We start from the raw sequence: 57,671 nt of genomic DNA, 5'->3' as shown, positions 1-57,671 counted from the left end.
TTCCAACTTACTCTCTTTAACAAAATCCTCTATACGACTTACAATGTCTGCATCAAGGCTATTTTGCCAGCTTATGTCTTTATCCTTGTTTTTGAATACAGAGTAGGTAGTATCAACCTTCTTTTTTGATATAAGAAATGACTTAGTTTGTGAGGTAAGCTCTAGCCCTAGAAAATCGAATATATCTTCAACTTGTTCTAGAGGGTCTTCTAGTAGCGCACTATAGTGCACGAGTTTAAAGTTATCTGGATACAGCTGAGAAAGTTTTTCAAATAACTTTGTAGTCTCCACCCACTTAGACAGACCAAAATATTCTTCTTTTTTCTCTAAGTTTTTCTTGCCTGCATAGATCAACTCTTCTTCCAAAAGCCAGCCTAAATCGGATCTAAATTCTCGCTTTGCATTATACCAACTGCTAATTACAGCTCTCGGGTCTCTAACCAAGCCTAAAACCTTTACATCAGGGCACTTTTTGATCATATTCTCTATAATATGATGGTATCTAACTTCCTTATATACGATAGTACCCAAATGATTGTTCTTTTCGAATATAGGCTTACGACCTTCCTTTCGTTCAGCATCTTGACGAATAAAAGAAGAGTTGGTTTGTGCAATGTTATTAAAAAATGCATCGATATCATCTTTTTTAGAATTTTCATCTAGAAATGATTTAAACTCGTAGGAAAAAAGCGGCTGATATAGATAGTTAACATCAGGAGAGCTATTAATAATCTCACCTAACCAAGATGAACCGGATCTTGGCACAGAATGAATTGCAAATCTTTTCATATTAAATAATCCATCAACTGGGTCTTAGGTACATTAAAAATCATATCAAGTATTGAAAGTCCTGGCTCAAAATCACTTGTCTGAGTATGTGTATATGGTTTTAATGATACATTTAGGAATTCTAGAGTTAAGCCTTGAGATCGAAAGTTCGATTCACTGTATAAATCCCGCCCTCCAGGAGGATTGATATAAGTGTCACCAGCTAATTTAACACAAGTATCTATAACTCTATCTTGTCCTTTAAGATTTTTATTATTCAGACTCGATGAAATTATAATTTCAGTATCAATATCTAAATAAGATTTTATTTTTTCTATAGAGTTTAGAATGAAAAGAAATAGATTATCTTCTTCATCCAACAAAATATCACTAAAAATCTGATATCCTTCATCAAAATTTGGTGACTTTCGATAAGACTCTCTAATCTTATTTAATAGTTTAGTTCTTTCTTTCAAGAATGTTGGAGATATAAAACGCTCTCTAACATCAAGGTAATCAGAGTCTTTCTTAATAGGAATGGTAAAAGTCTCTACTTTCCCTGAAGCACTTAAGTAACGATTACGATTTATCCACCCTTTCTTGGTGTACTGAATATCATCATAAACAATAAATTTATCTACAGAAGCCAAGAGCTGCCAGTAGCCAATATATGGTAAAAAATAAGGCTGCATAATAGCAATTTTCATACTATAAGAACTCTCACATGGTTAATTTAATATCAATTCTATAACTTTACATACTGCTTCAACATCATTTGAAGACATACTGGCATGTAGCGGTAGACAAATAATTCCTTTTGATATCTGCTGACTTATAGGGCATCCAAAGCTCAGATTATCAGGGTAAGCAACATCTAAAGATGGTGTAAAATATCGTCGATGTTCAATATCATGCTCAGACAAAGCATCAAGTAGTCTTTCCTGCTTGTCTTTATCTCTAACGAAAATTGGCATGTAAGCACCGTTATACGACGCTTCGGGTAGCCAAAGAGGTAATTCAACATAAGGTTCTAAAAGCGTCCGGTACAAACTAAACAGGTTGGATCGATGCTCAATTACCTCTTCAATCTGATCAAGTAGTGTTAATCCTACTGCGCATTGGTACTCATTCAACTTTGCATTAATACCTGGCTCGCCTAATTGTCCATTCGCTTGAAGACCAAAGTTAATGAACTCTTTCGCACGTAAATAATCTTCATGCCGCTTGAATACAATTGCACCACCTTCGACTGTATGGAATATCTTAGTGGCATGAAAACTCAATGTACTAGCATCGCCAAAGTTTAAGAGAGACTCCTGACCAACCTTAACTCCAAATGCATGAGCAGCGTCGTATAGAACTTTGACCTTATATTGCTCTGCAATTTCTTTGAAACTCTCAACTTCACAAGGATTTCCATATACATGTGTTGCAACAACACCATCTACTTGAGAATTTGCTTCAAGAGCTGCTTTCAAAGCATCTGGAGATAAGTTATAAGATTTTGAATCGATATCGCAATAGCTCACATCAATACCTTGCCACATCAACGCTGATGAAGTTGCAACAAAGCTAAATGGTGTAGAGATCGCGGATTCAATTCCTAAAACTTTACATGCCACCTGAAGTGCCAGCGTACCATTAGAAACTAACAATAAGTTTTTAACACCCAAAAACGTTTCAAGTCGTCTAGTAAGCTTTTCATGCAATGGCCCAAAGTTAGTATACCAACCACTCTCATTTACTTGAGATAAATAGTTAGAAAGCTTAGTTAAGTCTGGGGCTAATGGGCTGTTAAGTTTAATTGTCATCTTCGCTCACAATGCTTGATAGGTAGATACCATAATTGTTCTTCTTAAGGGCATCAGCTGCCGCCATTAACTTCTGTTTGCTAATCCAACCATTGTTAAAGGCAATTTCTTCCAAACATGCAATCTTATAACCTTGTCGTTTCTCTATCGTCGAAACAAATTGAGCAGCTTCGAGCAAGCTTTCGTAAGTACCTGTGTCTAACCAGGCAAAACCACGCCCTAACATTTCAACATTGAGCTCGTTTGCTGTTAGGTACATTTGATTTAATGTGGTAATTTCCAGCTCACCTCGCTCTGATGGTTCGACTTGCTTAGCTCTACTCACGACTTGGTTGTCAAAGAAATACAGCCCCGTCACAGCATAGTGGCTCTTTGGCTTAGCTGGTTTTTCTTCAATAGAGATAGCTTTTCTGTCGGCGTCAAACTCAACCACACCAAAGCGCTCAGGGTCTTTCACTTGGTAGCCAAACACCGTAGCCCCATTGCCACTCTCTGCCGTCTCAACCGCTTTCTTTAACTTCGGAGTGAACCCTTGTCCATAAAAGATGTTGTCACCCAGCACTAAACATACTGAATCATCGCCAATGAATTCTTCGCCAATGATGAACGCTTGAGCTAAGCCGTCTGGGCTTGGTTGAATCGCGTATTGCAACTCAATGCCAAACTCTGAGCCATCACCCAATAGGCGCTGAAATCCTTCCTGGTCTTCTGGCGTGGTGATGATCAAGATTTCACGAATACCAGCTAGCATGAGTACCGACAACGGGTAGTAAATCATTGGTTTGTCATAAACCGGCAGTAACTGCTTAGAGACACCGCGTGTAATAGGGTAAAGGCGAGTGCCCGAGCCACCTGCTAAAATAATGCCTTTCATTATTCGCCCGCTCCTAATCGCTCTAAACTGTATGAACCATCAAGCACGCGTTGCCACCATTGCGGATTATTGAGGTACCATTCCACGGTTTTGCGAATACCGCTTTCAAACGTTTCTTCTGGCGTCCAGTTAAGCTCTTGAGCAATCTTGGTGGCATCAATTGCGTAACGCACATCATGACCAGGGCGATCTTTGACATAAGTGATCAAAGATTCATAAGACTCTATCCCAGCAGGTTTGTCTGGTCGCAACTCTTCAAGTAATGCACAAATGGTTTTCACTACTTCGATGTTAGCTTTTTCGTTATGACCACCGATGTTGTAGGTTTCACCGACTTCACCTTCGTTGACCACTTTGTAAAGAGCGCGAGCATGATCTTCCACAAACAGCCAATCTCGGATTTGCATACCATCGCCATACACAGGCAACGGCTTGCCATCGAGGGCATTTAAAATCATCAGAGGGATCAACTTCTCTGGGAAGTGGTACGGGCCATAGTTGTTGGAGCAATTCGTGATAAGTGTTGGTAAACCATAAGTGCGTTGCCAAGCGCGAACCAGGTGATCGCTCGAAGCTTTAGATGCAGAATATGGGCTGCTCGGCGCGTATGAGGTGGTTTCGGTGAACAAATCATCCGTACCCTCTAGATCGCCATACACTTCATCCGTAGAAATATGATGAAAACGGAATGCCGATTGGCGCGCTTCATCTAAGCCCGACCAATATTGACGAGCCGCTTCAAGCAAATGGTAAGTGCCCATCACGTTAGTCTCAATAAAAGCAGCAGGACCATCAATAGAGCGATCGACATGAGACTCGGCGGCCAAATGCATCACCCTATCGGGTTGATGCTCTGAAAACACGCGATCTAGTTCAGCTCGGTCACAGATATCTACTTGCTCAAAATAGTAACGTTCACTCTCTGAGACATCAACCAGTGATTCTAGATTCCCTGCGTAGGTCAGTTTATCTAAATTGATAACGGTATCTTGGGTGTCACGAATGATATGTCGGACAACAGCTGACCCAATGAAGCCTGCTCCACCGGTTACTAATATTTTCATTACAAATGTTACCTACGTTAATTTTTGTGCCATCAGATACACATGAATACTTTATGATTATTGTAGTTTATAGACTCACTCGAGCATCGTTAGACTCAAGAAGGCTTACTTAGAGCAATCAATATAAAATGATAAAAAACTCAATTAAGATTGAGAAGCATAACCGTCCTGAAAATGTTCAAAATCGGATTCTTGCCAAATAATCTGTCGCTTTAAACGCTCTTTATTAAATGAACGCAGAAGTCTATTTAGATTTTGATGCTTCCAGTCACCAGAAGTTTCAAAACGACACTTATCAAAATCGATAATCCATACCTTATCTTTGTGGTCGATCAAGATATTGTGGATATTCAAATCGGTATGGTTAACGCCAACCTGATGCATCTTGGCAATTTCTTGCCCTATTTTCTGATACATTTCTACCGATAAAGACTGTTCTTGCAAGATACTAACCAGATCTCTGGCGTTTGGGATTCGCTCACTTAATAAATCAGCTTGATAGAAGAGTCCTGACTTTACGGCTCTTGCTGCAATAGGACGAGGAACGTGCACCCCAGCCTCAATTAGCGCCAACAAAAGCTGAAACTCTTGCGCACAACGGGTGTTATCCCAGCCAGAGAACCAATAATGATCCTTAACTAACTTCCCAAACAAACCGCCACGACGGTAATGACGTAGTGCCGCTTGCATGTTCTCTAGTTGGATAAACCATGTCGTGCCTCGCCCCGTCGCACTGCCAACCACCTTGTCGGAGGACTGCCAGTATTCCGCATCAAATATCGGTTGGCTAGGGTCTGTAATGATCTCGTCATCAAACCAGATCACTTGGTTGTTGTTTTTATACTGTTGAATCATACGCTCACCCTCTAGCCTAAATACCGGCTGGCTAATATATACAACCAAGTAAATGCAGCAAACGCCAAAGCAACCATAACGGCAGCAGAGCCTATATCTTTAGCTCGGCCACTGAGTTCATGCCGTTCAATACCGATACGATCCACTACCGCCTCAATCGCTGAGTTTACAAGCTCTACAATCAAGACTAACACCACGACCCCGATCATTAAGATACGCTCAACCATGCCGACATCCACGAGCCAAGCCAAAATCACGGCGATACTCAACAGAGCCAACTCTTGTCGAATGGCAGCTTCATACTTAAAAGCCGCTTTTAATCCTTGGATCGAATAACCCGTCGCTTTAACGATGCGCTTTAGCCCGGTGTTACCCGGCTTGCCAGATTCTTGCGATTGATGTGGTGTTGTCTTTGACATTGCAGAACACTTATCGGTACTTAGCTATATTCGAGCCGTGTATTTTACATTTATTGGGGATGTCTGCATAATTTACCTGCCTCTATTCATCGAATCAGACAATAATTATGTTCACTTCTGCCCCATCGTCACTATGCGTCTTGCGTTTGTCCGCTATCGGAGACGTTTGCAATACTATCGCCACCATTCAAGCTATTCAGAAACACTGGCCTTCGACCCAGATTACTTGGATAACGGGTAAACTTGAAGCCCAGTTATTAGCCGCCATCGATGGTGTAGAAGTGATTGTTTTTGATAAAAAAGCGGGACTTGATGGCTACAAATCACTTTGGCGACAGCTGAAAGGCAGAGAGTTTGATGCGCTATTGCATATGCAGTACGCGATTCGAGCGAGTGTCGCAACGTTGGGCATTAAAGCAAAATACAAACTTGGTTTCTCTTTTGATAGAAGCCAGGACTTTCAAACACTATTTACCAATGTCAAAGTGCCTTCCCCGCAATCTCTGCATGTCGCAGATGGCTTAATGGCCTTTGCCCATCAAATTGGGGTACCAAAGGCAGGACTAGACTGGGTACTTTCTTATTCAGACCACGACCAAGCTTGGGCAGAGTCTCATATTTCTCGTAGTAAACCTAACCTGCTGATTGTGCCTGGTGCGAGCAAAGCTTATAAAAACTGGAACGCGGAAGGTTATGTGGATGTGATTCATCACGCCAGAACAAAAGGCTGGAACGTGATTCTGGCAGGTAGCCCTGCTCAGGTAGAATTGGATCTGGCAGAAGCCATTCAATCTCGCTTGGAAGAACCGTGTCTAAATTTAGTTGGACAAAGTTCAATTCTGCAAATGCTTGCGTTAATAGATAAGGTTGAAATGGTCATCGCCCCCGATACCGGACCAGCACACATGGCGAATGCCATGAAAACGCCAATCATCGGGCTCTATGCACACCATAATCCGCTGCGAGTGGGACCTTACCGTTATCTAAAATACGTTGTCTCAGTGTATGAAGAAACAATCTTTGCGGAAACAGGCAAAAACAGTCACGAGTTAAGCTGGCGAACTCGCGCTAAAGATGAAACGGCAATGAACCGCATTACCAACACTCAAGTAATGAGCATGTTCGATCAAGTCTTAGAAGATTTGTATCCTCAATACCAGTAAACTTACTGTCTTGATTTGTTAAGAAGGAAATGACCTTGTCCAAACCAACCTTAGCCGTTGCCTTAATTGTAAAAAATGAAGAGAAGCACTTACAAGCTTGTCTAGACACAGTAAAAGATTGGGTCGATGAGATTGTCCTTCTAGACTCGGGCAGCACTGATCGCACTGAAGAAATCGCCCGACAATACACAGATAAGTTTTACACCAACCTAGATTGGCCAGGATTCGGTAAACAGCGCCAACTGGCGCAGCAATACGTTACAGCAGACTACGTTTTGTGGCTTGATGCGGACGAACAAGTCACTCCAGAGCTAAAAGAAAGTATCTTACACGCGGTATCAGCCAATAAGCCGAACGTTTTATACAAACTTAATCGACTAAGCTCAGCGTTTGGTAAGTTCATCTACCATTCTGGTTGGTCTCCAGACTGGATTGTGCGCTTATATCGCACCGAATATACACAATATAATGATTCGCTCGTTCATGAAAAAGTTGATGAGAAAAACTATCAAACTGAAAAACTGGATGGTCGACTGCATCACTACACTTACGAGCACCTTCATCATTACATCAATAAAACCACTGGATACCTCAAGGCCTGGACAGATGAACGGGAAGGAAAAAAGAAAGCGGGGTTAACGACCGCTATCGTTCACGCTCTTGCGAGCTTTTTGAAGATGTATGTTCTCAAACGAGGTTTCCTTGATGGCAAACATGGCTTCATTCTAGCTTGGCTAAGCATGCACTCTACTTTTGTAAAATATATCGATCTCTACTTACGTGAACAGGCAAAAAAATCATGAAAACGACTTTAATTATCACCACTTACAACTGGAAAGAAGCATTAAAAGCGGTGTTAGAAAGCGTGAAACGTCAAACCGTTTTGCCTGACGAAGTAATTGTTGCAGATGATGGCTCTCGAGAAGACACCAAAGCAATGGTTGACCAAATGCGTGAAGGTTTTCCGGTTCCACTGATTCATAGTTGGCACGAGGATAATGGCTTTCAGCTTTCAATGAGCCGCAACCGTGCGATCGCCAAAGCATCAGGTGACTACCTCATCATGATTGATGGCGACATGGTGCTGTCCCAAACGTTTATTGAATCACATAAGCAAGTCGCAAAACCAAATTGGTTTGTGCAGGGTGGACGTGTGTTAACGGATGAAAGCTGCAGCAAGGCCATCATGGAAAACGGCTTAGTGCCTTCCATTTTCAGCAAAGGCATTCGCAATCGTAAAAACTGCATCACCAACGCCTTGCTATCGAAATGGTTCTCTTACGAGCGTAATAACGATAAAGCCACTCGCGGCTGCAACATGGCGTTTTGGCGACAAGATGTCATCGAGGTGAATGGCTTCAACCAAGATTTTGTTGGATGGGGACGCGAAGACAGCGAGTTTGTTCATCGCATGTTGAATGCGGGTAAGTCACGTCTTTACCTAAAATTCGCAGGTGTAGGCTACCACTTGTACCACGTAGAAAACTCTCGTGCGTCACTCGGACAAAATGACGAGATTTTAGAAAACACCATTAAAAACAAGCTTAAACGCTGTGAGAATGGTGTTGATCAATTTCTAGAAGCTTAAGATTATAAAAAGGGGCGTTTCGCCCCTTTTTTATTGTTGCTGAGATAAAGCGAAGTACTTATCGGCAACCATCAATGAGATCAAACGCTCTTTAGGTTTATCTTTGAACTGCTCAACCCACTGGTGCGCATTTTCAATGATCGCTAATGCTTCTTGCTCATTCGCTAGGTAATAATCCATCTTTTCGGGCAAATCCGAATAGTCATCCTTCACTTCAACATAGTGGACGCCTGCCTCTAACTTACCTTCCATAAACCAAGTCTCATATTTTGGCTTTGACATAATAACCAAGGAGTTAGACGACATAGCCCACTTAAGGTTGGTGGCCACATCATTGCCTTCTATACAGAGCAAAAACTTATACTGCAGTTGCTCTTCAATACTCATAAAGCCCTTTTCCCATGGTTCCCCTTCTACCGGGCGGGTCTGGCCAATATTGCATTGCGGATGGTTGTAAAACGCATGAATCACCTTTTTACGATGCGGCTGAAAACCCACGCCGCGCCACGCTACCATGTCCTTTTTATCTTGATAGCGAACAGGATCATCAATAAATTTAAAATGACGAACTTGATTAAGTTTCAACACCACTGAATTTTGGTTGTTACCAAAAATAGGGCGGCTTTTTATAAAGCTCGGTACATTGGGGATGTGTGTAACATCGCCGTTGATGTAGTTAAACGCAAAACTGGAAGGGAAATAGCGTACAACTTGGCGAAGATCGAAAAAATACGTCCAGCCTTTCGTTTTTTTGAATGTATCGATGGTCGAGTAATTTTGTTCTCGGCTATCGACTGAAAACGGCGTTTCACACTTATTGTAATAGTTCACTCGCTCAAGACAGCGGTGCTGCTCTGCTTCGGTCAGATTCGAAAGTAAACGCTTGGCTTGTGCTCGATATACAAAGCGAGGGATAAGTATCGAGAGAGCGTTTGAGAAATAATAAGGGAACTTACTGTCTTTCATTCAGTTTTTCCCCAATCGCGATGGCTACTGGCTTGGGAACGAATTGTTCGATACTTCCGCCATGAATCGCTACTTCTCTCACGATAGTCGACGACAAAAACGCAAACTCTTCTTCAGGAGTTAAAAATACGCTCTCGATTCCTGGTAATAGCTTTCGGTACATGTTGGTCAGTCCAAACTCGTATTCAAAGTCTACCGTTGTTCGTAAACCACGAATAAGAACCTTAGCTTTCTCATCTCTCGCGAAATCCACTAATAACCCGGAGAACCCCTTTACCGTCACACCAGGTAAATGCGCTACAACGTCCTGCATCAGTGCAACGCGCTCTTCCAATGAAAACATAGTGTTCTTCGATGGGCTTGCGGCTACGCCAATCACAACCTCATCAAACATTTCGTGAGTACGTTCTATTAGATTGAGGTGACCATTAGTCACTGGATCAAAAGTGCCCGGATAAATGACTTTCATATAATTTACTAAGTTATTCGAAACTGATTGAATTATTGAGGCTCGAACGCAAGATTACAACAACTTAAGCTCGATAATAGCTCGACTTACTTCTGACACTCACTACAAAAGAAGGTATTACGTTGGCCAATCTTTAGCTCTTGAAGTCGTTCGCCACACTCTGGGCATGGCTCTCCGGGTTTTCCGTAAACCAATAACTCTTGTGCAAAGTAACCCGGCTTTCCATCGGCTTGCGCAAAATCTTTCAGAGTAGTCCCACCTTGCGTAATGGCAATCTCAAGTGTCATTTTGATATTTTCAACAAGTAACCTCCACTCTTGAGAAGTCAACTTACCTGCGGGCCTTGAAGGGTGAATTCGAGATTTAAACAACGACTCATTCGCGTAGATGTTCCCAACACCAACCACGACTTTGTTGTCCATGATGAACTGCTTGACGGCGACACGCTTATTTTTAGCTTTCTCCGCTACATATTCCGCATTGAACTCTTCAGTTAAAGGCTCAGGCCCCATGTTTGCTAGCACAGCATGTGACTCGCCAGGAGCACACCACAGCCATGCCCCAAAACGACGCGGATCGTTATAACGCAGTATTTTTCCACTGCTTAGTTTGAGATCCACATGATCGTGCTTTGCTGGCGGAAAGTCGGCATCTAGGACACGTAAAGACCCAGACATGCCCAAGTGAACAATGGCTGTACCTGTGTTTGTCTCGATCAGTAAGTATTTCGCACGACGGCTAATCGCACGGATCACCTGCCCTTCCAATTTTTTAAGCTCTGTAGGAATATCCCAGCGCAATTTAGGCGTTCGAAAAGTAAACGACTGGATCGTTTGTCCAACCATGTGGGGACTAATCCCCATACGGCTCACTTCAACTTCTGGCAACTCAGGCATTAGATTCTCCAATTCACCGGCTAATAGTTCTCGCTGCTAGCATAATCGAAAAGAAAAACGATAAATAGGGAAGCTTATTAGGGGTATAGGCGCAAAAAGGCTCTACTCTGGCATAAGGTAGTTTTCATCGACGGAGATAGCGACCCATTTGTCTTGCCAGGTTTTAAATAGCCAAAAATCAGGTAAACGAAAGAAAGTCACCCGCTGCGGCTCTTCGAGATCCTGATACCAAACTTCTACCGTTTCAGGTACCGTCAGGTTAGGTTTTAAATGATCGTACTGTTCTGAGGTGAGCTCGGTCCCTTCCAATGATTGCCAGCGTGATACAAGTTCACTGATCGGTGCATCAACTTTGATGTTGGATTGCCATCGTCCATCATGCAGTTCAAACTCCCAGCCACTATAGTACAAAGACTCCACCGTATAGTCGGAGCGAAGTACATTTGGGTAAGGGTCTGCTTGGTCTGTTAATAGGTAAGTTTTGATCCACATCGGCGCATTTAAGATCACTATAAACGCGATAATGCCCAGAATAAGAATATTGTTCCATCGGCGGCGACGAGCCGGACTCACACGCATAACCATCTCTACTCTCTTATCGTTATGAGTAAACTACCAAAGAGTATTGAGCTTGACTAGAACAACGGTGTGCAAGTGTGTAGGGAAGTGGTAACGAAGCGGCAGAGAGCGATCAATCAAAAATTCGAGTATAGAGTCGGACCAGTAAAATAACTTCAGCAGTACTTTATAATCCGATGACGTACTGAACACTTTATCTTCAGCACTTTTATTCAGGTAATAAAAAACCCAACTCGAAAGTTGGGTTTTTCAATTCATCAAAGAGACTGAAACCAATTATTTGATTTTTGCTTCTTTGTACATAACGTGCTGGCGAACTACTGGATCAAACTTTTTGATCTCAAATTTGCCTGGCATGTTACGCTTGTTCTTATCAGTTGTGTAGAAGTGGCCTGTACCTGCAGAAGATACTAGACGGATTTTCTCACGAACGCCTTTCTTTGCCATTGCTTATTTCCTCTTAAACGTTTTCGCCACGTGCACGCATGTCTGCAAGAACAGTATCAATACCTTTCTTGTCGATGATGCGCATACCTTTAGCAGATAGACGTAGTTTAACAAAACGTTTTTCGCTCTCTACCCAGAAACGATGAGTTTGTAGGTTCGGCAGAAAACGACGCTTAGTAGCATTTCGTGCGTGTGAACGGTTGTTACCCGTTACTGGACGCTTACCAGTTACTTGGCATACTCGTGACATGAATGTCTTCTCCAAAATCGTTTCAGCTCGATATCAACCTTGGTGGCCGAACCTCTCTATCTCTCGAAAAGAAGTTAGAGGTTAAGAACCGCTATGGAAAATCCATACAAGGCTATCAAAGGTCGCGCATTATACTAACTTGATATGCATTGCTCAAGACCCGAACAGATCCTTTTTACAGGTTTTCGTGATCTTTTTTTAGACAGCAGATTTTTTTAGCAGTCCAAGCTGAATTCAGTTAAAAATTTAGTGGCGTGGATGATAGCAGATTTTTAGCAACTAACAACCTAAAAAACGCACAGTTATATCCAGCCTCTTTCAGCAAAAGAGACACTTTCCCCATCTCCGATGACGAAATGGTCCAAAATACGAATATCCACCAATGCTAATGCGTCGGTGAGACGCCTTGTAATCCTTCTGTCAGCTTGGCTCGGCTCAGCAACCCCTGAAGGATGATTGTGCGCCAAAATCAAAGCCGCCGCGTTATGATGCAGAGCACGCTTGACGACTTCTCTCGGATACACCGACGCTGCATCCAACGTTCCTTCAAATAAAATTTCATCTTTTATCACTCGGTGCTGGTTATCGAGAAAAAGAATATAAAAAGCCTCTCTTTGCCGATCCCTTAAAATAGAAGACAGATATAACTTAGTTTGGTCGGGACTGGTTAAGGCATCACCACGCTTTAGCGTCTCCGCCAAGTAACGTTGTGTCATTTCTAGTACCGCTTGCAATTGAACATACTTGGCTTGCCCCAATCCTTTGTGACGACAAAACTCTTCTTCTGATGCTGAAAATAGTTGTCTTAGCGAACCAAAGTCTTGAATAAGGAAATCTGCAAGCTCAATCACGTTCATTCCGCGGGTGCCTGTGCGCAAGAAGATGGCCAGTAGCTCAGCATCGGTCAAAGCTTGCGGCCCTCGTTGCAGTAGCTTCTCTCTGGGCATGGACTCATTTGGCAAAGCTTTCAGTATCATCTGATGTCTCTTTATATGGAAAGTGTCCCTATTCCACAAAACAAAAAGCGAAAGTCGAGTATGACTTTCGCTTTCTTCGTACCATCAGTGCTTTCCATGCAACTTAACAGTTCATCAGAGTTTAAAGTTGCCAACCAAGCCGTGAATTTCCGTTCCAGACTGTGATAGCTGCGTGCTGATTGACTCGGCATGCTGCAACGTCTCATTAATGTTGTTCACGATCTGTTGAATAGCCACTAAGTTTTGGTTGATGTCTTCTGCAACCGCACTTTGTTCTTCGGCGGCAGACGCGGTTTGAATCCCCATATCTCGAATCGTACCGATAGAATTATGAACACCAGAAAGAGATTGCTGAATGAGCGCCGATTCTTCCGCCGTTTTGACACCTCTTTTTTGGCTCACCGACATCGTACTGACCGCTCTTGATACACCATTTTGTAGCTGCTTAAGCATGTCACCAATTTCATGAGTACTATTTTGTGTACGACTGGCTAACGAGCGCACTTCATCCGCAACGACGGCAAACCCTCGACCTTGCTCACCGGCTCTAGCCGCTTCAATCGCCGCATTTAGGGCCAACAAATTCGTTTGCTCGGCTATCTCGCCAATCACATCCAGCACTTTGGTTATTTTTTCAGTCTGTAAACTCAACTCAGAAATTGCATCTGACGTGCTGTCTATCTCCGTCACGAGTTCGGTAATGCCTTCTATTGCTTGCTCGACCTCATGCTGAGCAGCGGTGACTTGACTGTTGGCATCGTCAATTGCCTGCGCGGTCGCATTAGTATTGCTGGCTACTTCTTTGGCAGTCATGCTCATTTGCGTCACTGCCGTCACGACTTTGTCCGTCTCTAAACAGTGATCCTGCATTTGACCGCTCGCTTGGCTGGTCTGAGTGTTCAGGCTTTGGGAAACGGTCTGTACTGTCGTCGCAGAGCGATGAATGTCCTGCATCAGTGGGTGCAGCTTATCCATAAAATCATTAAACGCGGCCGCCACTTCACCGACTTCATCCTGACTTTCGACTTTTAAACGAGCCGTTAAGTCACCGCCGCCTGCGGCAACATCTTTTAATGAAGCCGCGACATGTTGTAATGGCTGAATACCTTTAGACACCACGATACTGGTGAGAACACTGGTAATGATCAATCCAATAGCGGAAATCAACACGGCAGATAACGTATGCTCTTTTAGCTCTTGAGTCTTTAACTCTCTGTGCATCGCAACTTGCTGGTCGATGTCATCAATATAAACGCCAGTACCTAAAACCCAGTCCCATTTCGATAGATATTCTGCATAGCCCAACTTAGGCGCTTGTGCGTCAATGGTCGGTTTGTGCCACGAGAAATAGAGGAACCCATCCCCTTTTTGAGAAGCGTCAATCAAGCCCGCAATAACTGCGACCCCATTTTCATCTTTTAAGTCGTAAAGGTTTTTACCCTCTAATGCAGGTTTGATGGCGTGCAACGTATTCACACCTTGAGAGTCGTAGGCAAAAAAGTAACCATCGCTTTCAAAGCGCATGGCTTTCAGAATTTCTTTTGCTGCCTCTTTATTACTTCCATTTACATCCGCGTCGTATAACGGTTTTATCGCCGTCACGCCCATCATCATATAGGCTTGTAACTCTTTCTTTTTCGTTTCGATGAGCTCTTGCCTGTCTCTTGCTAACTCCGCTTCCAAACTTTTACTGCTGTTGATGTAATACACCACTGAGATCAACGTAGTGATCAACAGCAGCGGAATTAGGGTTATCAGCAGCAATTTATTTCGACTTTTCAACACCATGGTTTCCACTACCTCTTTTTCTTTTCAGACTTGCAAACTCCGCGCAACTTGTCTGTGAGGTAGGCGAGAATTTTCCCTTCCTCGGTCAGATTAATACTCTGGAGTTTGATGTGAATTATCTTCTCGTTATATATGCTCGGGCGGTCAGACTTTGAATTGTGTTAAAATCCGGTCATCAAATTGGAGATCTCACATGCAAACACTAGCAGGAAAGAAAATTCTACTCGGCATCAGTGGCGGTATTGCCGCGTATAAATGTGCGGAGCTAACCCGTCGCCTCATAGAGAGAGGAGCGCAAGTTCAAGTTGTAATGACGAAAGCCGCAAAAGAGTTCATTACCCCTTTAACCATGCAAGCCGTTTCGGGCCGTCCTGTCTCGGACAGTTTACTAGACCCAGCAGCGGAAGCCTCTATGGGCCATATTGAATTGGCCAAATGGGCAGATTTAGTGCTATTAGCGCCCGCGACCGCGGACTTAATCGCGCGCATGTCCGCAGGCATGGGGAACGATTTACTTACTACGCTCGTGCTCGCGACGGATTCCCCTGTTGCTGTTTCTCCGGCGATGAATCAACAGATGTATCGCAATATCGCAACCCAAGAGAACATCGCTACGTTAGCGCGTCGTGGTATGCACATCTGGGGCCCTGCGGCAGGAGAGCAAGCCTGTGGTGATGTAGGACCAGGTCGAATGCTGGAACCAATGCAGCTAGTACAGCTATGTGAACAGTTCTTTCAACCAAAATTGCTAGAAGGTAGGTCGATACTCATTACCGCCGGACCAACTCGCGAAGCGATTGATCCAGTGCGTTACATTACGAACCATAGCTCCGGGAAAATGGGCTATGCATTGGCGAGCGCCGCAGCGCAGATGGGAGCAAAAGTCACCCTCGTGAGCGGTCCTGTCAGTTTAAATACGCCCGTAGGTGTTGAGCGCATAAATGTTTCCAGTGCACAAGAGATGCACGAAGCCGTTATGACACATGCAAACCAGCATGATGCCTTTATTAGCTGCGCTGCCGTTGCCGACTACCGCCCACAAACGATCGCGTCTCAAAAGTTGAAAAAGACAGAAGACAACGACGAAATGGTCATTAATATGGTTAAAAATCCTGATATTGTTGCATCTGTGGCAGCAATGACGGAGAAGCGTCCGTTTACCGTCGGTTTTGCGGCTGAAACCAATGATGTAGAGACCTATGCTCGAGGCAAGTTAACAAAGAAAAACCTCGATATGATCTGTGCAAACGACGTTTCGGTTGCAGGGCAAGGATTTAACAGCAACGACAACGCAATTACCCTTTACTGGCCTGAAGGTGAACTTGCGCTCGCTTTGGAATCAAAAGAAGCATTGAGCTTTAAAATTCTCGAAAAAATGCATCAATTGATGTAACTAACGTTTGAAAACCCTGCCAATTTTTTACAAAAGCTGGCATAAATTTGGTACAAAAATGACAACTAAGGGTGTTAAATCTCCCATTCCACCCTTAGTGGTCTAGTTTGAGGCGAAATAGCGTCTTATAATCCCCTCCGCTCAACTTTGTATTTTGAAAGGAAGTAACTAATGGCCGGCAGTAAAAAATCCAACCGTCGTGAAGAAATCTTACAAGCATTGGCAGAAATGCTTGAATCAACAGATGGCGCTTCACGCATTACTACGGCAAAACTGGCCAAGCAAGTCGGCGTTTCAGAAGCCGCGCTGTATCGTCATTTCCCAAGTAAAGCGCGCATGTTCGAAGGGTTGATTGAGTTCATTGAAGAAGCCTTGATGACACGTATCAACCGTATTCTAGACGACGAAAAAGATACACTAGAGCGTATTCGTATGGTGATGCACCTTATTTTGGCGTTCTCTGAACGTAACCCAGGTCTGACACGCATTTTGTCGGGTCATGCTCTAATGTTTGAAAATGAACGTCTACGTGAACGCATCAATCAACTCTTTGAGCGTATAGAAACACAATTGCGCCAAATCCTGCGTGAACGTAAGATTCGTGAAGGGAAGTCTTTCCCTGTCGAAGAGCGCATCCTAGCCGCGCAAATTCTGGGACAAGTTGAGGGGAGCCTAAACCGCTTTGTGCGTAGCGACTTTAAATACCAGCCGACTGCAAACTTTGACGAGTACTGGGCGCTTTTGAGTGCACAAATAAAGTAAAAGACTATGAGTAAAGACAAATACACGCAGCCCGAGTTTTCTCTTTCACTTCTTCACCCTCGTAACTGGGGCGTATGGCTTGGTTTTGGTCTGTTGGCCATCCTCGTCAATATTCTTCCTTATCGGCTGCTGCTTTCATTAGGTCGTTCACTCGGCAAACTTGGCATGCGCTACGGTAAAAAGCGTGTCCACGTTGCTCAGCGTAACTTAGAATTGGCCTTTCCAGACAAAACACCTGAAGAGATTCAACATATTGTTGAAGAGAACTTCAAAAATACCGGTATGGCACTGATAGAAACCGGAATCACTTGGTTCTGGCCGACTTGGCGCTTTAAAAACCTGATCGTCGAGAAAGATCTCGGCGCACTGCGTGAAAAAGCCAAAGAAGGTAAAGGCGTCCTACTTTGTTGTGTCCATGCTCTTAATCTAGAGATCACTGCGCGTGCTTTCGCCGTGTTAGGCGTGGCCGGGTACGGCGCGTTTCGTCCGCATAATAATCCTGCTTATAACTTTATCCAGTATTGGGGACGGACACATAACGGCAATAAACTGATTGATCGTAAAGATGTAAAAAAGATGATTCGTGTTTTACGCAGCGGTGAGCGTCTGTTCTATTTACCGGATCACGATTACGGTCGCAAAAAATCAGTATTTGTGCCCTTCTTTGCCGTAGACGATGCGTGTACGACAACAGGCACGAGCATTCTGGCGTATACCTCAAAATGTGCGATCATCCCAGGCTCAGGGTTTCGCAATGACGAAGGAAAATACGACATCATCGCCGATAACTGCATTGAAGCCGATTATCCACAAAAAGACGAAGTCGCCGCTGCCGCTTATATGAACAAGTATGTGGAAAAAGTCATTCTACGCGCTCCAGAGCAATGGATGTGGCTCCATAAACGCTATAAAACCATGCAAGATGAGCATGTCGAGAAAGGCATTCGCTATAAGTAAGTGGTCAAGGCGATGAATCCAAAAACAAAAAAGGGCAGATGAATATCCATCTGCCCTTTTTACTTTTTCAGAAAAAGTAACCAATTAAATGCCGTATTCTGCGCGGTACGCTTTGACTGCTTCTAGATGCTCTTTGTCTGTGCCTTTCTCTTCAAGGAAAGTCACAAGGTCAGTCAGGCTAATGATTGAGATGATTGCACAACCAAAGTCACGCTCCACTTCTTGAATCGCAGACAACTCACCTTTGCCTTTTTCTTGGCGGTCAATCGCAACCAACACACCAGCAAGGTCTGCGCCATTTGCTTGAATGATTTCCATCGATTCACGAATCGCAGTACCTGCTGTGATTACGTCATCCACTAGCATGATACGACCTTCAAGCGCAGAGCCTACAAGGTTACCGCCTTCGCCGTGATCTTTCGCTTCTTTACGGTTGAAGCAGTAAGGCGTGTCGACGTCATGATGATCCGCCAGCGCGACTGCTGTTGTCGTCGCGATTGGGATACCTTTGTACGCCGGGCCAAACAGCACATCAAACTCAATGCCAGAATCAGCAAGCGCTGCTGCGTAAAAACGACCAAGACGCGCTAGGTCACGACCAGTATTGAAAAGACCAGCGTTAAAGAAGTACGGGCTTTTACGGCCAGATTTCAAAGTAAACTCACCAAACTTAAGAACTTCTTTCTCAAGTGCAAACTCAATAAATTCACGCTGGTATGCTTTCATTATTTTCTCTCTATGTCCTTGGTTTCTTGTGTCTCTTCTCGACAATCATTCATTTCTCTATTGTCGAGATAAAAAAATAGCCCCCATAATGGGAGCTATTTAAATCAATTGGCTAACGCCGCCTTCTGCGCTGCGACAATTTCCGTAATGCCGACTTTCGCCGACTCTAGCAGAGCCATCAGCTGCTCGTGACTGAACGGTTCACCTTCTGCGGTGCCCTGAATTTCAATCATCTTGCCTTCTTCTGTCATTACCACGTTCATGTCTGTGTCTGCCGCTGAATCTTCAACGTACTCAAGGTCACACAGAACATCATCACCTAGCAAACCAACTGAAACTGCCGCTACGTGGCCTTTCATTGGGTTTGCTTTTAGCTTGCCGCTATCTACTAGGTGTTGGAATGCATCGGCCATTGCAACACTTGCGCCGCTGATGGATGCAGTACGCGTACCACCGTCAGCTTGGATAACGTCACAGTCAACGGTGATCATGAACTCACCCATGGCTTTTAGATCGACAACTGCACGTAGGCTTCGCGCGATAAGACGCTGAATTTCCATCGTACGGCCGCCTTGCTTTCCACTTGCCGCTTCACGACGAGTACGCGAATGTGTTGCTCGAGGTAGCATGCCGTATTCAGCTGTAACCCAGCCTTTACCTTGACCTTTTAGCCAACGTGGCACAGATTCTTCGACGGTCGCATTACACAACACTTTGGTGTTACCGAACTCAACTAGCACTGACCCTTCAGCGTAAGCTGTGTAGTTACGAGTAATTTTGATAGGGCGAACTTGATCCGCCTTGCGATCGTTTGGACGCATGGGCATCTACCTTAAATATGAGGAGAAGACGATTTGGTTGGGCGAAGATTATAACGGAATCGATTCCGGATTCATAGGTTACGCATCTGGCACAACATAAACAATCCATACATCCCGCGCACCTATCGACGCAGCGTGATACACTCTTGAAGTAATTTTCAAAAAATGAAGACAGGAAAATTCGATGATTTACAGTATGACAGCGTATGCACGCAAAGAAGTAAAAGGCGATTGGGGTTCTGCGGTATGGGAAATCCGCAGCGTGAACCAGCGTTATTTAGAAACATACTTCCGCATGCCAGAGCAATTTCGCGGGTTAGAGCCCGTTTTACGTGAGCGTTTTCGTAAGCGCTTAGCGCGAGGCAAAGTAGAATGTAATCTACGTTTTGAAGCAAACCCTGCCGCAAAAGGTGAGCTTAGCATCAATGAAGCGCTTGCTAGCCAGGTAATTAAAGCCGCTGAACAAGTCATGCACATGACTGGTGAACTGAGCCGAATCAATCCATTTCAAGTTATGCAATGGCCGGGGGTAATGGAAACGCCAGAGCAAGACATGGATGCGGTAAATAAAGTGCTACTAGAAGCGTTTGATGGCGCAATGGATGAATTTATTGAAGCGCGCGCTCGTGAAGGCGAGAACATGAAGGCGCTGATTGAGCAACGCCTCGAAGCGATCACATCAGAAGTTGTGAAAGTGCGCGCACGCATGCCAGAAATACTAGAGTGGCAACGTGAGCGTCTGTTCTCTAAATTTGAAGATGCAAAAGTAGAGCTAGACCCATCTCGCGTTGAGCAAGAGCTTATCCTTCTGGCACAGAAATCAGACGTAGCAGAAGAGCTAGACCGTCTTGATTCTCACGTAAAAGAAACCACGAACATTCTGAAAAAAGGCGGCGCAGTGGGTCGTCGTCTAGATTTCATGATGCAAGAGTTCAACCGTGAATCGAACACGCTAGCGTCGAAATCCATCAGCACCGACATCACCGCATCGGGCGTTGAACTGAAAGTTCTAATTGAACAGATGCGTGAGCAGATCCAAAACATTGAATGATCTAAAAGTCATCGAGTATTGAAACAAAAAAGCCCCGCTAATACGGGGTTTTCTTTTATTCGTCTTTTTCCAAGGTACTGTTATCAACGTAGGGCCAATAATGGTGCCCAATTCTGATCAGCAAAGTAGCCGCAGCCAAAATAAACGCAGCCAGAGATAACCACACAACCAAAACTGCATCCAGCTCTTTCATTCCGAGTGTGATGTAGCGGGCGATGGCCATCATCGCGATGTAGATAGGATAGCGTACCGGAATTTTACCGTTCATCACGAACTGCTGCACCATAGCGAGCACTTCCAGATAGATAAACATCAACAGAATATCCGTGAGTAAGACACGCTTCTCTACAAATACGTGCACAAACTCTTGCATCATGGCGTACAACGTCGCCAAGGTAATAGAGACTAATAACACCGCCTCCAAAATATGGAAGATTTTCAGGAAAGGTCGACTAAAGGATTTCGGTAAATTCGACGGCATGGTCCATTATCCAAACAAAGAAAATAGGCCTTGAGTTTAGCATGCAACGATCTTCAATCAATCAGAATAAACATCAGTGCAAATCGACTCCAAGTCCTGGCATTTGCTTATAAAAACGCTCCGCTTATTTGGCGGAGCGCTTTTGTGTTATAGGACCTGTGGCATCACTTACGCCACTTGCTGCTTTTTTTCAGCTACGCGCTTTTTCTTCCGATATTTAGGGTGAGTGATCGGAATCGCAGATAGGAGTTTTTTGGTGTATTCGTTTTGCGGGTTTGCATAAATTTCTTTAGCACTGCCTGCTTCTACCACTTTACCAAAATACATCACGGCAACTTTGTCAGAAACATGTTTCACCACCGAGAGATCGTGAGAGATAAATATGATCGCCAAGTTCATTTCTTGTTGCAGTTGTAGCAATAGGTTCAAGATTTGCGCCTGTACCGACACATCTAACGCAGATACCGATTCATCACAAATCAGCAGTTTAGGCTTCAATGCAATCGCGCGAGCGATACCGATACGCTGCCGTTGCCCGCCTGAAAATTCATGTGGATAACGGTTTACTGCCGTTTCTGGTAATCCCACTTTGATTAAAAGCTCTTTTACCCATTGTTTACGCTCTGTTGGCGTGCCAATTTTATGAATAACAAACGGTTCTTCCAGAATCATACCGATGGTATGACGCTGATTGAGTGACTCCATTGGGTCTTGAAAGACGATTTGCATGTCTTTACGCAGCGATCGCATCTCTTTCACAGACAATTTAGTGATGTCTTTACCTTCAAAGAAAATCTTACCTTCTGTTGGCTCGTATAACTTTAAGATCGTGCGACCAAGGGTGCTTTTACCACAACCTGACTCACCAACTAGCCCCAGTGTTTCACCTTCAGAAACAGACAGTGAAACCCCGTCTACCGCTTTGATGGTGTAGCCTTTCTTGAACAGCCCTTTACCAGAAACAAAGTGCTGCTTAAGATTTTCAATTCTTAATACTTCTTTTGCCATAACATCCTCTTTTATGACTGGTTCACTTTGCCCAGTTAACTGGCAAACATACTGGCATCAATAGGCTTGATATCGATCATCTGCTTCGGCTCATTATCTAAGCTCGGCATCAATCCCATTAAACGCTCTGTGTATGGGTGCTGCGGGTTATCAAACAACTCAAAAATTTCTGCTTTTTCGACAATACGTCCGCCATACATCACGGCAACATCATCACACACTTCTGCCACAACCCCGAGATCGTGAGTGATGAAGATCATCGCCATGCCCGTTTCTTCCTGAAGCTCGTTCATCAGTTCAAGGATAGACGCCTGAACCGTAACATCCAACGCTGTAGTCGGTTCATCACAAATCAGAATATCCGGCTTACAGGCCAATGCCATCGCGATCATGACACGCTGGCGCATACCACCAGATAGGTTATGGGGATACTCATTCAATCGCTTCTCTGGCATTGGAATTTTTACTTTTGCCAGCATTTCAATCGAGTACGCCTCCCGCTCCTTTTTGTCGAGCTCAGGTCGATGGAGCTCAAGCACTTCACATATTTGACGACCAATGGTGTGCACTGGGTTGAGCGCCGTCATCGGGTCTTGGAAGATGATCGAAATGCGATCGCCACGCATGGCGTACATCTCTTCCGCAGGCAAATCAACTAGGTTGGTGCCGCGATAATTCACTTCACCTTTGATAATGTTGCCATATGGCTTAGGTAATAGCCCCATGATCGACATTGAGGTTACGCTCTTACCACTACCTGACTCTCCTACCAGACCGAGTGTACGTCCAGCTCTCACATCAAAGTTCACACCATGCAGAACCTTCACTGGCCCATCATCGGTGGTAAATTCAACTTCGAGATCTTTAACACTTAGGATTACATCGTTTTCCATAACCAATCCTTACAGCTTATAAGTGTCATCTACGACAACAACAGGTTCAAAAGCTTTGCCTGACTTCATCGCTTGTTTCGTTTCTTTTTTGATATCACTATCAATCCAGTAAGTGCCATCGCCTATGATTGCACCACTGAACAGCGCCTCTGTCATGCGATTCATTGGCTTATCTGGAAACTTTAACCAGCGCCAGTGACCATAGCGGACATAAGGAACCATGTAGCCTGGGACGATAACGTGAGCATCAATGATGTCACGCTGAATCTCATGACCTAGCTGGATCTTTTTATCCATATCCATGCCAAAACGATACTCGATGATCTTTTCATCCAGTTCAGGCGTGCTGTAGTTTGTGAAAGAGTTAGTTTGCGGCTTGTTCGCATTGACTGAATGGAAGTACTCCCAATACGTTGGGATCTCAGACGTACCCATATCTAAGAAAGCCAAATCGTGCTTTTTCTCACGTACGTATTTGAACATGGATGAGCCATCAACTAACTTGAGCTCAATATCCAGCCCTGCTAGCTTGGCTTGCTCACGCAAAAATGCAATACGAGGAGTATGAACAGGTGTTCCGTAGGTCAGCTCGAAGCTTAAGCGCTCACCTTTATCATTAACACGAATACCATCAGAACCAATTTTGTTAAAGCCTGCGGCTTCGAATGCCTCGGCCGCTTTTGCGGGATCAAACTTCGGTGCCTTAGCATCTGGTAGGGTGTATTTACCATGACCATAACCGGTCGGGTTCGGTTTACGGGAGTAGTCGCCACGCATGACATTCTCTATCATGCCATCAAAGTCAATCGCGTAAGTAATGCCCTTGCGAATGTTTAAATCATCCAGCAAAGGCATCGCGGTGTTCATCCATACACCACCAGCCCCAACTGGGAATTGGTTGTAACCCCAGAACTTTTGAATGTATCCCTTTTGGTAAGGTTCCGTATTCGATTTATCATGCCATAAGCTTGGTAAAACAAGACCAAATGCGTCCAGCTTCCCTTTCTCAAAGTGCTTCATCGCGATATCACTGTCGCGAATCACTGTGATGCGGATTTTGTCGACATTATAACGATGTTGATAATACTTATTGCTGTAACCCCACCAGTCTTCACCGACATGTTTGAAGGTAACACTTTTACCTTTTTTAATGTCATCTAGGTAGTATGCACTGGTCGTTGGTTCACTTTTAAAATTGTAGTAGCGGACAAAGTTGTCATGTATACCGTCACCATTTTCATCTTTTGAAGGGTTAGCATAAAAATGTGCGGGACGTGGGCGCAGGGCCCCCATTCGTAACAGCAACTCTTCCGGATTAAACTCTTTCGCCGCCTTAACAGCAAACGTGTGAGTGTCGTACTTGATAACATCCGCAATCGTTTTGTTGTAGTAATCGTTGTACCAAGGCTCCAAGATGTCCTTGGAACGATAAAACTTCAGCATGAACACGAAATCGTCGGCAGTCACAGGTTTGCCGTCCGACCATTTGGCTTCAGGGTTGAGTTTGAAATAGACCGTTTTGTTGTCACCTGCTAACGCCCACTCGTTAGCAAGCTCAGGGATAAACTCTAAAGTATCTGGGTGGCGGACCACCAAGCCTGGTGTTTCATCTAAGATAAAAGAACGTAGCCCTGCATTAGCGTCTGGGCCAACACTACGTAACGTCTGCGGGAAACTTGACATAAAGGTGCGATAAGTCCCTCCACGTTTCGCTTCTGGCGAACCATATTGAGGCTCATCCCAGTTTGTTTGCCAGTTTAAGTCAGTCGGAAGCGTTGCTGACATTGCACCAAAACTCAGGGCGCTCAGCGTGGACGCTAAAAATAATTTCTTCATAAAACTTCCCTTTTTATGTTTTGCTCACAATGCTCGCTTAAACATAGCGTGTGAATTTTTTCGGGTCGAAAGCCGCTCGAATGGCTTCACCAATAAAGGTCACCATTACCAGAACCAGAACAATAGAAGTCACTACTGACGCAACAATCCATGGCGAATCTAAGTTTGACTTACCTTGTTGCAGTAGTTCACCCCAACTTGGCGTTGGTGGCATCAAGCCTAATCCTAGGTAATCGAGAGCAGTCAGTGCTGTGATGTTAGCTGCAATAGTGAAAGGCGCTAGGGTTACAATCATCACCATCGTATTTGGCAAGATGTGATTAAACAAGATACGTCCGGTCGATGCCCCTAAAGCACGAGCCGCCATTACATATTCTCGTGCCGCTTCTTTATAGGTCATGGTCCGCATGTACCATGTCATCCCCATCCAAGTGAAAAGCACGTTAATAGCGACAAAGAGAGCGAACGTCGGCTGAACGATTGAGACAAGAATCATAATGACGTACAAAAACGGGACCATTGACCAGATTTCGATAAGTCGCTGTACAAACAAGTCAAATTTACCGCCCCAAAAACCCATAGCACAACCGACTGCAGTACCGATCGCGTAGGAAATGGCCATCGTAAGCAACGCAAATCCCATCGCCGTTCTGAATCCGTAGACGAGTCGCGCCAAAATATCGCGACCTATCACATCTGTACCTAAATAATGCTTATTTTCGGCACTAGGCGCTGTTGGCGGGAAATCACCACTAAAATCTTGTTCGTATGGGTTCCACGGCACAAGCGGCAAAATAACAAAGTTGTCGCCCCCTTCAGCCTCAAACGCTTTTTGCAGTACACGATAATCGGCTTCACTGGATGACTCTTGGCCGAATTCGCTACCTAAACGTACGTCACTGACAACAGGAAAATAGTAGCTACCATCGTACTTGACGACTAGCGCTTTACTGTTGATCAAAAGTTCGGCGAATAGAGAAAGGATCAACATGATAGAAAGAGCAACAAACGACCAATAGCCTCGTTTGATCTCTTTAAAGTGACGAATTTTCTTTTGAGTTAATGGACTAACTTTAATCATGTTACGCTCCAAACTTCACACGTGGGTCGACTAAAGCAACACAAATATCTGAAATGATGTTACCAATGAGCAGTAACAACGCATTAATGGCGACAATACCCATAACAACAGGGTAATCACGCTCCATGATTGATTCGTAACCCAATAAGCCAATGCCATCAATATTGAAGATAACTTCAATCAGGAAGGCACCGGTCATGAAGAACAACAAAGAGTTACCAAAGTGACTCGCGATCGGAATTAAGCTGTTACGCAACGCGTGCTTACGAACTGCTTTTTTGAAAGGTAATCCTTTCGCAATTGCGGTGCGGATGTAATCTGAGGAAAGGTTTTCCATCAGGTTATTTTTCATTGTCATCGTCAGCGTGGCAAAATCACCAATGAGGTAACAGATCAAAGGCAACACCGCATGCCACATAATGTCTTTAGCGCGTTCAAAGAAGGTTTCGTAATCGTCGAAGTCATCGCCGACAAAGCCTCCCATCGGAAACCATTCCAAGTGATAACTAAATAACGTGATCAGCAATACACCCACCACATAACCTGGTAGCGCGTAGCCTACGAAAATGAGTACTGAAGAGGCGGAATCAAACACAGAACCGTGCTTGAGCGCCTTATAGTAACCAAGAGGAATCGAGATAAAATAACTAATAAAGAAGGTCATGCCGCCATAAAACAACGACACTGGCAAACGCTCTGCGATCATATCCGAGACAGGCTCGTAGTAACGCGTCGACTCGCCAAGATCTAGCATTACCAAACGACTTAACCACTCGACGTACGCTTCCGTTACAGGTTTATCCAGGCCATAAAACGCATTCAGCTCCGCGATTTGATCGTCAGAAAGGGCCGTATTACCACCCGCAGACGTCATTGATGCGGCGCCATCTCCCTGAGACTGCATTTGTGACAACATGCGTTCAACAGGTCCGCCAGGCACGAAACGAGTGATAGCAAAGATGAGAATAGTTATCCCGAGAAACGTTGGGATAACCAACGCCAAACGGCGTAAAAAGTACGACAGCATATACAACTTGCTCCTTGTCTACTGTCCAGTTCAAACGGAGTGAAAGAGGATATTTTCCGCCCAAAATGGTGCATATTTATCTCGTAGTAACTAAAACTGTTGAAGCACACTCCCTGCGCCTCAAGAGCTAGACTTTTCTACTACTGCAATAATTTCAGCGTCATATTTATCTTGAATCCACATCAGCTTCAAGTGTTTGAAACCAAAACATGACAAACTTCCTTCGATGTCGAAAAACAGAAATGTTTTTGTAAAAAATTATAAAAAACCACAAAAATAATTCATACAGAATATCAATCTAGGCTGTTTAGAGCCAAAACCCTACATAAAAATGCACCCTACACACATAAATAGCCACATAATCCAAGGTTATATTTGACCTAAAAATACGAGTGAGCCCTTTAACCGCAATGGGTATCATATTTTGATACCACCTAATAAGTTCGAGCTAACAAAGTATGGATTCGATATAAAACTCATCTCAGAACAATTCACTGGAAAAATATCTTTTTCCAGATTCAATTACCCACTAAAAAACCATAGGCAAGATAAGTCATTAAAGTTTATAAGAAACACAAAATACGGTGTTTTATTGAAATTTAATCTCGATTCATAAACCTTATTCGGTTTTTTATTCCGCCTTTTAAATAAAGCCTGGTTATTTACATCTTTTTTACATTTAAGCATCCCCGTTTACCACTGGTTTGACTTCCTTTTTTCATCTCGGTTATACATTGGCCGAACGTTAACGAAATATTAACGTCACATTTGGCCGCTATGCGGCCAGACATAGGAAATAATAATAATCGGAGCAACAAGGATGTATAAAAACACAACCGCTTTATCTGTTGCGATAAGCCTTGCTTTGGGGACAGCAGCAGTTGCAGCCCCAGCAACAGCACTGGCAGAAGAGCAGCAAGTTGAAAAACTTCAAAAGATGAAAGTTACTGGTTCGCGTATCTCCACGACGGATATGGAAGGTCCTTCACCAGTTACTGTTATTAATAGTAAAGACATTGAGTCTAAAGGCTTTAACAGCGCGCAAGACGTATTGAACAGTTTGACCCAAAACACAGGTGGTGTAATGGCTCAAACAGACTCTTTCTCGTTTACACCAGCAGCGCAGTCAGTCAACTTACGTGGCCTTGGCGCGTCACGCACATTGATTCTTATTGATGGCCGTCGTCTTCCTCAATACCCGCTAGCACAAGATGGTACATCTAACTTCCAAGATATCGGCCAAATCCCTGTCGCCGCTATTGAGCGTGTTGAAGTAATGACCGACTCAGGTTCTGCTATCTACGGCTCCGACGCAATCGGTGGTGTCGTAAACTTCATTTTAAAGAAAGACTTTGATGGCGTTTCTGTAAAAGTACGCGCGGGTGACGCGACGGATGGTGGTTACCAAAATGGTCGTTTAGACGTTGTAGCTGGCAAAAACTTTGACGACAAACGTATTCTCTTCGTTGGCCAATTTGCGGGCAACGAAATGCTAAAGCAATCTGACCGAGATGATTGGGCTGGCGATGACGGTTCTAGCCGTTCTCAGCTAAGTGGCTACTCTAGCTACGGTGCAAACTTTGAAGGCGCCAACGGAACACTTCTAACACCAGCTGATGCTGGTTCTTCATGTAAAGAAGTCGTTGGTGATGCCGCGATTGAACGAGCGGATGGAAAGTGTGGTGTTAACCGCTCTGCATACCGAACATTAAAACCAGAAAACAAACAAGTAGACCTACTTTTACGTGGTGAAATGGACATTAACGACAATGTCACTGCCATGGCAGAAGCCCGTTTTGGCTACAAGTCTACAGAATCTGAATTCGAACCTAACCCTTACAGCGTTGAAGTTGATGCCACTCACTTCCGCGGCGAAGGCGAATACACTCGCCGTATGGTCGAATTTGGACCACGCGAAAGTAACACTGAAGCCGATTCTTTTGGCTTAACCTTAGGCTTGAACGGCCTGCTTGCTGATACGTATGATTGGGACCTATCCGCTGGTTACTCTGAGCAAAGCGTTGAAACAAGCAACCCAGCAATCTTCCTAACTCTCGACCAAGCTGTACAAAATGGTGATGTCGATCTTCTAGGGCCTATCTCTCAAGACGTTGTAGACAAATACAGCGGCACTTCAAGCAAAGAAGCCTACTCAAAGCTTTACTCTGTTAACGGCTCACTGGCTGGTGATTTGGTTGAACTTCCTGCAGGTATGTCTGGCTTTGCTGTTTATGGTGAATGGAACCGTACTGACTACAATGAGACGATTGATGCTACAACAGCAGCTGGTGGTTTCTCTGGTCTAGGTGGAACATCAGGCGGCGGTGACCGCGATCAGATTGGTCTTGGTGTTGAAGCTCTTATTCCTATCATTGAAGATTTAGAAATGACTGTCGCTGGTCGTTACGACCACTACTTCGACGACTCGGCAACTGGCGGCGCATTCACTCCTAAAGTAGCCCTAGCATACCGTCCTACTGACACCCTATTGCTACGTGGTAGCTACGGTCTAGGCTTCCGAGCTCCAGACTTGAAGCGACTATTTGGTGATCAAACTCGAGGCTTTGGTTCTGGTTTTGACCCTGTGCTTTGTGCCAACGCTGGTGGTAGCGGCCCACAAGATAAAGACAAGTACCCAGAGTGTGATACTCAGTACTTCGATACGCTTAATGGCCCTAACTCTGAGCTGAAAGAAGAAACAAGTACAAACATTAACTTGGGCCTAGCGTGGGAGCCTGTGGATGATCTTGGTGTAACTGTTGACTGGTACCACATCAAGATGGAAGACGTCGTAACAGCACCAACTTACCAAGACGTAATTAACGATCCAGGTAAATACCCAGGTACTGAAGTCGTTCGTAACCCAGATGGCACCATCAAGTCGGTATCCTATGGTCCAGTGAACCAGTCGTATGAAGAGCGTTCTGGTATTGACCTAGCGATCAAATACGCATACGACACTAATGAGTTCGGTTCATTTAACACGCGTGTTGCTGTAACGAAGATCTTGATTGCTGAATATCAAGAAAACGACAGCGAGCCTGTAACGGATGAAAGAGATTTCATGCCTGAATACACCGCAACGTTAAATCTTGGCTGGGCATATGAAGATGTCGCTATCAACCTATTTGGTAAATACCGCGACCGTATGTGTTCAAGCTACGCAAACCGTTACTACTTTGATGACTGTGATTCTGCTAAAAAAGCGGGTTACAAAGCAGAAATCGCTAGTATGACAACGTGGAACCTAACGGCTTCTTACCAATTCAACGAGAGTGGTCGTGTAACTCTTGGTGCTATCAACATGTTTGACAAAGTACCGCCTGCAGATCCTCTAAGCGATACCTCTCCATTCTATGCAACTGGGTATGACGATCCAATCGGACGTCAGCTATACGTCGAGGCATCATACGACTTCTAAAAAATATTTGGCGCGGGTTTTCCGCGCCCTTTTCGACTGACTAAAACACTGACAAGGATGCAACCATGAAATTCAAGGAATTTGGTCTCAGTGCCATAGCTGCAGCATTGCTTACTATCAGTAGTAGCTCTATAGCGGCCAACTCTGGTGCTGTCGTTTCCACACAAGCAAAAGCAAATCAATCTTCAGAAGCTTCGCAACAAAAAATCGACAATTATGCCGAAAGTACTGAAGGCATGTTGGCAGAATACAAAGGCTTACTACGTCAAATCGACAGCATGAAAGTCTACAACGAGCAAATTAACCGTATGGTTCAATCACAGCAAGGTGAATTGGACTCATTAAATAACCAAATTGCTCAGATCGATCAAACGGCAACAGAAGTAGTGCCACTAACACTTAAAATGATCGATGCACTCGATGAGTTTGTGACTCTCGATCTACCTTTCCAGAAAAAAGAACGTAATAAACGTGTCCAAGAACTGCGTCGTCTCATGGATCGCGCCGACGTAACGACTTCTGAGAAATTCCGTAAAGTGATGGAAGCCTACCAAATTGAAGAAGGCTTCTCTCGCTCAATTGAATCTTACAAAGCTAGCCTAGATAGAAATGGGGAAACCGTGACTTACGACTTCCTACGTATTGGTCGCACGGCGCTTTTATTCCAATCTCCAGACGGTGGTGAGACAGGTATGTGGAACCAACAAACACGTCAATGGGAAACATTACCGGAAAGCTACCGCATAGCGGTACAGCAAGGCCTTCGTATCGCGAAGAAGCAAGCGCCACCAGCGCTAATCAAATTGCCTGTATATGCTGGGGAGGAATAAGAGATGAAAGGATTCAAAACTCTAGCCGCTGGTCTACTAGCGAGCTTATTTATGGCTTCAGGCGTACAAGCAGAAACGCCTAAAAACCTATCTGAACTACTCAAAAACGTAAAATCAGAAAGCATCGTTGAGTCAAAAGAGAACAAAGCCCGTGAAGCTGAGTTCAAGAACAACCGAGATAAGCAAGCAGCATTATTGCAACAGGCTCGTGAAGAGCTAGCTTCACAGCAAGCACTGGGCGATCAACTTAAAGCGACATTTGATGAAAACGATAAGCAGCTGACTGAACTAACAGAAACCTTACGTGTTCGCTCTGGTACTTTGGGCGAAATGTTTGGTGTGGTCCGCCAATATGCGGGCGAGTTTAAAGGCTTATTTGCAGCCTCTCAAAACGCAGTTCAGTTCCCAGAGCGTGACGCTCTACTAACGAAACTGGCTGAAAGTAAAGAACTGCCATCAACACAAGAGCTAGAAGCATTCTGGCATACCATTCTTCAACAAGTGGTTGCCTCAGGCGAGACAGCAACAACCCAAGCAACGGTTGTTTATGGCGAAGGTAAAGAAGCGGTTCGCGATGTTACTCTTGTCGGTGAATTTAACGCGATTGCCGATGGTAAGTACGTTACTTATGTACCTCAAACAGGTAAGTTCGAAGAACTCTCTCGACAGCCTCGCACCAATATTACACGTCATGTTGCGGGCTTTGAGTCAGCGTCAAACAGCTATGAGCCACTGTTTATTGACCCATCCCGTGGTGTAATTCTGTCTCTACTTGTACAAAGCCCTACCGTTCAAGAACGTATTGATCAAGGTGGCATTGTAGGTTACGTCATCCTTGGTATGGGTGCAGTTGGCGCTATCATTGCTCTAGTTTGCTTCCTACGCCTTCAAGTGATTGGCGGTAAAATGCGTAAGCAAGCGAAATCAGAAACCGTGATTCCTGGTAACCCTCTGGGTGAAGTTATCCAGGCTTACCAAGAGCACAAAGGTGACAACCTTGAAGATCTTGAAGCGAAACTGGACGAAATCATCCTACGTAACGCACCGAGCATTGAACGCTTTATCAGTTCAATCAAGCTATTTGCTTCTGTAGCACCTCTACTTGGTCTACTGGGTACGGTAATGGGCATGATCGGCACATTCCAAGCCATTACTCTGTTCGGTACCGGCGATCCTAAACTGATGGCTGGCGGTATCTCTGAAGCACTTGTTACTACGATGCTTGGTCTGGTTGTCGCAATTCCTCTACTGTTCCTGTACACCATCGTACACAGTAAAGGTCGTCGTTTGGTTCAAACTCTTGAAGAACAGAGTGCAGGCTTCATCGCTCGCTATCAGGAAAAACTACATAAAGCCGAAAGCTAAGGAGGCGTTATGTGGTGGTTAGTTGGAGAACTTGAATCAATTAGGCGCTTCTTGGGAATGGGTGGCGATGTACTCGTCGCCATCTTCATCCTCAGCTTTATGCTGTGGGCAGTATTGTTAGAACGTTGGTTCTATTTTGCTGCCGTCGCTCCAAAAGCCATGAAAAAAGCCGTTGGCTCATGGCAGGGGCGCTCAGAGCACCAGAGCTGGAACGCTAAGATGATCCGACAAGAAATTGTTTCTCGTCAGGACATTGAGAATAAAAAGGGCCTGCCAATCGTGAAAGTATTGATTGCGCTTTGTCCCTTACTGGGTTTGCTCGGCACCGTTGTTGGCATGATCCAAGTATTCGACATCTTAGCGGTAACAGGAACAGGAAGCCCTCGAGCAATGGCCTCGGGGATCTCAAAGGCAACAATCCCAACTTTAGCCGGGATGGTGGCTTCTCTATCAGGACTGTTCTTTAGTTCACGTCTTGATCATTTAGCCAAAGTCACAACGCAAAAGCTGGAAGATAAGCTAAAGCATATTGCCTGAGTAAATGGAATTAGAGGTATAGGTCATGAAAAGACGCTATAGCAGTGATAGCAGTGATGAAACCGCTATCGATATGACACCGATGCTCGACATCGTATTCATCATGTTGATCTTCTTTATCGTAACAACATCGTTCGTAAAAGAAGCTGGTCTAGAAGTAAACCGCCCGACGGCAAGCTCTGCGCAAACCGTGAAAAAAGGTAACATCATGGTCGCAGTTGGTGCGGCGGGTGATGTTTGGGTTGATAAACGCCGCATCGAAGTGGACGCGGTTCGCGCGAATATTGAACGTCTTCGTGCAGAAAGCCCTGATGGCGCAGTTGTTATCCAAGCCGACACAGAAGCAAATGCTGGCGTAGTCGTGAAGGTTATGGACCAGATCAAAATGGCAGGTGTAGAAAGCATCTCCATTGCCGCAACCAATAAGGATTAAGCTTATGCGGTATCTGGCCTCAATTGCACTGGCGCTCATTGTCTCCCTCGGGTTGTTCTGGGGGATGGACAAGCTAGTAAACAAAGAGCGCCACGAGTTAGTGTCGAATGATGACCTGCGTATGGTCGAGTTTATTCGCATTAAACCAGACGAAAAAATACAGGAGAAAAAACGCGAACTTCCAAAGCCACCACCGCCTAAGCGTCCGCCGCCGCCGCCAGAAATGAAAGTGACAGCGACAGTAAAACCGGTGATGGAGCAGACCCCAATGGATATGCCAAAGCTTGACCTACCCGTAAATGTTACAGGTGGTTCGGTGCTTGGACATTATAGCCAGGGTGGAGGTGCGCAACTCGCGGGTAGCGGAGGTCCAACACCTCTAGCGACATTCCAACCTCAAATGCCTAGGAAGGCTGCGAAAGCAGGAATAGAAAAAGGGGTCGTCTTATTAGAGTTTACTGTCAACGCACGTGGTGCCGTAGAGGACATCAAAGTTCTTAAAGAGCAACCACGACGCTTAGGCCTCGGTCGAGCGGCAAGAAAAACAGTCTCTAAATGGACATTTAAACCAAAATTGGTTGACGGGAAACCTGTTAGCTCGCGCCTATCGCAAGAAATAGAGTTCTCAACCAATTAAGGAGTCACGATGAAAAGTTTATGGAAAAGCAAAGTGGCTTCTTTAATTCTCTTCGCAGGAGTGGCAATGGCCGCTCCTACGATGGCAAAAGAAGCTCCTCAGTTATCAGATCGGACATTTCGAACCGTTAACAAAGTGCAAGAGTTGATCGCAACTGAAAAATATTCAGCAGCGAAAGAAAAACTAGCAAGCGCTTTAGAAAGCACAAGTTCGAAAAAATACGACCGAGCAGTTTTACTTCAGCAGACTGGCTTTTTGTATTCGCTACAAGACAATTATGTGCAAGCAGCAAAATACTTTGCCGAAGCATTACAGCTCGACGCACTTCCCGTTCCTGTTGCTCAACAAGTTCGCTACAGCTTGGCTCAGCTTTACCTAGCTGAAGAAAAGTATACGTTGTCTGTAAAAACGATGAAGGAATGGTTCAAGGTTGCAGAAACAACCAAAGAGAAGCCTCAAGCTCATGCTTATATCACGTTAGCGAGCGCTTATGTTCAGTTGGAAGATTACAAAAATGCAATCCCGCCAACCAAAAAAGCCATCGCGATGAGCAAGAGCCCAAGTGAGTCTTGGTACTTAATTCTCGTTGCATCTCACTACGAGTTAGGCCAGCTGAAAAGCGTTGCCAGTGTACTCAAAACTCTGACTTCAAAGTACCCTCAGAAAAAGCGTTACTGGATGCAACTTTCTGGTGTCTACATGGAGCTAGGTCAAGAACGCAACTCTCTAGCCACCCTAGAAATGGTTTACAAAATGGGGAAACTAGAAGGAGAGAAGGAATATTTACGCTTTGTAAACTTCTTGGCTTATCAAGGTATTCCATATAAAGCAGCCAAAACTCTTGACAAGGAAATGGCAGCTGGAAACATTGAAAAGACGAAGGAAAACTATGACCGCCTAGCCAGTTTCTGGCAGCAAGCTAAAGAGCTAGATAAATCAATTCTCGCTTATAAAAAGTCATATAACCTCGCTCCTTCTGCTAAAACGCAAATTCAGATTGCTCGCTTAATGATACAAGACAAGCAGTATTCTGAAGCAACTCGTTTTGTAGAAAGCGCGGCATCCAGTGCCTCTAAAGAGCAAAAGGCAGAACTTGAATACATTCGCGGGATGGCCTATTTCGAGCTTAAGCAACCACAAAAGGCCTTGCAGGCGATGAAAGGCGCTGCTCAATCGCCAAAATTCAGGTCAACCGTTAGCCCTTGGATAAATTTCCTAGAGTCTCAAGGATAATTCGAAGATTAAGTGTGAGTCAGTCGCACGCCTGGGGAAGTGAAAGCTTCCCCTTTTTTCCGTTTTATCTTTATTAACCCCTATTTTTAACCAGAGTCACTCACGCAAGCCAAATCGGGACTCTAAACCTAAAATCAGCACACTAAACGGTTGTAGAAATGGTTTTAATAACAGAGTGCGCGGATGGTAAGTCCTGTATCACGCTCCTTCTTCGCTGTTTAGGAACACTCTGGCGTAAGTAACTATTTCATCTGAGACGATCACAGACAGAAAGATCAACTGGTAACAAAATAGAGATCATGATACTCTTCGCCTCCATTTTTCTGGCGGGATTATCACCAATATCCACCCCTTTGGTGGTTGATTTCTCAATGCCAGTGCTATCGTTATAAGAATGTCGAACTTTCCTTCGGCACTCAATCAATCCAATCAAAAGTGGAACAGTACAATGGGCAAAGGTACTCTCTATATCGTATCTGCACCTAGCGGCGCAGGTAAATCTAGCTTGATCTCAGCGATGTTGGAACGCAACCCAACCTACGCAATGAAAGTGTCTGTGTCTCACACCACGCGCAACATGCGACCTGGTGAAGAAAATGGTGTCCACTACCATTTTGTAGCGAAAGATGAGTTTGAAGCCCTGATCGCTAAAGGTGACTTCCTAGAATACGCAGAAGTGTTTGGTAATTATTACGGCACATCTCGTGTATGGATTGAAGAAACACTAAATAAAGGTATCGACGTTTTTCTAGATATCGACTGGCAAGGCGCACGCCAAATCCGTGAACAAATGCCAGAAGCCAAAAGCATCTTCATCCTGCCACCATCAAACGGTGAGTTAGAGCGTCGCTTGAACACTCGTGGTCAAGATAGCGATGAAGTGATCGCAAAGCGTATGGCTGAAGCCAAGTCGGAAATCTCTCATTACAACGAGTACGACTACGTGATCGTAAACGACGATTTTGATACCGCTTTGATGGATTTTAAAGCTATCTTGCGTGCTGAAAGATTGAAGGAAGAAAAGCAAGCTGCTAAATATAAAGGTATGCTTGACGCGTTGTTAGCAGAGTAACTTCAAAAAAGTCACGCTGTAAAACATAAAGAATTTCCCGTTTTTTGCCCAGTGCGAAAAACACAATAAACTACCTGAGAAAGTCCACAAACGGTGGCTTGTCTAATTGCTAGTAAATAAAGTAGTTAGGTTGTATACTTTCTCGTCATTCTAAAATTTTAGTTAACTATTTGGAGTCCTCATGGCACGCGTAACTGTTCAAGACGCTGTTGAAAAAGTTGGCAACCGTTTCGACCTAGTACTGATTGCGGCTCGCCGCGCTCGTCAAATGCAAACTGGCGGTAAAGATGCACTAGTGCCAGAAGAGAACGATAAGCCAACGGTTATCGCTCTACGCGAAATCGAAGAAGGTTTAATTACTAAAGAAGTTCTAGACGCTCGTGAACGTCAAGAACAGCAAGAGCAAGAAGCGGCAGAGCTAGCGGCAGTAAGCAGCATCGCTCACAACCGTTAATTCTGACTTTAGAATTCAACAACCTCCCGGGCCTATAATTTGTATCTATTCGATAGCCTCAAAGACGTTGCCCAAGAATACCTAACAGAGCCTCAGATTGAGGCTCTGCGTCAATCTTATGTGGTAGCGAGAGATGCCCATGAAGGGCAAACCCGCTCTAGCGGTGAACCATACATCATCCACCCTGTCGCTGTGGCTCGTATCTTGGCCGAAATGCGCCTTGATATCGAAACCCTCCAAGCTGCTTTGCTGCATGACGTCATTGAAGACTGTGATGTAACTAAAGAAGATCTCGAAGAGAAATTCGGCAACACTGTCGCAGAATTGGTTGATGGTGTATCTAAACTGGACAAACTCAAATTCCGCGATAGGAAAGAGGCTCAGGCTGAGAACTTTCGTAAGATGGTTCTGGCCATGGTGCAAGATATCCGCGTCATTCTGATCAAACTGGCTGACCGCACGCATAACATGCGTACGCTTGGCGCGCTTCGACCAGATAAAAAGCGTCGTATTGCTCGTGAAACGTTAGAAATTTACGCGCCCCTCGCTCATCGTCTTGGTATTCACAATATCAAAACCGAACTCGAAGAGTTGGGCTTTGAGGCGCTATATCCCAACCGCTACCGCGTACTGAAAGAAGTGGTTAAAGCCGCACGTGGTAATCGTAAAGAGATGATCCAACGCATTCACAGCGAAATAGAAGGCCGTCTGCAAGATTTTGGCTTGAATGCTCGCGTCGTTGGTCGTGAGAAAAACCTGTTCTCTATCTATAACAAGATGAAAACCAAAGAACAGCGCTTTCACACCATCATGGATATCTATGCGTTCCGAGTCGTTGTTGATACCGCTGATACTTGTTATCGCGTTTTAGGCCAAGTACACAGCTTGTATAAGCCACGTCCTGGTCGCATGAAAGATTACATCGCGGTACCAAAGGCGAACGGCTATCAATCGCTACACACTTCCATGGTTGGCCCTCACGGCGTACCTGTTGAAGTTCAGATCCGTACTGAAGATATGGATCAAATGGCGGACAAAGGTGTCGCGGCACACTGGTCTTACAAAGACAAAGGCGACAAGTCTGGCACCACTGCGCAAGTGAAAGCTCAGCGTTGGATGCAAAGCCTGTTAGAGCTACAACAAAGCGCGGGTAACTCATTCGAATTCATTGAAAACGTAAAATCCGATCTTTTCCCAGATGAGATTTACGTCTTCACACCAAAAGGTCGTATCGTTGAACTACCTTTAGGCGCAACGGCTGTCGACTTTGCCTATGCCGTACATACCGATGTAGGCAACTCTTGTGTTGGTGCTCGTGTTGACCGTAACCCTTACCCATTGAGTAAGGCATTGAAAAACGGTCAGACGGTGGAAATTATCAGTGCCCCTGGTGCGCGTCCGAATGCGGCATGGCTAAACTATGTCGTGACTTCTCGTGCCCGCACTAAGATTCGACAAGTACTGAAAACGATGCGTCGTGAAGAGTCGATTACTTTAGGTCGTCGCCTACTTAATCACGCACTTGGCCGTCACTCGATTGATTCAATTTATCCAGAAAATATCCAAGAAGTCTTGAATGATCTTCGCCTAGAAAGCATCGATGATTTATTGGCTGCTATTGGATTGGGTGAGTTGATGAGCATTGTGATTGCACGTCGTCTCCTTGGTGACACCGAAGAGCTCACGACAACAAGTTCAATCCCAACGGACTCGAAGAAGAAGCTTCCGATTCGTGGCGCAGAAGGCTTATTGCTGACGTTTGCAAATTGTTGTCATCCTATCCCAGATGATCACATTATTGCTCACGTATCGCCTGGTCGTGGTTTGGTTGTTCACCGAGAAACATGTCCGAACGTTCGTGGTTATCAGAAAGAGCCAGACCGTTATATGGCTGTCGCTTGGTCTGAAGACTACGATAAAGAGTTCATTGCTGAACTTAAAGTCGACATGCTTAACAACCAAGGTGCTCTTGCAGAACTGACCAACGTGATCTCGAAAACAGGATCAAACATTCATGGCCTTTCAACGGAAGAACGTGATGGTCGTCTATACACTGTGACTGTGCTGTTGACGACGAAAGATCGTGTCCACCTTGCTGGTATCATGCGTAAGATTAAGGCAATGCCTCAAGCAACCCGAGTCAGACGCAGAAAGAACTAACCTCTATCGCCACCTACTCTGTTAGGTGGCGATTTTTTATACCTCAATAAATATGAACCTAGAACGTTACAACCGTATTCACCAAGTCCTAAAAACTCGCCAAACTGATCTGACACTTTGTCTCGAAGAAGTACATAAGCCAAACAACGTCTCTGCTGTGATCCGCACCGCTGACGCGACAGGCTTACACAAAGTTCACGCAATTTGGCCAGACAAAATGCGTACGCTGAGCCATACCTCAGCTGGCGCGCGTAACTGGGTTGAAGTGGATACTCACGATTCGATTGAAACTGCGATTACCGAACTCAAAGCGCAAGGTATGCAGGTTTTGGTGACCAATCTTTCGGACACCGCCGTCGATTTTCGCGAGATCGACTACACCAGACCAACGGCAATCATTTTAGGCAGTGAAAAAGTTGGCGCTTCGGAGCAAGCCAAACAGCTTGCCGAACAAGACATTATTATCCCAATGGTGGGCATGGTGCAGTCACTAAACGTATCGGTTGCCAGTGCCGTAATTTTGTATGAAGCGCAACGTCAACGTGAAGCCGCAGGCATGTACGACCGAGAAGAAAGCGCTCTGCCTAAAGAGACAATCAACCGTATTCTCTTTGAACGTGGTCACCCAGTGCTGGCAAAGGTCGCGAAACGAAAAGGGCTCGTTTACCCACCACTCGATGAAGAAGGTCAAATCATCGCCGATGACGCGTGGTGGCAAGAGATGCAAAGCAAGTAACAGACTTTCGTCATCCTGAACGGCGGCGAAGGAGCGTGGTTCAGGATCTAATTCTCAAATATACAGATGCTGATAGTGTTAACTTCAGCGACATACTTGTTGGAAATAGAATCCTGATGTCGCTAAAGCTCCTCGGAATGATAGGTTATCAGTCAAATCATGACACTAACTAAAGCATGACTATTTTTTCCTGTACAAAAACACAGCTCCATGGTTAACATACTGCTATGTTAACCGTTTTCTTGAGCCCTCTATGTCCGCCCAAATGTTATCTGCCGTCCCATTAACCTCCCTTTCTGGAGTTGGCGCGAAAGTCGCAGAAAAACTCGCCAAAGTTGGCTTACATAGCGTTCAAGATTTGCTGTTTCACCTTCCGTTACGCTACGAAGATCGTACTCGTATTTACCCTATTGCCAAACTGCATGCTGGCCTTTGGGCGGCCGTGCAAGGTAAGGTCATGGCAGTCGACACCATCTTCGGTAAGCGCAAAATGCTAACGGTAAAAATCAGCGACGGTAATGGCACTATCACGCTGCGCTTTTTCAACTTTACCGCAGCCATGAAGAACAATTTCACGCAAGGTAAGTTAGTACATGCTTACGGTGAAATTAAGCGCGGTGGCGTGGGCTTGGAAATTGTTCATCCTGACTACAAGTTTTACGTCAGTGAGCAAAAGCCCGATGTAGAACAGAGCTTAACCCCTGTTTATCCCACCACCGATGGATTGCGTCAAATCACATTGCGCAACCTTACCGAACAAGCTTTAGCCCTGCTTGATAAAACCGCAGTGCAGGAATTACTTCCAGCGGGGTTGTATGACCATCAAATCACGATGTCGCAAGCGCTGCACACCATTCATCGCCCACCACCAACCATTAATTTAGATGAGTTTGACGAAGGCAAACATCCTGCCCAAATCCGCTTGATCATGGAAGAATTGCTCGCACAAAACTTATCGATGCTAGCGGTGCGTAGCAAAGGTCAGAAGGATTCAGCGCTACCTCTCGGTCCTTGTAATAAACTAAAAACGCAGCTTTTAGCCCAACTGCCTTTCTCTCCTACAAACGCTCAAACCCGAGTAGTACAAGAGATTGAAGCCGATCTAGAAAAACCGCACCCAATGATGCGATTAGTGCAAGGCGATGTTGGTTCGGGGAAAACATTGGTTGCCGCCTTGGCCGCTGTTAGAGCCATTGAGCATGGCCATCAGGTGGCACTCATGGCGCCAACCGAACTATTGGCCGAGCAACACGCTATCAACTTCGCAAACTGGTTTGAGAGAATGGGCATTCAAGTCGGTTGGTTAGCGGGCAAACTCAAAGGTAAGGCAAAGGAAGCCGAGCTGGCTCGTATTGCCAGTGGTGAAGCGCAAATGGTAGTGGGTACTCACGCGCTATTCCAAGAGCACGTTGAATTTCATCACCTTGCTTTGGTCATCATTGATGAACAGCACCGCTTCGGTGTCCATCAGCGATTAGAATTGCGTGAAAAAGGTGCAAAACAAGGCGCTTATCCACATCAGCTCATCATGACAGCAACGCCGATTCCGCGAACGTTAGCCATGACTGCTTATGCTGACTTAGAAACGTCGGTGATTGACGAGTTACCGCCAGGTCGAACACCAATCCAGACTGTCGCGATTCCAGACACCAAACGCAATGATATCGTCGAACGTGTCCGAAATGCCTGCTTAAACGAAGGCAAGCAGGCATATTGGGTGTGTACCCTGATTGATGAGTCGGAAGTATTAGAAGCGCAAGCCGCGGCAGATACCGCAGAAGAGCTTCAACGTAAGCTACCGGACGTAAAAATTGGTCTAGTACACGGACGAATGAAGCCGGCAGAGAAACAAGCGGTGATGCAAGATTTCAAAGACAATAAACTGCATTTGCTGGTCGCAACGACAGTGATTGAAGTTGGTGTGGATGTGCCAAACTCTAGCTTGATGATCATAGAAAACCCTGAACGTCTTGGTTTGGCACAATTACACCAGTTAAGAGGTCGCGTGGGCCGAGGTTCCGTTGCTAGCCATTGTGTGCTGCTGTACCACTCTCCGCTGTCAAAAACCGCGCAAAAACGTCTCGGAGTACTACGTGAAAGTAACGATGGCTTCGTCATTGCGCAGAAAGACCTAGAAATTCGTGGCCCTGGAGAACTATTGGGTACAAAGCAGACAGGTCTTGCTGATTTCAAAATCGCAGACTTAGTTCGAGATCAACGCCTGATTCCCGAAGTTCAGCGTATTGCGCGTCATATTCATGACAATTACCCGACTAACGCAACAGCAATTATCGATCGCTGGTTGGGTGAGCGGGATATTTACTCCAAAGCGTAATGATTGAAAGCGAGCCAAATGGCTCGTTTTTTAATACGCCAAAAACAAAGCAAACGTTTGCTTTTTGAGTAAATCTCTCTATAATCGCGCACAAATTTTTAAGTGTGTTAGATCACACTCCACCAACCTGAGTTGACTCTGATTAACAGCAATCACAGGTAACGACGTCAACTCCACCCTGCTCTCCCATTCAGCGAGAACTAGGGAAATATTGCGACTAGCGAGACAAACAATGACAACTTCAAACCGATCTTCGGAACTGGTCTATCAACTCAACGATCGACCACCTTTGCCTCAAACCATTTTTGCCGCACTTCAGCACTTATTGGCGATGTTCGTCGCGGTTATCACTCCGTCACTGATCATCTGTCAGTCTTTGGGTGTACCTGCAGACCAAACGAACACCATCATCAGCATGTCTTTATTTGCGTCAGGCGTGTCTTCGTTTATTCAAATTCGCACCGTTGGCCCAATTGGCTCTGGTTTGCTCTCTGTTCAAGGCACCAGCTTTAACTTTTTAGGTCCTATTATTGGAGCAGGCCTATCGCTGAAAGCCGGTGGAGCAGACATCAGCACCATGATGGCTGCCATTTTTGGTACGATTTTAGTCGCATCATTTGCAGAAATTTTCCTATCTCGCGTATTGGAGCATGCCCGCCGAATCATCACTCCGCTCGTTTCAGGCATCGTCGTCACTCTTATCGGTCTCACACTGATTCAAGTCGGCTTAGTATCAATGGGCGGTGGCTACGCAGCATTAAATGAAGGAACCTTCGGCAGCTTAGACAAACTTGCTCTGGCTGGGACGGTACTTGGATTAATTGTGATTTTAAACCGCTCGAAAAACCCATACATCCGTGTGGCTTCAATCGTGATTGCGATGCTAGTGGGTTACATCATGGCGTATTTTATGGGGATGGTAGATACTTCTCAGCTAGGCGCAACTGAGATCGTAGCACTGCCCGTACCAATGCAATATGGCTTATCGTTTGACTGGTCTCTGTTCATTCCGCTGGTACTGATTTTCTTTATTACCGCACTAGAGGCCATCGGTGATATTACCGCAACATCTGAAGTGTCTGGTGAGCCAGTAAAAGGCCCAGTGTACATGAAACGCATTAAGGGCGGTGTGTTAGCAGACGGCTTAAACTCCGCAATCGCAGCCGTTTTCAACAGCTTCCCGAACTCAACGTTTAGCCAGAATAACGGCATCATCATGCTAACAGGAGTCGCGAGCCGCTACGTGGGTTACTTTATTTCTGGCATGTTAGTGATTCTTGGCTTGTTCCCAGGTGTCGCTAGCTTTGTTCAGCTGATTCCTGAGCCAGTACTTGGCGGCGCAACGATTGTCATGTTTGGTACGATTGCTGCCGCTGGTGTGCGTATTATCTCTCGTGTTGAGCTCGATCGCCGCGCAATTCTGATCATGGCCTTATCCTTCTCAATGGGACTTGGTATCGCACAAAAACCAGAGATCCTGCAATTTATGCCAGAATTTATTAAGAGTATTTTCTCAACTGGTGTTGCAGCAGGTGGCATCACAGCGATCATTTTAAATCTACTTCTGCCAGAGAAACTGGAAGACGAAGATGAACTTCCTCAGGAAGTGAAAGAGTCTTAAGATTATTGAGAATAAGAAAAGCCCAACCTAATTAGGTTGGGCTTTTTGTTTTAAAGGGTGCGGGCCATCGACTTACTTGGTAGGAAAGCTGATTTGAGCGATTAAACCGCCTTCACTGCGATTACGCATCACCACAGAGCCTGAATGTTGGCTGATTATACGCTTCACAATCGCCAACCCTAGCCCAGTGCCTTCACTACCGCGAGCGGTGTCACCACGCGTAAAGGGTTCAAATAACCTCGCGATTTGAGAATGCTCGATACCCGGTCCGTTGTCCTCTACTGAAATCCACACTAGCTGCTTATCTGCTGTCACACCAGTGCTGATTTTGACCCAGCCATTGCCATAACGTAGCGCATTCACAACTAAGTTACTGATCGCCCGCTTAATCGCAATCGCACTTCCTTTGGCTGGCGGCAAGTTAAGATTAAGATCTGTTTCAATTTCAACCTCATAGCCACCTTCAGAACTGGCAACGTCACTGGCAATCGTACTGATATCAACCGCTTCAAACGATTCTTGGTTCACCGGTTTGAGATAATCCATAAACTGACTGATGATCTCATTACATTCTTCCGTATCGCTAATGATCCCCTCCGCAAGATAGCTGTCCTCAGGAGACATCATTTCTGTCGCTAGGCGAATACGCGTCAGAGGCGTTCGTAAGTCATGGCTAATCCCCGCCATTAATAAGGCTCGGTCTTCTTCTAGCTCTTGAATACCTTTCGACATTTGATTAAAGGCTCGAGTTACAGAGCGAATCTCCGATGCGCCTTTCTCTGCTAAGGGGGGCGGGATCTCACCTCGACCGACGTCTTTCGCGGCTCTCTCTAAAGCCAAAAGTGGACGGTTTTGCAAACGAATAAACAACCAACCACCAGCAATGATCAGCAGCGCCATAATCAAACTGTTACGAAACAGCGGTGCAAAATCTTCTTCTTGCAGCTCAGATAACGGAATACGAATGATGGAGTTCGGCAACTTTTCGATGTGCATCCACAAAATGTAACTTTCATCGCCAAGCAATAAGCGTACTTCTGTAGGCGAACCCAGCTCTTGGCTCATTTCTTCAGACATCAAATCAATCGACATTGCGTGATGAAATTCAATCGCCTTATCGCTGTCAAGGCTGTGAACCGTCACCCCTAATCTTTCTAATAATTGACGCCTTAACGGTGCATCAGACTTTAAAGGTCCTTCATCATCAAGCACCAAATTGAGCTCATGGGCGAGAATTTTATTGAACTGCTGCAAACTCGGCATCAACGCGTAGTTAAAAACGGCGTAGTAAGAGAAAACTTGGCTCGCGAGAAGCAAAGAGATGAACAGCAGAATAGATTGTGTCAGTGAACTTCGGATGCGCATGGAACGTTCCTAGTGGTCCTAATCGCGAAATTTCAGCCTTCAAAGGGAAGGTAATGAAGGCTGAAGTTGCTATAGCCAAGTGCTGGCTATGGAGTGAAGAGGTTACACCTCTTTGCCGTCTGGGACGAAAACATAACCTAGGCCCCATACGGTTTGAATGTAGCGCGGCTTGCTCGGATCGTCTTCTAACATGCGACGTAAACGTGAGATTTGTACGTCAATAGAGCGTTCCATTGCAGAATATTCACGGCCACGCGCCATGTTCATCAATTTATCTCGTGACATTGGCTCACGCGCATTCATCACGAGCGCCTTTAGGACAGCAAACTCTCCAGAGGTGAGTGGCATTGCCTCGTCACCGCGGAACATCTCGCGAGTGCCTAGATTGAGTCGGAACTCCCCGAACTCCACCACTTTTTCTTCCGTGCTTGGTGCACCCGGCAACTCTACAGTTTGGCGGCGTAATACTGCCTTGATGCGAGCCAACAATTCGCGTGGGTTAAACGGTTTTGGCAAATAATCATCCGCCCCTACCTCAAGACCTACGATGCGGTCCACTTCATCACCTTTCGCGGTGAGCATTAAGATTGGCAACATATTGTTCGCGTGGCGTAGACGACGACAAATTGACAAACCGTCTTCACCTGGCAACATTAGGTCCAGCACCATTAAGTGAAAGTTTTCGCGCGTTAGTAGGCGATCCATCTGTTCGCCATTGGCGACACTTCGTACCTGAAAACCTTGCTCAGAAAGGTAACGCTCCAATAGAGCACGTAAACGAGCATCGTCATCAACCACTAAAATTTTATGATTTTCTTGCATTGAAACATCCTTTCAGAAGCGTCTATTGTCGAAAATGTATCACTGTTTTTCCTAACGTGCTCAAGCAAATTGTTACTCTTTTTATCTTAAGCGCTTTATTCTCTCTCTAGCAGGTATTTTCAGCACCTACTATTGACCATAATTCCATTCCAGTTCACGTTTGGCCTCAAGCAGCTCTTGCTGTGCCTCAGCCAGCTTGTGACGTTTTTTCTCAATTTTGTCTGCTTTACCTGAATGCTGAGCTTCGACTAATTCTTCCTCTCGCTCCTCAACTTCTTTAGTCTTTTCTTCCACTTCTGCTTGCAGCTCTTGGCGCAGCTCACCTTCCGAGCATTCATTCTGGATAGCGGAAAGTGCTTGCTCCAAGCCTTTAATGCGATGCTCATTACCTTGCGCTTTTGCATACTCAAGCTGCTGCTCTACCGCTAACTCTTTAGCGTCACAGCCTTTCACTTCATCTTGAGCAAAAACTGAAAGTGAGAATCCTATTGTTAGTGCAGCACTACACATGACTGCTTTGTTCATTTTACTTCTCCGAGAAAGGCACCATGCCTTTATACCAAATATTCTGACGTTGAGACCCAAGTCACTTCTAGTGAACTTCATGAGACTTGAATCAGTGATAAAGCCTCAGTCTTCCGAGGCCGGTTGAGTGTATTCAATTGAGTTGATGAACCACTCTTTTTCACCTTCTGGGGTGCGTACCGTGAACTCTTCATCCACTTGTTTTTTCAACATCGCTCGCGCCATAGGTGAATCGATAGAGATGTAGTCTTTCGCATCGCCATAAATCTCTTCAGGCCCGACAATACGAAACTTTTTCACTTCTCCTGCCTCATTTTCTATTTCCACCCATGCACCAAAAAAGACTTTGCCTTCTTGTTGCGGAGAATAGTCAACGATCGTGACTTCTGGCAGGAATTTACGAAGGAAGCGGACACGACGGTCGATCTGACGGAGTAAACGTTTATTGAAGGTGTAATCCGCATTTTCTGATCGATCGCCCAGGCTCGCCGCCCAAGTAACGATCTTGGTGATTTCCGGGCGCTTTTCATTCCAAAGGTAATCATGCTCTTGTTTGAGTTTGTTGTAACCTTCTCGTGTAATCAGCTTAGTTTTCAAATTAACTCCTATCTCAACTAAAAAATGCTGCTCTTTGGCAGCATTAAGGAGATGATATACCCAAAGGTCCAATGTTGTTCAGGCTTTGGGTATCAAGGTGATAAGGCGGCCAGAGTGTTACTTTTCGTAATCCGGTTTTTGCGTCACGATGTAATTCGTATCACTCGAAACAACCGCGCCATGTTTTAGGAAGTTTTTACCTAAAATCATGCTGTAATGGAAGCGACCTCGGTCCTGTAAGTTGACTCGGATCTTCTTCTCTAATTCGCCAAGCTTAACATGCATTTCAACCACAGGGCGTACGTTCGCTTTCTCGCCTTTCTTCGCTTTAATACGCATGACATCAACAACAGGCTTGGTAAACGCCTGTTTCATGCCAAGATCGTTCTCATAGGTAAAGCTCACCATGTCTTTGCCGTCTTTCTTAAACTGCTTGATGTTCTTAGCATTGATTGAGCTTACATCTGCACCCGTGTCTAACTTCACAGGGAAAGACATCCCCTCAACTTCAGCCACTTCGATATGGCCAGCTTTGAAAAGTGGCCTTGCATCTAGTAGATGGTCTGCGCGAGTGTTCAGCAACACACCACCCTTGGCTATGTCATGACCAAAGACGAAAAAGGGTTGAGTGTCACCCTCATCAAGCACATCGAGCGCAAACTTCATTGATGTGTCTTTTCTACCGAGAAGAAAGTCTCCTTCGACAACAGGGCGAACCGCGCTGCCAACCTTGAGCTTTTTCAACACTGGTTTGGTGATTTTTTCTTCTTTCCCCTCATCGTTCATTAAATAAAACGTGACGGATTCATCCTTACCTTTTTCTGTTACTTCAAACCCATTTACACGCAGTAATGGCGTTTTCACAGTAAAAGTGGGGTAAGCAGGGACGGTATAACCATCAATGGTGACCTGTTCTTCTGGTGAAACGACAAGAGGTTTTGATTTGAGTGCGCTTTTGAACGTTTTTTCTACGCCACCCAGTAGATTTTCTCTGTCCGTATCAATAACAAAGTGCTGACTCGCGACGTCCCGACCTAAGCGAATTTGCGAACTGAACTTACTGCGATCACGCAGATACACCAACCAACGTTGAGTTTCATTTTCGCCGACTTTGACGGGTAAATAGACTAAAGGGCGCTCGCTTTTGGTCGTTTTCAGCATTCGTACCAAGGGTAATGTCATTGGATGACGCTTGCCATTCTCGCCCTCTAACATAAAAGAGACTTCGTTATGCTTCTTGTCTACCTTGATGTCCAGTGCATGGACGTTGGTATAACGGCTAGAAGTTGAGATGCTGATCTTATATGGCACACCTTCGACTTCAACCGTCTCTTTTTTGCCAATCATTTTTGCGCGTGGCTGTTCTTGAAGGTAATCGTAACCAGCGAAGACCCATGCGTTATCATCGAGATAGGTTTTACCAATCAAGATAGGAGAAGAGAATTGCGTACGCTTGGTCAGGTTCACTTCCGTATCAACGGTGTGACCAGCGATTGTCATCGGCATTTTTATTGTCGGGCGTAGGATGGGCTTTTTGCTTGTTCGACTGCGAATCGCGCTCACTCTTTCCAGATCATCGGTAATCTGTATTTCCTTCCCTGTATAAGGGTGAGGAACCGTAAAGCTAACCTTTACTTGATATGGCTTAAAGCTGTCGGCGTCCCACTTTGCCTTCGTACCACCTAAGTCATCGACAATCGCCCAAAGTAACTCGTTATCTTTCAAATCTTGGTAATCTGGGTGTGAGCTACTGACATGGATATTCTCCGCATGCATCGATGTCGTATCTGCACCAGTATCAATCTTGCCAATAAATGGCACCGCTTTTAGTTCCGGAATGTCACTGTAGTAGACGCTCTCCACACGCCCTAGTACCAATTTGTTATCGAGCTGATAAACGGGAGCTTGTGTGGTTCCTGAGATAGACTGCGCCCAACTAAGCGGGGCGACAAGTAAGGCACTCGTAAGCGCTAACGCCAAAGACATTTTTTTCATCATGATTATCCGTATAAGCCGAGGTACATTTAGTGATATCAACAACCGTGGAATTAGGTTAGTCGATAACTGCGGATATAAGTTCTCAATTTAATTACAGTTTTGACATAAATCTGACTGATGTCCACCAGCGCCCGGTAAATTTTTGCCTCGTTAATTTAAAACATTGCAAATTCTTCGAACGACCCCAATGTTCTATACAACCAAAACCGAATTAAAAGAGAAAACACGGATGAGCCAAGCTATCTGTCGCATGATTGCTCAAGAACTGAATGTTCGCCCAGAGCAAGTCAACGCCGCTGTCACCCTAATTGATGATGGCAACACTGTCCCTTTTATTGCACGTTACCGCAAAGAGGTGACGGGGGGCCTTGATGATACCCAGCTTCGTACTTTGGACAGCCGTCTGTCTTACCTTCGTGAAATGGATGATCGCCGTCAAACCATCCTCAAATCAATCCAAGAGCAAGGCAAACTGACGCCAGAGCTAGAACAAGAGATCGCGCAGGCAGACAGCAAAACTCGTCTTGAAGACTTATACCTACCTTACAAACCCAAGCGTCGTACGAAAGGTCAGATCGCGATTGAGGCTGGTCTTGAGCCGCTCGCAGATCAGCTTTGGAATCACCCACAAACCGAGCCAGAAAGCGAAGCAAGCAAATACCTTGATGCAGACAAAGGCATCGCAGACACCAAAGCTGTATTGGATGGCGCTCGCGCGATCATCATGGAGCGCATCGCAGAAGACGCAAACTTACTGGAAAAAATTCGCAACCACTTAAATCGCAATGCGGAACTGGTCTCACGAGTCGTTGAAGGCAAAGAGCAAGAAGGCGAGAAGTTTAAAGATTACTTCAACCACAACGAGCCCCTAAGCAAAGTGCCATCGCACCGAGCACTGGCGATGTTGCGTGGCCGTAACGAAGGCTTCCTGACATTGGCGATGAACGCTGATCCAGAACAGGAAGAAGGCGCTCGTCAGTCTTACTGCGAAACGATTATCGCCGACCATTATGGCGTAACGCTAAGCAGCGCACCTGCGGATACCTGGCGTAAGCAAGTGATCAGCTGGGCATGGCGCATCAAAGTATCGATGCACATGGAAACCGAGCTAATGGGCGCAATGAAAGAGCGCGCTGAAATCGAAGCGATTGAAGTATTCGCCACTAACCTAAAAGACTTGTTGATGGCAGCACCGGCTGGCCCTCGTGCAACACTTGGTCTCGATCCGGGTCTGCGTACAGGTTCAAAAATCGCGGTTGTCGACTCAACAGGTAAAGTGCTTGCAACCGAAACCATCTACCCTCACCCACCACAAAAACAATACGACAAGTCAGCACAAATCGTTGAGCAGTTGGTGCGTAAGTACAACGTGGATTTGATTGCGATTGGTAACGGTACGGCTTCACGTGAAACCGACAGCTTTGTCGCAGACGTCATCAAACGTGGCAACCTGAAAGTTCAGAAGATCATAGTAAGTGAAGCGGGGGCTTCGGTTTACTCAGCGTCTGAGCTTGCAGCAAAAGAGTTCCCGAATATGGACGTATCACTGCGTGGTGCAGTGTCGATTGCACGTCGTTTGCAAGATCCATTGGCTGAACTCGTGAAAATTGATCCGAAATCTATTGGTGTGGGTCAATACCAGCACGATGTAAGCCAATCTATGTTGGCAAAACGCCTAGATGCGATTGTGGAAGACTGTGTAAATGCGGTTGGTGTTGATGTGAACACCGCTTCTGCCGCACTATTAACACGCGTAGCAGGCTTATCAAGCACCATCGCGCAGAACATTGTCGACTTCCGCGATGAAAACGGTCGCTTTGAAGCACGTACAACCTTGAAGAAAGTACCTCGTTTAGGTCCTAAGGCGTTCGAGCAGTGTGCGGGCTTCCTACGAATCATGGATGGTAAGAACCCACTTGATGCGTCTGCGGTTCACCCAGAAGCGTACCCAGTGGTCAAAGCAATTTCTGAGAAGAACAACAAAGACATCAAAGCACTGATTGGTGATTCAAGCTTCCTTAAAGGTCTGCATGCGGTCGATTACACCGACGATAACTTCGGCGTTCCAACCATTACAGACATCATCAAAGAGTTAGACAAGCCGGGTCGTGACCCACGTCCAGAATTCAAAACGGCGACCTTTGCAGAAGGTGTAAACTCGGTATCTGACTTGGAACCGGGCATGATTCTAGAAGGTGTGGTATCAAACGTAGCCAACTTCGGTGCCTTCGTTGATATTGGCGTTCACCAAGATGGTCTCGTACACATCTCTGCACTGACAGATCGTTACGTGTCTGACCCACGTGAAGTGGTGAAAGCGGGCGACATCGTCAAAGTGAAAGTGATGGAAGTTGACGTGCAGCGTAAGCGTATTGGTCTATCGATGCGTATGAACGACGAACCGGGTCAAGACAACCGCAGCCAACGCTCATCAGCAGCGCCACGTCGTAATGACCAACCGCAGCGTCGTCAGCCTCGCCGTGATGATTCGTCATCGAACAGCGCGATGGGCGGTGCGTTTGCTGCAGCGTTTGCTAAAGCGAAAAAGTAACCTTACCTAGGCTTCACCGCTAACGAGCTTTCATAACTAAAAAGAAAACGCTCCAATCAGTCAACCTGCTTGGAGCGTTTTTGTTTGAGTAGGATATTGAGTCGTCATAATACTGCTATCACTTCTGACGGGGTATGGGGAGCGACTGCATGACCATAATGAAACTTGATCACCTTCCTGCGCTTTTCCATTAATCCTTCATTGATCGCAGCATCCAAAATGCGCTTTGGTAAGCGAAAGCGGATCGCGTAGCCTTTCCCCTGGTCTTCACTATACGATTTGAGCGCAAGCAAACTAAAAAGCCGTTCTAGTGTATCTTCCGGCTCTTCTTGATAACGCGTGTCGACTTCCGTTTCCATATCATAATCAGGATGCTCTGAAGGATCCCAAGAAGACTGACGTCGGCGCTTGTCATCACCTTTTACTTTTCGCTCTGCATTGGTTTTGGCCAATGCGACCGTTGGCGTTACAGGCTCTCGGACTTTATTGTCGCGAGCTGCTTGTTCCGTCTGCACATTCACGGATGGGGCGATCAGTGGCACACTTACGTTGGTCGGTGACACAATCATTGCGAACCCTCCTCAGAGTCGCCCAACTCGTCAATATGGCTTAGCTTTATTGGCTAATAAAACCTCACCAGTCTTTATGTCGACCACTTTTTAAACAACTTGAGGTATTTCCGTTCGCACTTGCTCAATCGTGAGCAAACTCTCGGATTTGAACACAAAATTCGTCATGTTCGGTGATAAAAGGCGCATGAGAGGACTGATTAAAAACAAACTGCTGGGTATGAGGCAACTGTTCACTCAAATCGTTAGCTACTTTAATTGGCACCAACCCATCTAAACGGCCATAAAGACGCAACATTGGAACAGAAAGAGACGTCAACGCATCGCGCAGATCCACATCAGCAAGGATGTTTAGCCCAACCAACAGCGATTCAGGGTTTGGCTGAGGGCGCGATAGTACCGCTTGCTTGAGCTGTTTAACGTCTTTACGCGCTGATGGGCTTCCCATCGCTTGCAACGCCATAAAGCGCTCAATGGTCAGTGAGAAATCTTCTAGCAACTGAGAGGTGAACGCACTCAGTACATTCGGTTGAATGCCACGCCACGGTTTTTCTGCGGCAAATTTAGGTGAGCTGGCAACCGTAATCAACTTAGCCACGCGCTCGGGCATATTTAATGCCACATGCGTCGCCACTAAACCTCCGAGGGACCAACCAAGCCAAATCGCTTTCTCTGGCGCACCTTGCACCACCAAGTTAGCAATATGGTCTAAATCTTCAGCATGAGATTCGGCGCTATGTCCGTACCCCGGAAGGTCAACCACATGAACTCGGAAATAAGGTTGAAGAGACTCGACTGTCTGCTGCCATACCGCACCATTCATGCCCCAACCATGCAGTAACACCAAATCTGGTCCCTGACCAAATGACTGCCAGTGTAATTTCGTGCTCATGCTCTCAATCTCTCCCACTTATTTTATTCCCTACGGCTTCAGCCAAGCGTTAGGCTGAGTAAAATATCACCATGAATAAACGCTATGTTATCTCATCACTGGCAAAACATCATGCATCGTGTATTGAGCAGTCAATGTGGCCTGTGTCGGTTCCCTATTCAAACACCAAGCCACACAAATACTCTGCGCTGGTGCGAGCACTGTTTAAAATACCTAACTCCGGTAAAACGATGTCAACGCTGCGGTTTATCATTACAGAAAGAAGAAATGAGTACGGATAGTATGTGTGGTGAATGTCTTTCAAAGCCACCGCCATGGCAAAGGCTGTACACGTTAGGCGATTACGACTTTCCCCTTTCACGGGAAGTACAACGCTTTAAAGATCACGGAGAGTCTTGGCATGTAAAAGCATTAACCGAGCAACTGGCACAGCGCATCACCACGCCAGCTCCAATCATTACCAGTGTGCCATTGCACTGGCAGCGTTACCTGCGCCGGGGTTTTAATCAAAGTGATGTTTTAGCCCGACACCTCGCCAAGCAATTGCAGACTAATTTTGATGCGAAGGTCTTTCGTCGAGTAAAGCTCGCCCAATCACAGCGTGGTAATACCAAAACAAGCCGTGAACAAAACTTAAAAGGCGCGTTTATTCTCAATAAGCGCCCTCACTCTTCCCATGTTGCCATCGTCGATGATGTAGTCACCACAGGCAGTACCGTCCGACAATTATGTCATTTACTACTTGAAGTTGGCGTAGAAAGCATCGATATTTACTGCATCTGCAGAACACCTGCTCCTCGTTCTCTCTAGATCGCTTCGCCATGCCTTAGCATCAAAAAGACTAGACCCATACGTCAACAAGAGTAGAATAGCAGCAGTAACCTACAAATTTACTCGGGTATTCGTCGTGTCAAATATTACTATTACAGAAACTGCGCAAACGCATTTCGCTAACCTTTTAGGTCAACAACCTGAAGGCACTAACATTCGTATTTTCGTTGTGAACCCAGGTACACAAAACGCTGAGTGTGGCGTGTCTTACTGCCCACCAGAAGCAGTAGAATCGACCGACACTGAACTCTCTTACAGCGGTTTTTCAGCTTACGTTGATGAGCTAAGCCTGCCATTCCTTGAAGACGCTGAAATCGATTTTGTTACCGATAAAATGGGCTCTCAGTTAACGCTAAAAGCACCTAACGCTAAAATGCGTAAAGTTGCGGACGACGCACCACTGGTTGAGCGCGTTGAGTACGTTATCCAAACTCAAGTGAACCCACAACTTGCTGGCCACGGTGGTCACGTAAACTTGGTTGAGATCACTGAAGACGGTGTTGCGATTGTTGCATTTGGTGGCGGTTGTAATGGCTGTTCTATGGTTGACGTAACACTAAAAGAAGGCATCGAGAAAGAGCTGCTAAACCAGTTCATTGGTGAACTAACCGCAGTTCGTGATGCTACAGAACATGACCGTGGTGATCACTCTTACTACTAAGAGTAAACACTGTCAGAAAATGGGAGGCTTCGGTCTCCCATTTTTGTATCGATACTGAGGTGATGGTGAGATGCTTAGCTCGACTCGTAAAATCCGCTAGAAACTCAGGCGGAGTTCTCATATATTAAGAATCTTACGCATCTCGTAAACGCCAACGACACCAAGGAGCCAGCGTCATGCCGAAACGAACCCCACCAGAGATACTCTCATGCCAGACGGTTGCAAAATCCAAACTGTTTGCTGTGGAAGCGCTCGACCTTCGTTTTTCCAATGGTGAGCACCGTACTTATGAGCGTATGAAGCCAAGTGGACGAGATGCTGTAATGGTAGTCCCTGTAACAGAACAAGGCGATTTATTACTGGTGCGTGAATACGCCGCTGGAACTGAACGTTACGAGCTAGGTTTCCCAAAAGGGCTGATTGACCCAGGAGAAACACCACACCAAGCTGCGGATCGTGAGTTAAAAGAAGAAATCGGCTTTGGCTGTAATCAGTTAACCCCGTTGAAACAAGTTATCCTCGCGCCATCTTACTTTTCGAGCAAAATGACTCTATTTTTAGGACAGGCGCTTTATCCAGAGAAGCAAGAAGGCGATGAGCCTGAACCACTGGAAATTGTGCGTTGGCCACTTGCGCAAGCCGAAGAGTTATTAACTCACATGGATTTCTGTGAAGCACGAAGCATCACAGCGCTAATGTTGGCACTGAAACACTTACCAAACACCACTCACAAGCATAACCAATAACGGTCATTAGAACCGAATAACACTGTGAGTAAGGACTATCACTTATGCCAATGACAAAAGATCTATCTCACCTACTTCCTCAAGCCATCGAGATTGCCCGCAGTGCTGGGCAAATGATCCTCGAAATATATGAAAAGAAGCAATACGAGGCCTACACCAAAAGTGACGAAACTCCCGTCACAAGTGCAGATATTGCAGCTCACAAGTTCATCACTGAGCGCTTGAGTGATCTGACGCCTGACATTCCCGTGTTGTCAGAAGAAGACGCAGACATAAGCTTAGAGCAACGCGCTCAGTGGGAACGTTATTGGTTAGTCGACCCTCTTGATGGTACTCAAGAATTCATCGCTCGCAGTGGTGACTTTGCCACTATTATTGCGTTGGTCGACAACAATCGACCAACCATGGGCGTCGTTTACGGCCCTGTATCTGGCGTGACTTACTACGCTTATAATGGCAAAGGCGCCTGGAAAATTCCCGACATGTCGGACAGCGTCAAAATCCATACACACAAACACGAACAGCCAGAGCAAAGCATCGCAATTGCTATTAGTCGTCGCCAAGACATCAATCGTATTACTAACCGTATGAGCAGCGCCTGGAATTACGACTTAATACCGCTCGGTTCTGCAGCATTGAAAGCATGCCTCGTCGCGGAAGGGGCGGTAGATTGCTATCTCCGACTAGGTCCAACAGGTGAGTGGGACACCGCTGCGACACAATGCATTGTTGAAGAAGCTGGCGGCCGTATTCTCAGCACGCAATTAGAACCGCTGTCATATAACGAGCGGGAAACACTAGAAAACCCGAATTTTATTGTTCTTGGTGATGCGGATTTACCTTGGAATGAGATTTTACAACGCAAAGATTAAGCGCCCTATCGGTAAAATTTAGATCACAAAATTCTAGCAATAGAAAGGCCACGAATATCTTCGTGGCCTTTTCTTTTTGACCTTCTGTACAGCACTTGGAGTATTTGGCCTACTATGTTCCAATTGCCTGTAAAGCTGAACGAAAGAAAACAAATCAATTAAAAATCATGGTTTTAAATTTCCATTCATTCCCAATGTACAGCGAATAGAGGTTTTAGCTTACAATGATCCAAAAGCAAAAAGAGCTGCACAATAGCAGCTCTTTTAAGATATTGGATTTTGTCACGATAGGTTAGAAGCGCCCTTGGTAGTTAAACTCATATTGACCTTGAGCATTCGGCTTACCCAACCATTTCAGTTGCTCCCCCATGCTGGATGGGAACTCTGCACCAGGTTTGAACCACGCTTTGGTTGAGTACCGTTGATTAGGCATCAGTTCAGCGGAAAACGCCGCAGAGACTTGTTTGCTGCTCTGCTCACCAGTTGCCGTCAATACACTATCCTGACAGTTTATATCGGCAATCACAGGACCGAGATCTAAGCTGCCAACGGGGCTTTGAATACCACTGGCATTCCATACTAAAGTGCCTTCACCGTTCTTACACCAAGGCGCAGCATAAGTCGCATGACGAATATTCAGCTCAAGCTGCCCATCAACACCAACAGGCACAGGGAGGCGCGCTTGCTCAACAACTTTTACCGCCGGAATCGAGGCAACTAAGTTTTTGGCATAAGGGCCATCACTTAAGCTATAGCCGACAAAACCGCGCCCACGAACGTCCATTTCACTACCACGACCAAAGCGCACAGCAAACTCAGCTTTACCTGTCAGTAGACTCGACCATTGGAAATCCCAATTAACTTCTCCAAGGTTCTGGCGCTGCCAACGAATACTAGCAGCTTGACCTTGCCATACCGAACCGTTGGCTCCTTGAATGTCCAGGCCTCTCACTGTTGGTGCTTGTTGTAACACCCAAGAGACTGGTAATCCCATTAAAAGACTGACTGAAAAAAAGACGATAAAGATAACAACGTAAAGTACTGCTCGCTTCACCTTAACCTCGCTTAAACTGAAGGCGGTTTACATCGATCATGCCCGCTTGCTCTGTTCGGTCGATATCTAAAAATTCGACTTCAATACCCTGTTGCTCTTTCAAGTAACGTAACCAATCCACTAGTTGATTAAACGCGAGTGGTTTGATCCACACTTGAACGCTCTCATTACGAGGTTGTACTCGAATCAACTCAACTTTATAACGACGAGCTGAAGAAGAAACTAACTGATTCAACGGTTGACTAGAGTAGCTCACACCGCTGCTTTTTCGCAGTGCAGTGATGCCATCCGCTTTATCTTGTACCCAAGCTAGCAACTGCTTTTCACTTTGAATACGTGACTGAGCTAGCTCCGCACTTTGACTCATTGGTTGTAATAAACCCCAATAAATAATACCGATAACG

The 57,671-nt window shown here is 45.4% G+C and carries 57 protein-coding genes (2 of these 57 running past the window's edge); 25 read left to right on the top strand and 32 right to left on the bottom strand.

What is annotated here, in order from left to right:
- The 7 genes from MTF70_RS13155 to MTF70_RS13125 all read right to left on the bottom strand — a co-directional run.
- Positions 1–789, bottom strand: partial view of a sulfotransferase gene (locus MTF70_RS13155; protein ID WP_170893631.1) — the 5' portion only. It extends 12 nt beyond the left edge of the window; only the first 789 of its 801 coding nucleotides appear in the window; the start codon lies at positions 787–789; its stop codon lies beyond the left edge, outside the window.
- Entirely contained in the window at positions 786–1,475 is a 690-nt protein-coding gene (locus MTF70_RS13150; RefSeq protein ID WP_170893630.1) for a WbqC family protein, read from the bottom strand. The genes MTF70_RS13155 and MTF70_RS13150 overlap by 4 nt, the downstream gene beginning before the upstream one ends.
- A gap of 21 nt (positions 1,476–1,496) precedes the next feature.
- Positions 1,497–2,579, bottom strand: coding sequence for a DegT/DnrJ/EryC1/StrS family aminotransferase (locus MTF70_RS13145; protein ID WP_170893629.1), 1,083 nt, complete (start codon positions 2,577–2,579; stop codon positions 1,497–1,499).
- On the bottom strand, positions 2,569–3,453 hold the full coding sequence (rfbA, locus tag MTF70_RS13140; RefSeq protein ID WP_054576842.1) for a glucose-1-phosphate thymidylyltransferase RfbA: 885 nt from the start codon (positions 3,451–3,453) through the stop codon (positions 2,569–2,571). The genes MTF70_RS13145 and rfbA overlap by 11 nt, the downstream gene beginning before the upstream one ends.
- The gene (gene rfbB, locus MTF70_RS13135; RefSeq protein ID WP_205461469.1) at positions 3,453–4,517 is read right to left on the bottom strand and encodes a dTDP-glucose 4,6-dehydratase; all 1,065 of its coding nucleotides are present in this window, start codon (positions 4,515–4,517) and stop codon (positions 3,453–3,455) included. Before rfbB ends, rfbA begins: the two co-directional genes overlap by 1 nt.
- A 144-nt stretch (positions 4,518–4,661) precedes the next feature.
- Positions 4,662–5,372 (bottom strand): 3-deoxy-D-manno-octulosonic acid kinase, encoded by a 711-nt coding sequence (locus MTF70_RS13130; RefSeq protein ID WP_064353533.1) that lies wholly within the window; start codon positions 5,370–5,372, stop codon positions 4,662–4,664.
- Positions 5,373–5,383: 11 nt separating this feature from the next.
- Positions 5,384–5,791: a diacylglycerol kinase gene (locus tag MTF70_RS13125; protein ID WP_005379424.1), complete on the bottom strand. Its 408-nt coding sequence runs from the start codon at positions 5,789–5,791 to the stop codon at positions 5,384–5,386.
- Positions 5,792–5,898: 107 nt separating this feature from the next.
- On the opposite strand from MTF70_RS13125, the gene MTF70_RS13120 reads away from it, so the two are divergent.
- Genes MTF70_RS13120 through MTF70_RS13110 form a run of 3 tightly spaced genes read left to right on the top strand, consistent with a single transcriptional unit; the run spans position 5,899 to position 8,542 of the window.
- Positions 5,899–6,954, top strand: coding sequence for a glycosyltransferase family 9 protein (locus tag MTF70_RS13120; RefSeq protein WP_205461471.1), 1,056 nt, complete (start codon positions 5,899–5,901; stop codon positions 6,952–6,954).
- Positions 6,955–6,989: 35 nt separating this feature from the next.
- Entirely contained in the window at positions 6,990–7,757 is a 768-nt protein-coding gene (locus MTF70_RS13115; RefSeq protein WP_005395793.1) for a glycosyltransferase family 2 protein, read from the top strand.
- Positions 7,754–8,542: a glycosyltransferase family 2 protein gene (locus tag MTF70_RS13110; RefSeq protein WP_005379421.1), complete on the top strand. Its 789-nt coding sequence runs from the start codon at positions 7,754–7,756 to the stop codon at positions 8,540–8,542. Before MTF70_RS13115 ends, MTF70_RS13110 begins: the two co-directional genes overlap by 4 nt.
- 30 nt (positions 8,543–8,572) lie before the next feature.
- Here MTF70_RS13110 and MTF70_RS13105 read toward each other — a convergent pair whose 3' ends face one another.
- From MTF70_RS13105 to MTF70_RS13070, 8 genes are all read right to left on the bottom strand, one after another.
- Positions 8,573–9,508, bottom strand: coding sequence for a glycosyl transferase family 90 (locus MTF70_RS13105; RefSeq protein ID WP_005379412.1), 936 nt, complete (start codon positions 9,506–9,508; stop codon positions 8,573–8,575).
- Positions 9,495–9,977: a pantetheine-phosphate adenylyltransferase gene (coaD, locus tag MTF70_RS13100; RefSeq protein WP_005379411.1), complete on the bottom strand. Its 483-nt coding sequence runs from the start codon at positions 9,975–9,977 to the stop codon at positions 9,495–9,497. The genes MTF70_RS13105 and coaD overlap by 14 nt, the downstream gene beginning before the upstream one ends.
- A gap of 86 nt (positions 9,978–10,063) precedes the next feature.
- The gene (mutM, locus tag MTF70_RS13095) at positions 10,064–10,873 is read right to left on the bottom strand and encodes a bifunctional DNA-formamidopyrimidine glycosylase/DNA-(apurinic or apyrimidinic site) lyase (RefSeq protein ID WP_042522608.1); all 810 of its coding nucleotides are present in this window, start codon (positions 10,871–10,873) and stop codon (positions 10,064–10,066) included.
- 102 nt (positions 10,874–10,975) lie between these two features.
- The gene (locus MTF70_RS13090) at positions 10,976–11,452 is read right to left on the bottom strand and encodes a hypothetical protein (RefSeq protein WP_031777180.1); all 477 of its coding nucleotides are present in this window, start codon (positions 11,450–11,452) and stop codon (positions 10,976–10,978) included.
- A gap of 276 nt (positions 11,453–11,728) precedes the next feature.
- Positions 11,729–11,899: a 50S ribosomal protein L33 gene (rpmG, locus tag MTF70_RS13085; RefSeq protein WP_004410866.1), complete on the bottom strand. Its 171-nt coding sequence runs from the start codon at positions 11,897–11,899 to the stop codon at positions 11,729–11,731.
- 13 nt (positions 11,900–11,912) lie between these two features.
- Positions 11,913–12,149 (bottom strand): 50S ribosomal protein L28, encoded by a 237-nt coding sequence (rpmB, locus tag MTF70_RS13080; protein WP_005384783.1) that lies wholly within the window; start codon positions 12,147–12,149, stop codon positions 11,913–11,915.
- Between the two features lie 302 nt (positions 12,150–12,451).
- A complete protein-coding gene (gene radC, locus MTF70_RS13075; RefSeq protein WP_025768320.1) occupies positions 12,452–13,126 on the bottom strand; it encodes a DNA repair protein RadC in 675 nt (224 codons plus the stop codon).
- Positions 13,127–13,240: 114 nt separating this feature from the next.
- Positions 13,241–14,914 (bottom strand): methyl-accepting chemotaxis protein, encoded by a 1,674-nt coding sequence (locus tag MTF70_RS13070; RefSeq protein ID WP_205461473.1) that lies wholly within the window; start codon positions 14,912–14,914, stop codon positions 13,241–13,243.
- Positions 14,915–15,107: 193 nt separating this feature from the next.
- Here MTF70_RS13070 and coaBC point away from each other — a divergent pair, with 193 nt between their 5' ends.
- The 3 genes from coaBC to MTF70_RS13055 all read left to right on the top strand — a co-directional run bounded on the left by coaBC (position 15,108) and on the right by MTF70_RS13055 (position 18,026).
- Complete coding sequence (gene coaBC, locus MTF70_RS13065; RefSeq protein ID WP_025768318.1) at positions 15,108–16,307, top strand: bifunctional phosphopantothenoylcysteine decarboxylase/phosphopantothenate--cysteine ligase CoaBC; 1,200 nt, start codon at positions 15,108–15,110, stop codon at positions 16,305–16,307.
- Positions 16,308–16,478: 171 nt separating this feature from the next.
- Complete coding sequence (gene slmA / locus MTF70_RS13060) at positions 16,479–17,069, top strand: nucleoid occlusion factor SlmA (RefSeq protein ID WP_005379386.1); 591 nt, start codon at positions 16,479–16,481, stop codon at positions 17,067–17,069.
- Between the two features lie 6 nt (positions 17,070–17,075).
- The gene (locus tag MTF70_RS13055) at positions 17,076–18,026 is read left to right on the top strand and encodes a Kdo(2)-lipid IV(A) acyltransferase (protein ID WP_025768317.1); all 951 of its coding nucleotides are present in this window, start codon (positions 17,076–17,078) and stop codon (positions 18,024–18,026) included.
- Positions 18,027–18,110: 84 nt separating this feature from the next.
- Here the strand turns inward: MTF70_RS13055 and pyrE are convergent, their stop codons facing one another.
- Positions 18,111–18,752: an orotate phosphoribosyltransferase gene (pyrE, locus tag MTF70_RS13050; protein WP_005384778.1), complete on the bottom strand. Its 642-nt coding sequence runs from the start codon at positions 18,750–18,752 to the stop codon at positions 18,111–18,113.
- A gap of 104 nt (positions 18,753–18,856) precedes the next feature.
- On the bottom strand, positions 18,857–19,573 hold the full coding sequence (rph, locus tag MTF70_RS13045) for a ribonuclease PH (protein ID WP_017634994.1): 717 nt from the start codon (positions 19,571–19,573) through the stop codon (positions 18,857–18,859).
- 184 nt (positions 19,574–19,757) lie between these two features.
- On the opposite strand from rph, the gene MTF70_RS13040 reads away from it, so the two are divergent.
- Complete coding sequence (locus tag MTF70_RS13040) at positions 19,758–20,624, top strand: YicC/YloC family endoribonuclease (protein WP_005384776.1); 867 nt, start codon at positions 19,758–19,760, stop codon at positions 20,622–20,624.
- Between the two features lie 55 nt (positions 20,625–20,679).
- Here MTF70_RS13040 and MTF70_RS13035 read toward each other — a convergent pair whose 3' ends face one another.
- The 6 genes from MTF70_RS13035 to MTF70_RS13010 form a co-directional block, all read right to left on the bottom strand.
- Complete coding sequence (locus tag MTF70_RS13035) at positions 20,680–21,105, bottom strand: phosphate-starvation-inducible PsiE family protein (protein ID WP_025768316.1); 426 nt, start codon at positions 21,103–21,105, stop codon at positions 20,680–20,682.
- Between the two features lie 168 nt (positions 21,106–21,273).
- Positions 21,274–22,113, bottom strand: a complete 840-nt coding sequence (locus MTF70_RS13030) for an ABC transporter ATP-binding protein (RefSeq protein WP_005379372.1) — start codon at positions 22,111–22,113, stop codon at positions 21,274–21,276.
- Positions 22,114–22,148: 35 nt separating this feature from the next.
- Positions 22,149–23,006: an ABC transporter ATP-binding protein gene (locus tag MTF70_RS13025; protein WP_005379371.1), complete on the bottom strand. Its 858-nt coding sequence runs from the start codon at positions 23,004–23,006 to the stop codon at positions 22,149–22,151.
- Positions 23,007–23,015: 9 nt separating this feature from the next.
- Positions 23,016–24,842 (bottom strand): extracellular solute-binding protein, encoded by a 1,827-nt coding sequence (locus MTF70_RS13020; protein ID WP_017634997.1) that lies wholly within the window; start codon positions 24,840–24,842, stop codon positions 23,016–23,018.
- A gap of 37 nt (positions 24,843–24,879) precedes the next feature.
- Positions 24,880–25,923 carry an ABC transporter permease subunit gene (locus tag MTF70_RS13015; RefSeq protein WP_005379369.1) on the bottom strand — a complete coding sequence of 348 codons (1,044 nt, stop codon included), beginning with the start codon at positions 25,921–25,923 and terminating at the stop codon, positions 24,880–24,882.
- A 1-nt stretch (position 25,924) separates the two neighbouring features.
- Entirely contained in the window at positions 25,925–26,950 is a 1,026-nt protein-coding gene (locus MTF70_RS13010; RefSeq protein WP_005384771.1) for an ABC transporter permease subunit, read from the bottom strand.
- Between the two features lie 820 nt (positions 26,951–27,770).
- Here MTF70_RS13010 and MTF70_RS13005 point away from each other — a divergent pair.
- The 13 genes from MTF70_RS13005 (at position 27,771) to MTF70_RS12945 (ending at position 43,784) form a co-directional block, all read left to right on the top strand.
- Positions 27,771–30,371 (top strand): TonB-dependent receptor, encoded by a 2,601-nt coding sequence (locus MTF70_RS13005; RefSeq protein ID WP_017634998.1) that lies wholly within the window; start codon positions 27,771–27,773, stop codon positions 30,369–30,371.
- A gap of 65 nt (positions 30,372–30,436) precedes the next feature.
- Positions 30,437–31,201: a DUF3450 domain-containing protein gene (locus MTF70_RS13000; RefSeq protein WP_005379365.1), complete on the top strand. Its 765-nt coding sequence runs from the start codon at positions 30,437–30,439 to the stop codon at positions 31,199–31,201.
- 3 nt (positions 31,202–31,204) lie between these two features.
- On the top strand, positions 31,205–32,566 hold the full coding sequence (locus tag MTF70_RS12995) for a MotA/TolQ/ExbB proton channel family protein (RefSeq protein WP_017634999.1): 1,362 nt from the start codon (positions 31,205–31,207) through the stop codon (positions 32,564–32,566).
- Positions 32,567–32,575: 9 nt separating this feature from the next.
- The gene (locus tag MTF70_RS12990; protein ID WP_005379363.1) at positions 32,576–33,103 is read left to right on the top strand and encodes a MotA/TolQ/ExbB proton channel family protein; all 528 of its coding nucleotides are present in this window, start codon (positions 32,576–32,578) and stop codon (positions 33,101–33,103) included.
- A 25-nt stretch (positions 33,104–33,128) separates the two neighbouring features.
- The gene (locus tag MTF70_RS12985; protein WP_005379359.1) at positions 33,129–33,536 is read left to right on the top strand and encodes a biopolymer transporter ExbD; all 408 of its coding nucleotides are present in this window, start codon (positions 33,129–33,131) and stop codon (positions 33,534–33,536) included.
- A gap of 4 nt (positions 33,537–33,540) precedes the next feature.
- Positions 33,541–34,173, top strand: coding sequence for an energy transducer TonB (locus MTF70_RS12980; RefSeq protein ID WP_005379353.1), 633 nt, complete (start codon positions 33,541–33,543; stop codon positions 34,171–34,173).
- A 9-nt stretch (positions 34,174–34,182) separates the two neighbouring features.
- Positions 34,183–35,406 carry a hypothetical protein gene (locus MTF70_RS12975; RefSeq protein ID WP_025768315.1) on the top strand — a complete coding sequence of 408 codons (1,224 nt, stop codon included), beginning with the start codon at positions 34,183–34,185 and terminating at the stop codon, positions 35,404–35,406.
- 448 nt (positions 35,407–35,854) lie between these two features.
- Complete coding sequence (gmk, locus tag MTF70_RS12970; protein WP_005379347.1) at positions 35,855–36,478, top strand: guanylate kinase; 624 nt, start codon at positions 35,855–35,857, stop codon at positions 36,476–36,478.
- Between the two features lie 181 nt (positions 36,479–36,659).
- A complete protein-coding gene (rpoZ, locus tag MTF70_RS12965; protein ID WP_005379346.1) occupies positions 36,660–36,932 on the top strand; it encodes a DNA-directed RNA polymerase subunit omega in 273 nt (90 codons plus the stop codon).
- Positions 36,933–36,971: 39 nt separating this feature from the next.
- The gene (spoT, locus tag MTF70_RS12960; RefSeq protein ID WP_005379340.1) at positions 36,972–39,092 is read left to right on the top strand and encodes a bifunctional GTP diphosphokinase/guanosine-3',5'-bis pyrophosphate 3'-pyrophosphohydrolase; all 2,121 of its coding nucleotides are present in this window, start codon (positions 36,972–36,974) and stop codon (positions 39,090–39,092) included.
- 52 nt (positions 39,093–39,144) lie between these two features.
- Positions 39,145–39,828, top strand: a complete 684-nt coding sequence (gene trmH / locus MTF70_RS12955; protein WP_005379339.1) for a tRNA (guanosine(18)-2'-O)-methyltransferase TrmH — start codon at positions 39,145–39,147, stop codon at positions 39,826–39,828.
- 253 nt (positions 39,829–40,081) lie between these two features.
- A complete protein-coding gene (recG, locus tag MTF70_RS12950; RefSeq protein WP_205461475.1) occupies positions 40,082–42,163 on the top strand; it encodes an ATP-dependent DNA helicase RecG in 2,082 nt (693 codons plus the stop codon).
- Positions 42,164–42,395: 232 nt separating this feature from the next.
- A complete protein-coding gene (locus tag MTF70_RS12945; RefSeq protein ID WP_005379335.1) occupies positions 42,396–43,784 on the top strand; it encodes a uracil-xanthine permease family protein in 1,389 nt (462 codons plus the stop codon).
- Between the two features lie 72 nt (positions 43,785–43,856).
- On the opposite strand, the gene envZ is transcribed toward MTF70_RS12945, so the two are convergent.
- From envZ to MTF70_RS12920, 5 genes are all read right to left on the bottom strand, one after another.
- On the bottom strand, positions 43,857–45,149 hold the full coding sequence (gene envZ / locus MTF70_RS12940; protein ID WP_017820700.1) for a two-component system sensor histidine kinase EnvZ: 1,293 nt from the start codon (positions 45,147–45,149) through the stop codon (positions 43,857–43,859).
- A 102-nt stretch (positions 45,150–45,251) separates the two neighbouring features.
- Entirely contained in the window at positions 45,252–45,971 is a 720-nt protein-coding gene (gene ompR / locus MTF70_RS12935; RefSeq protein WP_005379333.1) for a two-component system response regulator OmpR, read from the bottom strand.
- 129 nt (positions 45,972–46,100) lie between these two features.
- Positions 46,101–46,496 carry a DUF1090 domain-containing protein gene (locus MTF70_RS12930; RefSeq protein WP_017635004.1) on the bottom strand — a complete coding sequence of 132 codons (396 nt, stop codon included), beginning with the start codon at positions 46,494–46,496 and terminating at the stop codon, positions 46,101–46,103.
- Between the two features lie 105 nt (positions 46,497–46,601).
- A complete protein-coding gene (greB, locus tag MTF70_RS12925) occupies positions 46,602–47,093 on the bottom strand; it encodes a transcription elongation factor GreB (protein ID WP_005379321.1) in 492 nt (163 codons plus the stop codon).
- Between the two features lie 117 nt (positions 47,094–47,210).
- A complete protein-coding gene (locus tag MTF70_RS12920; RefSeq protein ID WP_086013892.1) occupies positions 47,211–49,091 on the bottom strand; it encodes a RimK/LysX family protein in 1,881 nt (626 codons plus the stop codon).
- Between the two features lie 229 nt (positions 49,092–49,320).
- Here MTF70_RS12920 and MTF70_RS12915 point away from each other — a divergent pair, with 229 nt between their 5' ends.
- Positions 49,321–51,642 carry a Tex family protein gene (locus MTF70_RS12915; RefSeq protein WP_205461477.1) on the top strand — a complete coding sequence of 774 codons (2,322 nt, stop codon included), beginning with the start codon at positions 49,321–49,323 and terminating at the stop codon, positions 51,640–51,642.
- A gap of 104 nt (positions 51,643–51,746) precedes the next feature.
- On the opposite strand, the gene MTF70_RS12910 is transcribed toward MTF70_RS12915, so the two are convergent.
- Both MTF70_RS12910 and bioH read right to left on the bottom strand, forming a co-directional pair.
- On the bottom strand, positions 51,747–52,211 hold the full coding sequence (locus tag MTF70_RS12910; RefSeq protein ID WP_005379316.1) for a hypothetical protein: 465 nt from the start codon (positions 52,209–52,211) through the stop codon (positions 51,747–51,749).
- A 124-nt stretch (positions 52,212–52,335) separates the two neighbouring features.
- Entirely contained in the window at positions 52,336–53,103 is a 768-nt protein-coding gene (bioH, locus tag MTF70_RS12905; protein WP_005384724.1) for a pimeloyl-ACP methyl ester esterase BioH, read from the bottom strand.
- Positions 53,104–53,187: 84 nt separating this feature from the next.
- Between bioH and MTF70_RS12900 the strand changes: the two genes are divergently transcribed.
- The 4 genes from MTF70_RS12900 to cysQ all read left to right on the top strand — a co-directional run bounded on the left by MTF70_RS12900 (position 53,188) and on the right by cysQ (position 56,213).
- Positions 53,188–53,913 (top strand): phosphoribosyltransferase family protein, encoded by a 726-nt coding sequence (locus tag MTF70_RS12900; RefSeq protein WP_205461479.1) that lies wholly within the window; start codon positions 53,188–53,190, stop codon positions 53,911–53,913.
- A gap of 97 nt (positions 53,914–54,010) precedes the next feature.
- Complete coding sequence (nfuA, locus tag MTF70_RS12895) at positions 54,011–54,595, top strand: Fe-S biogenesis protein NfuA (protein WP_005379313.1); 585 nt, start codon at positions 54,011–54,013, stop codon at positions 54,593–54,595.
- Between the two features lie 176 nt (positions 54,596–54,771).
- Entirely contained in the window at positions 54,772–55,341 is a 570-nt protein-coding gene (nudE, locus tag MTF70_RS12890; RefSeq protein ID WP_005379309.1) for an ADP compounds hydrolase NudE, read from the top strand.
- A gap of 44 nt (positions 55,342–55,385) precedes the next feature.
- Positions 55,386–56,213, top strand: a complete 828-nt coding sequence (cysQ, locus tag MTF70_RS12885; RefSeq protein ID WP_205461481.1) for a 3'(2'),5'-bisphosphate nucleotidase CysQ — start codon at positions 55,386–55,388, stop codon at positions 56,211–56,213.
- Between the two features lie 292 nt (positions 56,214–56,505).
- Here the strand turns inward: cysQ and MTF70_RS12880 are convergent, their stop codons facing one another.
- Positions 56,506–57,267 (bottom strand): type II secretion system protein N, encoded by a 762-nt coding sequence (locus tag MTF70_RS12880; protein WP_017635007.1) that lies wholly within the window; start codon positions 57,265–57,267, stop codon positions 56,506–56,508.
- Between the two features lies 1 nt (position 57,268).
- A protein-coding gene (locus tag MTF70_RS12875; protein ID WP_047103746.1) for a type II secretion system protein M crosses the window boundary here: on the bottom strand, positions 57,269–57,671 show its 3' portion. Its footprint extends 89 nt past the window's final position; the window shows 403 of its 492 coding nt (coding positions 90–492); its start codon lies off the right edge, out of view — the gene reads right to left on this strand; the stop codon is at positions 57,269–57,271.

Source organism: Vibrio sp. 2CM40D (assembly GCF_023161825.1).
Lineage (GTDB): Bacteria > Pseudomonadota > Gammaproteobacteria > Enterobacterales > Vibrionaceae > Vibrio > Vibrio alginolyticus.
The sequence above is the reverse complement of the archived record's forward strand: the minus strand, read 5'-3'. Positions and strand labels throughout refer to the sequence as shown.

Excerpts from the sequence above, each read along its gene's own strand:
- MTF70_RS13040 (WP_005384776.1), top strand. The coding sequence starts at position 19,758 with ATGATTTACAGTATGACAGCGTATGCACGCAAAGAAGTAAAAGGCGAT.
- MTF70_RS13110 (WP_005379421.1), top strand. The coding sequence starts at position 7,754 with ATGAAAACGACTTTAATTATCACCACTTACAACTGGAAAGAAGCATTA.
- pyrE (WP_005384778.1), bottom strand. The coding sequence starts at position 18,752 with ATGAAAGCATACCAGCGTGAATTTATTGAGTTTGCACTTGAGAAAGAA.
- MTF70_RS12930 (WP_017635004.1), bottom strand. The coding sequence starts at position 46,496 with ATGAACAAAGCAGTCATGTGTAGTGCTGCACTAACAATAGGATTCTCA.
- MTF70_RS13035 (WP_025768316.1), bottom strand. The coding sequence starts at position 21,105 with ATGCCGTCGAATTTACCGAAATCCTTTAGTCGACCTTTCCTGAAAATC.
- MTF70_RS13000 (WP_005379365.1), top strand. The coding sequence starts at position 30,437 with ATGAAATTCAAGGAATTTGGTCTCAGTGCCATAGCTGCAGCATTGCTT.
- MTF70_RS12980 (WP_005379353.1), top strand. The coding sequence starts at position 33,541 with ATGCGGTATCTGGCCTCAATTGCACTGGCGCTCATTGTCTCCCTCGGG.
- bioH (WP_005384724.1), bottom strand. The coding sequence starts at position 53,103 with ATGAGCACGAAATTACACTGGCAGTCATTTGGTCAGGGACCAGATTTG.
- mutM (WP_042522608.1), bottom strand. The coding sequence starts at position 10,873 with ATGCCTGAGTTGCCAGAAGTTGAAGTGAGCCGTATGGGGATTAGTCCC.
- recG (WP_205461475.1), top strand. The coding sequence starts at position 40,082 with ATGTCCGCCCAAATGTTATCTGCCGTCCCATTAACCTCCCTTTCTGGA.
- MTF70_RS13145 (WP_170893629.1), bottom strand. The coding sequence starts at position 2,579 with ATGACAATTAAACTTAACAGCCCATTAGCCCCAGACTTAACTAAGCTT.
- MTF70_RS12920 (WP_086013892.1), bottom strand. The coding sequence starts at position 49,091 with ATGATGAAAAAAATGTCTTTGGCGTTAGCGCTTACGAGTGCCTTACTT.
- MTF70_RS12975 (WP_025768315.1), top strand. The coding sequence starts at position 34,183 with ATGAAAAGTTTATGGAAAAGCAAAGTGGCTTCTTTAATTCTCTTCGCA.
- MTF70_RS12910 (WP_005379316.1), bottom strand. The coding sequence starts at position 52,211 with ATGATTGTGTCACCGACCAACGTAAGTGTGCCACTGATCGCCCCATCC.
- gmk (WP_005379347.1), top strand. The coding sequence starts at position 35,855 with ATGGGCAAAGGTACTCTCTATATCGTATCTGCACCTAGCGGCGCAGGT.
- MTF70_RS12995 (WP_017634999.1), top strand. The coding sequence starts at position 31,205 with ATGAAAGGATTCAAAACTCTAGCCGCTGGTCTACTAGCGAGCTTATTT.
- MTF70_RS13030 (WP_005379372.1), bottom strand. The coding sequence starts at position 22,113 with ATGGCAAAAGAAGTATTAAGAATTGAAAATCTTAAGCAGCACTTTGTT.
- MTF70_RS12985 (WP_005379359.1), top strand. The coding sequence starts at position 33,129 with ATGAAAAGACGCTATAGCAGTGATAGCAGTGATGAAACCGCTATCGAT.
- MTF70_RS12945 (WP_005379335.1), top strand. The coding sequence starts at position 42,396 with ATGACAACTTCAAACCGATCTTCGGAACTGGTCTATCAACTCAACGAT.
- MTF70_RS13125 (WP_005379424.1), bottom strand. The coding sequence starts at position 5,791 with ATGTCAAAGACAACACCACATCAATCGCAAGAATCTGGCAAGCCGGGT.
- trmH (WP_005379339.1), top strand. The coding sequence starts at position 39,145 with ATGAACCTAGAACGTTACAACCGTATTCACCAAGTCCTAAAAACTCGC.
- rpoZ (WP_005379346.1), top strand. The coding sequence starts at position 36,660 with ATGGCACGCGTAACTGTTCAAGACGCTGTTGAAAAAGTTGGCAACCGT.
- MTF70_RS13120 (WP_205461471.1), top strand. The coding sequence starts at position 5,899 with ATGTTCACTTCTGCCCCATCGTCACTATGCGTCTTGCGTTTGTCCGCT.
- MTF70_RS13150 (WP_170893630.1), bottom strand. The coding sequence starts at position 1,475 with ATGAAAATTGCTATTATGCAGCCTTATTTTTTACCATATATTGGCTAC.
- MTF70_RS12900 (WP_205461479.1), top strand. The coding sequence starts at position 53,188 with ATGTTATCTCATCACTGGCAAAACATCATGCATCGTGTATTGAGCAGT.
- MTF70_RS13025 (WP_005379371.1), bottom strand. The coding sequence starts at position 23,006 with ATGGAAAACGATGTAATCCTAAGTGTTAAAGATCTCGAAGTTGAATTT.
- MTF70_RS13105 (WP_005379412.1), bottom strand. The coding sequence starts at position 9,508 with ATGAAAGACAGTAAGTTCCCTTATTATTTCTCAAACGCTCTCTCGATA.
- MTF70_RS13130 (WP_064353533.1), bottom strand. The coding sequence starts at position 5,372 with ATGATTCAACAGTATAAAAACAACAACCAAGTGATCTGGTTTGATGAC.
- MTF70_RS13020 (WP_017634997.1), bottom strand. The coding sequence starts at position 24,842 with ATGAAGAAATTATTTTTAGCGTCCACGCTGAGCGCCCTGAGTTTTGGT.
- coaBC (WP_025768318.1), top strand. The coding sequence starts at position 15,108 with ATGCAAACACTAGCAGGAAAGAAAATTCTACTCGGCATCAGTGGCGGT.
- coaD (WP_005379411.1), bottom strand. The coding sequence starts at position 9,977 with ATGAAAGTCATTTATCCGGGCACTTTTGATCCAGTGACTAATGGTCAC.
- rpmB (WP_005384783.1), bottom strand. The coding sequence starts at position 12,149 with ATGTCACGAGTATGCCAAGTAACTGGTAAGCGTCCAGTAACGGGTAAC.
- MTF70_RS13070 (WP_205461473.1), bottom strand. The coding sequence starts at position 14,914 with ATGGTGTTGAAAAGTCGAAATAAATTGCTGCTGATAACCCTAATTCCG.
- MTF70_RS13015 (WP_005379369.1), bottom strand. The coding sequence starts at position 25,923 with ATGATTAAAGTTAGTCCATTAACTCAAAAGAAAATTCGTCACTTTAAA.
- nudE (WP_005379309.1), top strand. The coding sequence starts at position 54,772 with ATGCCGAAACGAACCCCACCAGAGATACTCTCATGCCAGACGGTTGCA.
- radC (WP_025768320.1), bottom strand. The coding sequence starts at position 13,126 with ATGATACTGAAAGCTTTGCCAAATGAGTCCATGCCCAGAGAGAAGCTA.
- MTF70_RS12990 (WP_005379363.1), top strand. The coding sequence starts at position 32,576 with ATGTGGTGGTTAGTTGGAGAACTTGAATCAATTAGGCGCTTCTTGGGA.
- cysQ (WP_205461481.1), top strand. The coding sequence starts at position 55,386 with ATGCCAATGACAAAAGATCTATCTCACCTACTTCCTCAAGCCATCGAG.
- ompR (WP_005379333.1), bottom strand. The coding sequence starts at position 45,971 with ATGCAAGAAAATCATAAAATTTTAGTGGTTGATGACGATGCTCGTTTA.
- slmA (WP_005379386.1), top strand. The coding sequence starts at position 16,479 with ATGGCCGGCAGTAAAAAATCCAACCGTCGTGAAGAAATCTTACAAGCA.
- MTF70_RS13090 (WP_031777180.1), bottom strand. The coding sequence starts at position 11,452 with ATGCGTGTGAGTCCGGCTCGTCGCCGCCGATGGAACAATATTCTTATT.
- rfbA (WP_054576842.1), bottom strand. The coding sequence starts at position 3,453 with ATGAAAGGCATTATTTTAGCAGGTGGCTCGGGCACTCGCCTTTACCCT.
- MTF70_RS12915 (WP_205461477.1), top strand. The coding sequence starts at position 49,321 with ATGAGCCAAGCTATCTGTCGCATGATTGCTCAAGAACTGAATGTTCGC.
- MTF70_RS13055 (WP_025768317.1), top strand. The coding sequence starts at position 17,076 with ATGAGTAAAGACAAATACACGCAGCCCGAGTTTTCTCTTTCACTTCTT.
- envZ (WP_017820700.1), bottom strand. The coding sequence starts at position 45,149 with ATGCGCATCCGAAGTTCACTGACACAATCTATTCTGCTGTTCATCTCT.
- MTF70_RS13010 (WP_005384771.1), bottom strand. The coding sequence starts at position 26,950 with ATGCTGTCGTACTTTTTACGCCGTTTGGCGTTGGTTATCCCAACGTTT.
- MTF70_RS13005 (WP_017634998.1), top strand. The coding sequence starts at position 27,771 with ATGTATAAAAACACAACCGCTTTATCTGTTGCGATAAGCCTTGCTTTG.
- rpmG (WP_004410866.1), bottom strand. The coding sequence starts at position 11,899 with ATGGCAAAGAAAGGCGTTCGTGAGAAAATCCGTCTAGTATCTTCTGCA.
- rph (WP_017634994.1), bottom strand. The coding sequence starts at position 19,573 with ATGCGTCCAAACGATCGCAAGGCGGATCAAGTTCGCCCTATCAAAATT.
- rfbB (WP_205461469.1), bottom strand. The coding sequence starts at position 4,517 with ATGAAAATATTAGTAACCGGTGGAGCAGGCTTCATTGGGTCAGCTGTT.